The organism is Rahnella sp. CFA14(1/10) (assembly GCF_004195095.1).
GTDB classification, from domain to species: domain Bacteria; phylum Pseudomonadota; class Gammaproteobacteria; order Enterobacterales; family Enterobacteriaceae; genus Rahnella; species Rahnella perminowiae.
Window position 1 is genome coordinate 1 of sequence record NZ_SEWS01000013.1, and the last position, 57,671, is coordinate 57,671.

General features: G+C 52.4%; 48 protein-coding genes, 6 tRNA genes, 1 rRNA gene and 1 other RNA gene (1 of these 56 running past the window's edge). 44 read left to right on the forward strand and 12 right to left on the reverse strand.

The features are described 5' to 3' along the window. Positions 1 to 3 precede the first annotated feature (3 nt). From rrf to yjfF, 7 genes are all read left to right on the forward strand, one after another. Positions 4 to 119 (forward strand): 5S ribosomal RNA (rrf, locus tag EVX52_RS22035). 98 nt (positions 120 to 217) lie between these two features. Continuing rightward, positions 218 to 294, forward strand: a tRNA-Asp gene (locus tag EVX52_RS22040). 53 nt (positions 295 to 347) lie between these two features. After that, positions 348 to 423 (forward strand) — tRNA-Trp (locus EVX52_RS22045). A 401-nt stretch (positions 424 to 824) separates the two neighbouring features. Continuing rightward, complete coding sequence (ytfQ, locus tag EVX52_RS22050) at positions 825 to 1,781, forward strand: galactofuranose ABC transporter, galactofuranose-binding protein YtfQ (protein ID WP_129955236.1); 957 nt, start codon at positions 825 to 827, stop codon at positions 1,779 to 1,781. 110 nt (positions 1,782 to 1,891) lie between these two features. Continuing rightward, positions 1,892 to 3,373: a galactofuranose ABC transporter, ATP-binding protein YtfR gene (gene ytfR / locus EVX52_RS22055; protein WP_205952706.1), complete on the forward strand. Its 1,482-nt coding sequence runs from the start codon at positions 1,892 to 1,894 to the stop codon at positions 3,371 to 3,373. Between the two features lie 10 nt (positions 3,374 to 3,383). Then, a complete protein-coding gene (gene ytfT, locus EVX52_RS22060) occupies positions 3,384 to 4,403 on the forward strand; it encodes a galactofuranose ABC transporter, ATP-binding protein YtfT (protein ID WP_129955234.1) in 1,020 nt (339 codons plus the stop codon). Then, a complete protein-coding gene (gene yjfF / locus EVX52_RS22065; protein WP_129955233.1) occupies positions 4,403 to 5,389 on the forward strand; it encodes a galactofuranose ABC transporter, permease protein YjfF in 987 nt (328 codons plus the stop codon). The genes ytfT and yjfF overlap by 1 nt, the downstream gene beginning before the upstream one ends. Before the next feature lie 12 nt (positions 5,390 to 5,401). Here the strand turns inward: yjfF and hdfR are convergent, their stop codons facing one another. Further along, positions 5,402 to 6,226 carry an HTH-type transcriptional regulator HdfR gene (gene hdfR / locus EVX52_RS22070; RefSeq protein ID WP_129992129.1) on the reverse strand — a complete coding sequence of 275 codons (825 nt, stop codon included), beginning with the start codon at positions 6,224 to 6,226 and terminating at the stop codon, positions 5,402 to 5,404. Positions 6,227 to 6,344: 118 nt separating this feature from the next. Here hdfR and EVX52_RS22075 point away from each other — a divergent pair, with 118 nt between their 5' ends. Continuing rightward, positions 6,345 to 6,683: a DUF413 domain-containing protein gene (locus EVX52_RS22075; protein WP_013577551.1), complete on the forward strand. Its 339-nt coding sequence runs from the start codon at positions 6,345 to 6,347 to the stop codon at positions 6,681 to 6,683. Between the two features lie 24 nt (positions 6,684 to 6,707). Here the strand turns inward: EVX52_RS22075 and EVX52_RS22080 are convergent, their stop codons facing one another. Then, positions 6,708 to 8,243 carry a YifB family Mg chelatase-like AAA ATPase gene (locus tag EVX52_RS22080; protein WP_129992131.1) on the reverse strand — a complete coding sequence of 512 codons (1,536 nt, stop codon included), beginning with the start codon at positions 8,241 to 8,243 and terminating at the stop codon, positions 6,708 to 6,710. 365 nt (positions 8,244 to 8,608) lie between these two features. Between EVX52_RS22080 and EVX52_RS22085 the strand changes: the two genes are divergently transcribed. The 7 genes from EVX52_RS22085 to ilvA all read left to right on the forward strand — a co-directional run bounded on the left by EVX52_RS22085 (position 8,609) and on the right by ilvA (position 16,556). Beyond that, complete coding sequence (locus tag EVX52_RS22085) at positions 8,609 to 9,847, forward strand: MFS transporter (RefSeq protein ID WP_129992133.1); 1,239 nt, start codon at positions 8,609 to 8,611, stop codon at positions 9,845 to 9,847. A 132-nt stretch (positions 9,848 to 9,979) separates the two neighbouring features. Then, complete coding sequence (ilvL, locus tag EVX52_RS22090) at positions 9,980 to 10,081, forward strand: ilv operon leader peptide (protein WP_015699153.1); 102 nt, start codon at positions 9,980 to 9,982, stop codon at positions 10,079 to 10,081. Between the two features lie 147 nt (positions 10,082 to 10,228). Further along, positions 10,229 to 11,875 (forward strand): acetolactate synthase 2 catalytic subunit, encoded by a 1,647-nt coding sequence (ilvG, locus tag EVX52_RS22095; protein ID WP_129992134.1) that lies wholly within the window; start codon positions 10,229 to 10,231, stop codon positions 11,873 to 11,875. Then, positions 11,872 to 12,135, forward strand: a complete 264-nt coding sequence (gene ilvM, locus EVX52_RS22100) for an acetolactate synthase 2 small subunit (protein ID WP_013577547.1) — start codon at positions 11,872 to 11,874, stop codon at positions 12,133 to 12,135. The genes ilvG and ilvM overlap by 4 nt, the downstream gene beginning before the upstream one ends. Before the next feature lie 17 nt (positions 12,136 to 12,152). Beyond that, complete coding sequence (locus EVX52_RS22105) at positions 12,153 to 13,082, forward strand: branched-chain amino acid transaminase (RefSeq protein WP_013577546.1); 930 nt, start codon at positions 12,153 to 12,155, stop codon at positions 13,080 to 13,082. Positions 13,083 to 13,155: 73 nt separating this feature from the next. Beyond that, on the forward strand, positions 13,156 to 15,006 hold the full coding sequence (gene ilvD / locus EVX52_RS22110) for a dihydroxy-acid dehydratase (protein ID WP_129955228.1): 1,851 nt from the start codon (positions 13,156 to 13,158) through the stop codon (positions 15,004 to 15,006). Between the two features lie 5 nt (positions 15,007 to 15,011). Then, complete coding sequence (gene ilvA, locus EVX52_RS22115; RefSeq protein ID WP_129955227.1) at positions 15,012 to 16,556, forward strand: threonine ammonia-lyase, biosynthetic; 1,545 nt, start codon at positions 15,012 to 15,014, stop codon at positions 16,554 to 16,556. A gap of 47 nt (positions 16,557 to 16,603) precedes the next feature. On the opposite strand, the gene ilvY is transcribed toward ilvA, so the two are convergent. Beyond that, the gene (ilvY, locus tag EVX52_RS22120; RefSeq protein ID WP_129955226.1) at positions 16,604 to 17,485 is read right to left on the reverse strand and encodes an HTH-type transcriptional activator IlvY; all 882 of its coding nucleotides are present in this window, start codon (positions 17,483 to 17,485) and stop codon (positions 16,604 to 16,606) included. A gap of 186 nt (positions 17,486 to 17,671) precedes the next feature. Here ilvY and ilvC point away from each other — a divergent pair, with 186 nt between their 5' ends. After that, a complete protein-coding gene (gene ilvC, locus EVX52_RS22125; RefSeq protein ID WP_129992135.1) occupies positions 17,672 to 19,147 on the forward strand; it encodes a ketol-acid reductoisomerase in 1,476 nt (491 codons plus the stop codon). A gap of 268 nt (positions 19,148 to 19,415) precedes the next feature. Here ilvC and ppiC read toward each other — a convergent pair whose 3' ends face one another. Continuing rightward, positions 19,416 to 19,697: a peptidylprolyl isomerase PpiC gene (ppiC, locus tag EVX52_RS22130; RefSeq protein WP_015690589.1), complete on the reverse strand. Its 282-nt coding sequence runs from the start codon at positions 19,695 to 19,697 to the stop codon at positions 19,416 to 19,418. A 175-nt stretch (positions 19,698 to 19,872) separates the two neighbouring features. Between ppiC and rep the strand changes: the two genes are divergently transcribed. Beyond that, positions 19,873 to 21,897 carry a DNA helicase Rep gene (gene rep, locus EVX52_RS22135; RefSeq protein ID WP_129992136.1) on the forward strand — a complete coding sequence of 675 codons (2,025 nt, stop codon included), beginning with the start codon at positions 19,873 to 19,875 and terminating at the stop codon, positions 21,895 to 21,897. A gap of 81 nt (positions 21,898 to 21,978) precedes the next feature. Here rep and gppA read toward each other — a convergent pair whose 3' ends face one another. Together gppA and rhlB are read right to left on the reverse strand one after the other, a co-directional pair. Then, complete coding sequence (gppA, locus tag EVX52_RS22140) at positions 21,979 to 23,469, reverse strand: guanosine-5'-triphosphate,3'-diphosphate diphosphatase (RefSeq protein WP_129955224.1); 1,491 nt, start codon at positions 23,467 to 23,469, stop codon at positions 21,979 to 21,981. Between the two features lie 6 nt (positions 23,470 to 23,475). Beyond that, positions 23,476 to 24,768 (reverse strand): ATP-dependent RNA helicase RhlB, encoded by a 1,293-nt coding sequence (gene rhlB, locus EVX52_RS22145; protein ID WP_129955223.1) that lies wholly within the window; start codon positions 24,766 to 24,768, stop codon positions 23,476 to 23,478. 117 nt (positions 24,769 to 24,885) lie between these two features. Between rhlB and trxA the strand changes: the two genes are divergently transcribed. The 18 genes from trxA (at position 24,886) to EVX52_RS22235 (ending at position 40,421) form a co-directional block, all read left to right on the forward strand. Continuing rightward, positions 24,886 to 25,212 carry a thioredoxin TrxA gene (gene trxA / locus EVX52_RS22150; RefSeq protein WP_013577537.1) on the forward strand — a complete coding sequence of 109 codons (327 nt, stop codon included), beginning with the start codon at positions 24,886 to 24,888 and terminating at the stop codon, positions 25,210 to 25,212. A gap of 415 nt (positions 25,213 to 25,627) precedes the next feature. Beyond that, positions 25,628 to 26,887: a transcription termination factor Rho gene (rho, locus tag EVX52_RS22155; protein ID WP_013577536.1), complete on the forward strand. Its 1,260-nt coding sequence runs from the start codon at positions 25,628 to 25,630 to the stop codon at positions 26,885 to 26,887. Positions 26,888 to 27,172: 285 nt separating this feature from the next. Further along, entirely contained in the window at positions 27,173 to 28,258 is a 1,086-nt protein-coding gene (gene wecA / locus EVX52_RS22160) for a UDP-N-acetylglucosamine--undecaprenyl-phosphate N-acetylglucosaminephosphotransferase (protein WP_129955222.1), read from the forward strand. 43 nt (positions 28,259 to 28,301) lie between these two features. After that, a complete protein-coding gene (gene wzzE / locus EVX52_RS22165) occupies positions 28,302 to 29,354 on the forward strand; it encodes an ECA polysaccharide chain length modulation protein (RefSeq protein WP_129992137.1) in 1,053 nt (350 codons plus the stop codon). Then, entirely contained in the window at positions 29,351 to 30,481 is a 1,131-nt protein-coding gene (gene wecB / locus EVX52_RS22170; RefSeq protein ID WP_129992138.1) for a non-hydrolyzing UDP-N-acetylglucosamine 2-epimerase, read from the forward strand. The genes wzzE and wecB overlap by 4 nt, the downstream gene beginning before the upstream one ends. Then, positions 30,478 to 31,740, forward strand: a complete 1,263-nt coding sequence (gene wecC / locus EVX52_RS22175; RefSeq protein WP_129992140.1) for a UDP-N-acetyl-D-mannosamine dehydrogenase — start codon at positions 30,478 to 30,480, stop codon at positions 31,738 to 31,740. Before wecB ends, wecC begins: the two co-directional genes overlap by 4 nt. Next, on the forward strand, positions 31,731 to 32,441 hold the full coding sequence (rffC, locus tag EVX52_RS22180; protein WP_129992141.1) for a dTDP-4-amino-4,6-dideoxy-D-galactose acyltransferase: 711 nt from the start codon (positions 31,731 to 31,733) through the stop codon (positions 32,439 to 32,441). The genes wecC and rffC overlap by 10 nt, the downstream gene beginning before the upstream one ends. Positions 32,442 to 32,445: 4 nt before the next feature. Beyond that, positions 32,446 to 33,576 carry a dTDP-4-amino-4,6-dideoxygalactose transaminase gene (gene rffA, locus EVX52_RS22185; protein ID WP_129955217.1) on the forward strand — a complete coding sequence of 377 codons (1,131 nt, stop codon included), beginning with the start codon at positions 32,446 to 32,448 and terminating at the stop codon, positions 33,574 to 33,576. 1 nt (position 33,577) lies between these two features. Further along, entirely contained in the window at positions 33,578 to 34,828 is a 1,251-nt protein-coding gene (wzxE, locus tag EVX52_RS22190; RefSeq protein WP_129992142.1) for a lipid III flippase WzxE, read from the forward strand. Beyond that, the gene (locus EVX52_RS22195; RefSeq protein WP_129955215.1) at positions 34,825 to 35,907 is read left to right on the forward strand and encodes a TDP-N-acetylfucosamine:lipid II N-acetylfucosaminyltransferase; all 1,083 of its coding nucleotides are present in this window, start codon (positions 34,825 to 34,827) and stop codon (positions 35,905 to 35,907) included. The genes wzxE and EVX52_RS22195 overlap by 4 nt, the downstream gene beginning before the upstream one ends. After that, on the forward strand, positions 35,904 to 37,283 hold the full coding sequence (gene wzyE / locus EVX52_RS22200) for an ECA oligosaccharide polymerase (protein ID WP_129992144.1): 1,380 nt from the start codon (positions 35,904 to 35,906) through the stop codon (positions 37,281 to 37,283). The genes EVX52_RS22195 and wzyE overlap by 4 nt, the downstream gene beginning before the upstream one ends. Beyond that, the gene (gene wecG, locus EVX52_RS22205) at positions 37,267 to 38,007 is read left to right on the forward strand and encodes a lipopolysaccharide N-acetylmannosaminouronosyltransferase (RefSeq protein ID WP_129992146.1); all 741 of its coding nucleotides are present in this window, start codon (positions 37,267 to 37,269) and stop codon (positions 38,005 to 38,007) included. Before wzyE ends, wecG begins: the two co-directional genes overlap by 17 nt. Before the next feature lie 241 nt (positions 38,008 to 38,248). After that, positions 38,249 to 39,643, forward strand: coding sequence for an amino acid permease (locus EVX52_RS22210; protein WP_129955212.1), 1,395 nt, complete (start codon positions 38,249 to 38,251; stop codon positions 39,641 to 39,643). Positions 39,644 to 39,786: 143 nt separating this feature from the next. Beyond that, positions 39,787 to 39,863 (forward strand) — tRNA-Arg (locus EVX52_RS22215). A gap of 65 nt (positions 39,864 to 39,928) precedes the next feature. Further along, a tRNA-His gene (locus EVX52_RS22220) sits at positions 39,929 to 40,004 on the forward strand. A 29-nt stretch (positions 40,005 to 40,033) separates the two neighbouring features. After that, positions 40,034 to 40,119 (forward strand) — tRNA-Leu (locus EVX52_RS22225). A gap of 59 nt (positions 40,120 to 40,178) precedes the next feature. Next, positions 40,179 to 40,255 (forward strand) — tRNA-Pro (locus EVX52_RS22230). Positions 40,256 to 40,292: 37 nt separating this feature from the next. Beyond that, positions 40,293 to 40,421: non-coding RNA, RtT sRNA (locus EVX52_RS22235), on the forward strand. A 723-nt stretch (positions 40,422 to 41,144) separates the two neighbouring features. Here the strand turns inward: EVX52_RS22235 and hemY are convergent. The 4 genes from hemY to hemC are packed head-to-tail and all read right to left on the reverse strand — an operon-like array spanning position 41,145 to position 45,197. Then, positions 41,145 to 42,341: a protoheme IX biogenesis protein HemY gene (gene hemY, locus EVX52_RS22240; protein WP_129955211.1), complete on the reverse strand. Its 1,197-nt coding sequence runs from the start codon at positions 42,339 to 42,341 to the stop codon at positions 41,145 to 41,147. A gap of 3 nt (positions 42,342 to 42,344) precedes the next feature. Further along, complete coding sequence (gene hemX, locus EVX52_RS22245) at positions 42,345 to 43,496, reverse strand: uroporphyrinogen-III C-methyltransferase (protein ID WP_129992148.1); 1,152 nt, start codon at positions 43,494 to 43,496, stop codon at positions 42,345 to 42,347. 13 nt (positions 43,497 to 43,509) lie between these two features. After that, positions 43,510 to 44,259: a uroporphyrinogen-III synthase gene (hemD, locus tag EVX52_RS22250; protein ID WP_129955209.1), complete on the reverse strand. Its 750-nt coding sequence runs from the start codon at positions 44,257 to 44,259 to the stop codon at positions 43,510 to 43,512. After that, complete coding sequence (hemC, locus tag EVX52_RS22255) at positions 44,256 to 45,197, reverse strand: hydroxymethylbilane synthase (RefSeq protein WP_129955208.1); 942 nt, start codon at positions 45,195 to 45,197, stop codon at positions 44,256 to 44,258. The genes hemD and hemC overlap by 4 nt, the downstream gene beginning before the upstream one ends. Positions 45,198 to 45,527: 330 nt before the next feature. Here hemC and EVX52_RS22260 point away from each other — a divergent pair, with 330 nt between their 5' ends. From EVX52_RS22260 to uvrD, 7 genes are all read left to right on the forward strand, one after another. Beyond that, a complete protein-coding gene (locus tag EVX52_RS22260) occupies positions 45,528 to 48,086 on the forward strand; it encodes a class I adenylate cyclase (RefSeq protein ID WP_129955207.1) in 2,559 nt (852 codons plus the stop codon). Between the two features lie 158 nt (positions 48,087 to 48,244). After that, positions 48,245 to 48,448 carry a lipoprotein gene (locus tag EVX52_RS22265; protein WP_015699129.1) on the forward strand — a complete coding sequence of 68 codons (204 nt, stop codon included), beginning with the start codon at positions 48,245 to 48,247 and terminating at the stop codon, positions 48,446 to 48,448. 94 nt (positions 48,449 to 48,542) lie between these two features. Then, complete coding sequence (gene dapF, locus EVX52_RS22270) at positions 48,543 to 49,367, forward strand: diaminopimelate epimerase (protein WP_129955206.1); 825 nt, start codon at positions 48,543 to 48,545, stop codon at positions 49,365 to 49,367. Beyond that, positions 49,364 to 50,068, forward strand: a complete 705-nt coding sequence (locus EVX52_RS22275; RefSeq protein ID WP_129955205.1) for a DUF484 domain-containing protein — start codon at positions 49,364 to 49,366, stop codon at positions 50,066 to 50,068. The genes dapF and EVX52_RS22275 overlap by 4 nt, the downstream gene beginning before the upstream one ends. Then, on the forward strand, positions 50,065 to 50,976 hold the full coding sequence (gene xerC, locus EVX52_RS22280) for a tyrosine recombinase XerC (RefSeq protein WP_129955204.1): 912 nt from the start codon (positions 50,065 to 50,067) through the stop codon (positions 50,974 to 50,976). The genes EVX52_RS22275 and xerC overlap by 4 nt, the downstream gene beginning before the upstream one ends. Further along, positions 50,976 to 51,692: a 5-amino-6-(5-phospho-D-ribitylamino)uracil phosphatase YigB gene (gene yigB, locus EVX52_RS22285; protein WP_129955203.1), complete on the forward strand. Its 717-nt coding sequence runs from the start codon at positions 50,976 to 50,978 to the stop codon at positions 51,690 to 51,692. Before xerC ends, yigB begins: the two co-directional genes overlap by 1 nt. A gap of 97 nt (positions 51,693 to 51,789) precedes the next feature. Beyond that, a complete protein-coding gene (gene uvrD, locus EVX52_RS22290; protein WP_129992150.1) occupies positions 51,790 to 53,955 on the forward strand; it encodes a DNA helicase II in 2,166 nt (721 codons plus the stop codon). A 122-nt stretch (positions 53,956 to 54,077) separates the two neighbouring features. Here uvrD and EVX52_RS22295 read toward each other — a convergent pair whose 3' ends face one another. Beyond that, positions 54,078 to 54,554, reverse strand: coding sequence for a WbuC family cupin fold metalloprotein (locus EVX52_RS22295; RefSeq protein WP_129955201.1), 477 nt, complete (start codon positions 54,552 to 54,554; stop codon positions 54,078 to 54,080). 429 nt (positions 54,555 to 54,983) lie between these two features. Here EVX52_RS22295 and corA point away from each other — a divergent pair, with 429 nt between their 5' ends. After that, positions 54,984 to 55,934 carry a magnesium/cobalt transporter CorA gene (gene corA / locus EVX52_RS22300; RefSeq protein WP_015699122.1) on the forward strand — a complete coding sequence of 317 codons (951 nt, stop codon included), beginning with the start codon at positions 54,984 to 54,986 and terminating at the stop codon, positions 55,932 to 55,934. Positions 55,935 to 55,940: 6 nt separating this feature from the next. Beyond that, on the forward strand, positions 55,941 to 57,008 hold the full coding sequence (locus EVX52_RS22305) for an AbrB family transcriptional regulator (protein WP_370278363.1): 1,068 nt from the start codon (positions 55,941 to 55,943) through the stop codon (positions 57,006 to 57,008). On the opposite strand, the gene rarD is transcribed toward EVX52_RS22305, so the two are convergent. Further along, positions 56,973 to 57,671, reverse strand: partial view of an EamA family transporter RarD gene (rarD, locus tag EVX52_RS22310; protein ID WP_129955200.1) — the 3' portion only. Its footprint extends 216 nt past the window's final position; 699 of the gene's 915 nt are visible here — the last part of the coding sequence; its start codon lies beyond the right edge, outside the window; the stop codon is at positions 56,973 to 56,975. The genes EVX52_RS22305 and rarD overlap by 36 nt on opposite strands.

Consider the following 57,671-nt stretch of genomic DNA (forward strand, 5'->3'; position numbering starts at 1 on the left):
TTGCCTGGCGGCACTAGCGCGGTGGTCCCACCTGACCCCATGCCGAACTCAGAAGTGAAACGCCGTAGCGCCGATGGTAGTGTGGGGTCTCCCCATGCGAGAGTAGGGAACTGCCAGGCATCAAATTAGTAAAGAACGTGTTCCTTTTCCCCTGACAAGGAAAATAACAGGAACAAACAGGCATCAGCCGGTTGCTGATGTGTGTGAAAGAACCGGTGGAGCGGTAGTTCAGTTGGTTAGAATACCTGCCTGTCACGCAGGGGGTCGCGGGTTCGAGCCCCGTCCGTTCCGCCAATTATTAAAAATTATGCCTGCTAAATTAGCAGGCATAATAGTAAGCACAATTTAGGGGCGTAGCTCAGTTGGTAGAGCACCGGTCTCCAAAACCGGGTGTCGCGAGTTCGAGTCTCTCCGCCCCTGCCATATTTAAACCCTTCGCGAAAGCGAGGGGTTTTTTTTCGTCTTAATTTTCTGAAGCCCTTCTTCCTTGTTTAATCTTTGCTTCTTAATCCCCCTGTTCAGCGTTTTTTGCACCGACAGGGCTCAAAACCTCCATTCTTGCTAGTTGTTTTTTGTCATGTTTTGGCTGAATACATGCACGAATTGATTGTTCTCCCTGTATGTGACTTCGCTCATGCTCCCATTTTCTCTATGTACTAAACCTAATCATCGTCTTATGACGACTATCAGCGCCTGACAGCATTGCTTGTATCCTTTTTCCGACAGAACTGTCGTAGCGGATGAATGCATGCCGGGTAATCGTCCTCGCCGTACCCTACGAGTCATAACAAAAAGTAGCTCAGACTACACATGAGGAAAGTAATATGTATAAACGCTTATTTGTGGCAGCAGCAGTAGCGACAGTCCTTAGTGGCACAGTTCAGGCGGCTCCGCTGGTTGTGGGTTTTTCGCAGATCGGTTCTGAGTCTGGGTGGCGTTCTGCGGAAACAAAAGTCTCTAAATCAGAAGCAGAAAAACGCGGCATAACACTGAAAATCGCTGATGCCCAGCAAAAACAAGAGAACCAAATCAAAGCAATACGCTCATTCATCGCACAAGGTGTTGATGCCATTTTTATCGCTCCCGTTGTGGCTACGGGCTGGGCCCCGGTTTTGACCGAAGCTAAAGAAGCTAAGATCCCTGTATTCCTGTTAGACCGTACGATCGAAGTCAGTGATCCGTCTCTGTACACCGCTGCAGTGGCTTCAGACAGCGTGTATGAGGGTAAAGTTGCGGGTGACTGGCTGGTTAAGGATGCTGCTGGCAAACCATGTAATGTTGTCGAATTGCAGGGAACGGTCGGTGCCAGTGTGGCGTTAAATCGTAAAAAAGGATTTGCAGATGCGTTGAAATCTGCGCCAAACATCAAAATTATCCGTTCGCAGTCCGGAGACTTCACCCGCAGTAAAGGCAAAGAAGTAATGGAAAGCTTCATCAAGGCCGAACAAAACGGTAAGAACATTTGTGCCGTTTACGCTCATAACGACGACATGGCGATCGGTGCTATCCAGGCTATCAAAGAAGCTGGTTTGAAACCGGGTTCACAAATCAAAATCGTATCAATTGATGGTGTACCGGACATCTACAAAGCGATGTTAGCGGGCGAAGCAAACGCATCTGTTGAACTGACACCGAACATGGCTGGCCCGGCATTTGATGCGCTGATCGCAATGAAAAAGGATGGTACCCAGCCTAAGAAATTCATTCAGACTCAGTCCGCGTTGATCCTTCCTGATATGGCTCAGAAAGAATACGACATGAAAAAAGACATGGGTTATTAAGCCGGTTTACCGGTTTGTCTTACTGACAAACCGGTAATAATTATTCCCTTTTCGCTTATCGCGAATGCAGCAGGAGTAGTGACGTGACGGATAATCCAGTTTCAAAAACGCTGCTCGAAGTGCGCGGCTTATCGGTCGAATTTCCCGGTGTAAAAGCGCTGGAAAATGTCGACTTTACCCTCGAAAGCGGTGAGATCGTCGCACTTTTGGGTGAGAACGGTGCTGGCAAATCAACAATGATTAAAGCCCTTACCGGTGTCTATAAACGTTCTGCGGGGCAGGTCTTCCTTAACGGAAAACCGATCGAGCCAATTGATACTGCCGATGCTCAGTCGCTGGGAATTGGTACGGTATATCAGGAAGTCAATCTTCTGCCGAATATCTCTGTCGCTGCCAATCTGTTCATCGGGCGCGAGCCAACCCGTTTCGGGCTGGTCAATCAGCGCAAGATGGAACAACAAGCCGAAGCACTTTTGGAAGGTTATGGCCTGCATCTGGATGTCAGCCAGCCACTTTCAACCTACTCCATCGCGATTCAGCAAATCGTGGCAATCGCCCGCGCTGTTGATCTGTCCGCGCAGGTTTTAATTCTTGATGAACCCACCGCCAGTCTCGATGCCAAAGAAGTCAGTATGCTGCTCGATATTTTGATGCAATTGCGTGATAAAGGGGTGGGAATGATTTTCGTGACCCATTTCCTCGATCAGGTTTACCGCATCAGTGACCGGATCACCGTTTTGCGAAATGGTAAGCACGTCGGGTCTGAACGAACGGTGGATTTACCGCGTATTGATCTCGTGCCGATGATGCTGGGACACAGTTTTGATGAAAACCTGCTCAAACGGACTGAGCATAGAAATGTGACCGGGCAACCGTTAGTCGATTTCAAAGACTATGGTCGTCGCGGGGTGGTCGAAAATTTTGATTTAAAAGTGCGTCGGGGTGAAATCGTCGGGCTGGCGGGTTTACTGGGATCCGGACGGACAGAAACCGCTCAGCTGATTTTCGGCATTAAAGGGCATGACAGTGGCAAGGCGCACGTCAATGGTAAAGAAGAAACCATCAGCACACCCAGAAAGGCGGCGAAACTGGGTTTTGGTTACTGCCCGGAAGATCGCAAAACTGATGGCATTATCGGCGCGGCCACGGTGCGAGAAAATATCATTCTTGCCTTACAGGCTCAGCGTGGCTGGTTGCGTCCTTTGCCCATGAAGGAACAGCATCAGATAGCCGAGAAATTTATCAAATTACTGGGCATTCGTACGCCCGGCACTGAACAGGAAATTCAGTATCTTTCCGGCGGTAATCAGCAAAAAGTGTTGCTGTCCCGCTGGCTTGCGACTCATCCCCGTTTCCTCATTCTTGATGAACCTACCCGCGGCATTGATGTCGGTGCGCATGCAGAAATTATTCGTCTGATTGAAAAACTTTGCGACGAAGGCCTGGCGTTACTGGTTGTTTCATCTGAACTGGAAGAACTGGCGGGCTATGCCGATCGTATTGTCGTCTTACGCGACCGTCGTCATGTTGCCGAAATTGATCAGGCTGATATCTCCGTGCCAGCCATTATGAAAGCCATTGCGGCGCAATGAGGAGACAGTGATGAACAACAGGAGCCTGCCAATGACGGGAAAACCGCGCAAAGTAAGATGGGTATTTCCTAAAGGCGCCACGCAAATCGGCGCTTTCTTCGCAATATTAGTGATCGACAGTCTGGTCGCCCCGGGCTTTTTCTCAATTCATATTCAGGATGGCCGTTTGTTTGGCAGCCTGGTTGATATTTTCAACCGTGGTGCGCCTGTCGCTTTGCTGGCACTCGGAATGACACTGGTTATCGCGACCGGCGGCATCGACCTTTCCGTCGGTGCAGTCATGGCGATTGCCGGCGCGACAGCCGCGACCATGACGGTGCAAGGATATCCGCTAATGATAGTCTTGCTGGCCTCGGTCGGGGTGGGCGCAATATGCGGTTTGTGGAATGGCTTTCTGGTCGCTGTCCTGCAAATTCAGCCGATTGTTGCCACGCTGATGCTGATGGTTGCAGGGCGCGGTATCGCGCAGCTGATTACGCAAGGACAGATCGTCACGTTCGAGCACAATGGCCTGTCGCAGTTCGGCAGCGGGTCTTTATTCTACCTGCCAATGCCGGTGATTATTGCCGTCGTCATGCTGGTTCTGGTCTGGGTGCTGACACGGAAAACGGCACTTGGCCTGTTTATCGAATCCGTGGGTATCAATATCCGTTCTGCTTATAACGCCGGCGTAAATGCTCGTTTAGTGCTGATCTCCACTTACGTTATTTGTGGGATTTGCGCGGCTGTTGCGGGTGTTATCGTCACCGCCGATATTCGCGGTGCAGATGCCAATAATGCCGGATTATGGCTGGAACTTGATGCCATACTTGCCGTCGTCATCGGTGGTGGCTCGTTGCTGGGTGGACGTTTTAACCTGCTTCTTTCAGTTGTCGGTGCACTAATCATTCAGGGAATGAATACCGGCATTTTGCTCTCCGGCTTCAAACCGGAATTCAACCTGGTGCTGAAAGCGCTGGTGGTGCTTGCGGTACTGGTGGTGCAATCGCCCCGCGTTTCGCTCAGTAATCTGTTCCGGAGGAAGGGATAATGCTCAAAAGAAATCTGCCCCTGCTGATTACTATTGCGGTTTTTCTGGCCGGATACGCCTATTGCTTTACGCAATTTCCTGGTTTTGCCTCCACACGGGTGTTTTTTGATTTGCTCACGGATAACGCATTTCTTGGCATCGTGGCCGTGGGGATGACCTTTGTCATCTTGTCAGGTGGTATCGACCTGTCAGTAGGTTCTGTTATCGCTTTCACCGGCGTTTTGCTGGCGAAACTTATCGGCACTTATGGCATCGCACCGGGTTATGCTTTTGTCATCGTCCTGTTGATGGGAGCTATCTTTGGTGCGCTGATGGGTTGGATCATTGATACGCTGAAACTGCCGGCTTTCATCATCACGCTGGCGGGCATGTTTTTTGTGCGCGGTATGAGTTTTATTGTTTCGGAAGAATCGTTGCCGATTAATCATCCGGTTTATGACTTCCTCGCCAATTATGCCTGGAAAATGCCCGGTGGTGGTCGTTTTACCTTGCTGGCTCTGGTCATGCTATTGGTGGTGCTTGGCGGCATTATTCTGGCGCATCGTACGCGATTCGGTAACAACGTCTATGCCGTCGGTGGCAGCAATGTATCGGCTGCGCTGATGGGGGTGCCTGTGCGGCGGACCACGATTTATATCTATATGCTATCCAGCACGCTGGCGGTGTTATCCGGCATTATTTTCTCCCTTTACACTTCTGCGGGCTATGCTCTCGCAGCGAGTGGTGTTGAACTGGATGCTATTGCTTCTGTCGTGATCGGCGGGACATTACTGAGTGGTGGCGTAGGCACTGTTTTAGGCAGCTTGTTTGGTGTGCTCATTCAGGGGCTGATCCAAACCTATATCACCTTCGATGGTACGCTGAGTTCATGGTGGACCAAAATCGTGATGGGCGTTTTATTGTTTGTTTTCATCGGATTGCAAAAAGGGATGGGCAGCTTCTGGACAGCCAGAAGAGCGCGGCATCCGCGGCCAGAACCGTCCTGAAACAGGACGGTGTCAGAAATTAGTGATCAGCGGCGTTTTGAGTAACTGACGGATCAAAACCTGCTGATCGCTGGTTTGCAGCCAGACGGCGTAAAGCGGGCGGATCACCGGCGGAACATCTTCATGTGCGGCCAGTTGTGGATATTCTTTAGCCCAGTGCACAGGCAGAAACGCACAGCCTCCGGTATTTTCCAGCAACTGACGCGTCAGATGCGCAGAGGTTGTGGTCAGTATCGGTTCCTGATCGCTATTTTGTAATTTTTCCTGCTGAGGAAAATCAGCGCCCCATTCCAGCTTCACATAGGGCGACTGTTCGCCTCTGACCGTTTTCTTTGATGAGAAAAGTCGTAACGAGAAATTACCCAGCAACTGACTTGAGAGCTCGTCCATCTTTGGTGGCTCGGTGGTAATCAGCAAATCCAATTGTCTTTCATGCAATTGCTTCACCAGCGACTGACGAAGGGCAATGCGCGCCTCCAGTCTCAGCGTACCCCGCTGAGTGTACAGAGACTGCATCCACGGTGTCAGATAAGCTTCCCAGAGTGACGCCGTGGCACCAATCGACAATTCTGTGTGCTGTAACGAGCGTACAACCTCTTTTTTCGCCATCTGCCAAGTTGACATCAGGTTCTCTGCATAAGGCAGCAGTCGTTCTCCTGCGGGCGTTAAGCGGATGTTATTGCGATGCCGTGTGAATAAATTGGCGCCCAGTTGAGTTTCCAGTTGTCGGATACGAAAGCTGACAGCAGATTGCGTCAGGTAAAGGGATTCCGCCGCCCGACCAAAGTGGCGAGTTCTACTGACCTCCAAAAAGGTTTTCAGTAATTCCGTGTCCAAAACTATCTCCAATATTTTTTGTCGTTAAGATTTAAATGTTTTGTTTTACACAATGTCAAGCCTAACTAATACTCCGCGCCATAACAGCACGACCATGAGAGAATTAGGAGCGTGTCAGATGGCGGAAAGCTTCACCACGACAAGTCGTTTTTTTGATAATAAACATTACCCTCGCGGGTTCTCCCGGCATGGCGATTTCACCATTAAAGAAGCGCAAATGCTAGAACGTTACGGCTTCGCGTTTAACGAGCTGGATCTGGGAAAACGAGAGCCCGTTACCGACGAAGAAAAACTGTTCCTGGAGGTTTGCCGCGGTACACGCGAACCTGTCACGGATGCAGAAAAAGTGTGGAACAAATACATTGTCCGCACGCGTCGTCCGAAGAAATTCCACACGTTGTCTGGCGGTAAACCGCAGGCCGACGCTGTAGAAGACTACACGGAAAGTGATGACTAATGAAACGGGGCGATGCCCCGTTTTTTATGCCAGACTCTTATGCAGGTTTAACAATAGCCTATCCATGCTGCGATAGCTTAACGCCTCCGCAAGATGTCGCCTTTCAATCGATTCTATGCCCCCCAGATCCGCCAGTGTTCTTGCCACTTTCAGAATGCGGTGCCAGGCCCTGACAGACAATCCCAGTTTATGCAGCACCTCTTCCAGAAATTCAGCATCTGCTTTGGTTAACCCGCAGTACGTCTCCACTTCGCTGCTGCTCAGGTGCGCGTTGATTTTTCCTGCGCGTTTTAACTGAATTTCTCTGGCGATCAACACCCGTTCCCGCACGTGCACACTACTTTCCCTGAGCGCGGGCGTCGAGTTCTGCTGGCTCAAAATGCCGGGCGGCAGGAGCGGGACTTCAATCGACAGATCGAATCTGTCGAGAAACGGACCGGAAAGCCGGCTCAGATAGCGTAAAACCTGCTGTGGCGGCGTACGGTTATGAATGCCCTGATAATGTCCTGTCGGGCTGGGATTCATCGCTGCAATCAGCTGTGTCCTTGCCGGATAGCGCACTTTCGCCCTCGCGCGGGAAATAGTGATTTCGCCTGATTCCATGGGTTGGCGCAAAGCATCGAGAACCTGCCGCTGAAACTCAGGCAGTTCGTCGAGAAACAATACGCCGTTATGTGCCAGCGATATTTCTCCTGGTCTGGGTAACGAGCCGCCGCCCACCAGTGCGCTCATTGAAGTGCTGTGATGCGGAGCACGGAAAGGGCGAATACGGGAGAATTCATCGTTTTCTTCCGGGTTATACACCAGGCTGGCAATGGCGGCGGTTTCCAGCTTTTCCTCGTTACTCATGGGCGGCAATAATCCGGGCAACCGGCTGGCCAGCATGGTTTTTCCGGTACCGGGCGGTCCAATCAGTAATAGATTATGCCCTCCCGCTGCCGCTACTTCGAGCGCGCGCTTTGATTGCTCCTGCCCGATAATATCGGCAATATCAGGCTGATGCGCAAGCCGGGTCGGTTGTGCCGGGAATTCAATCGGTGGCAGGCTACTTTCTCCCTGTATAAACGCGCAGACCTGCAATAAATGCCCGGCAACCAGCGCCACACCGGGCTCCAGCAGCGTCATTTCCGTTTGATTACTTTGCGGCAGGATCAACACCCGGCCTTCTTTTTTTGCCTCCAGTGCCGCCGGAATCGCACCATTCACGCTGCGCAACGCACCAGAAAGACCGAGCTCACCCAGAAATTCGTACTCTTCAAGCTTATTGCCCTGAAGTTGCTCTGAGGCCACCAGAATCGCCAGCGCGATGGACAAATCATACCGGCCCCCTTCTTTGGGTAAATCAGCAGGCGCAAGATTGACGGTGATGCGTTTTGCGGGAAAAGTGAACCCGCAGTTGATGATGGCGCTGCGAACCCGATCTCTGGCCTCCTTGACAGTGGTTTCGGGCAAACCTACCAATGTCAGGGCGGGTAATCCATTGCTGATATGAACTTCAACCGAGACACCCGGTGCCTGAACCCCCAGCGATGCGCGGGTATACACCACGGCTAATGACATGCTTTTTCCTTTGCTATGAGATCTCCTGACAGCAGCATGCCTGAGTCAGGAACGCTTTCGGGGAGAGAATTTCTGCAATGCGTAATGTCATGGAAAAATAATCTGCAAGTCAGCAGCTTAACCTGGAGGAATGCGAGCAGTCCCGCAATGACAGTAATACTCCTTAACAGTTTGAGGGCTCTCGAAACAAATTAGCGGCCTAATTAAGTTGCCGATGATACCGGCAGAGGTGTTTAATCTTGCTGTATTTAACAATAAATAAACAAATGCAGACACCAATTAACATCTCTCTGCCTGACCAGGGGTTTTCCGCAATTTCCTGGTGAGTGCACCGCCTACAGTTATTCCGGAATAGGGACTCACCCATGTTTGGTTGGACTTCCCGGCAGCGTAATGTTGCCATCGCCAGCTTTCTGAGCTGGACTCTCGACGCTTTCGATTTCTTTATTTTAGTCTTCCTGCTCAGTGATATTGCTTCGGCCTTTCAGGTGGATATCAAACAGGTGACACTGGCCATTCTGCTGACGTTGGCCGTGCGGCCGATTGGGGCGTTGCTGTTCGGACGAGCAGCGGAAAAGTATGGACGCAAACCGGTGCTGATGGTGAATATCGCACTGTTTTCTTTTTTCGAGCTGTGTACTGCGGCGGCACCTTCACTGATGGTTTTTCTCATCCTTCGCGTAATTTATGGCATTGCGATGGGCGGTGTCTGGGGAGTAGCTTCTTCTCTGGCGATGGAAACCATACCTGACCGTTCCCGTGGTGTGATGTCGGGGATTTTCCAGGCGGGTTATCCGTTTGGTTATCTGCTGGCGGCGGTGGTGTATGGTCTGCTGTCCGAAACCGTCGGCTGGCGCGGGATGTTTGTCATCGGAGCTGTTCCGATTTTTCTTCTGCCATTTATCTGGTTTAAAGTGCAGGAATCACCGGTCTGGATGGCGGCACGGGAGCGTAATGAGAGCACGGCTCTGATGCCGGTGCTGAAGAAAAACTGGAAGCTGTGTGTGTATCTGGTTGTACTGATGGCGGGTTTTAATTTCTTCAGCCACGGTACACAAGATCTCTATCCGACATTCCTCAAAGTTCAGCATGGTTTTGATGCACATACCGTCAGTTTAATCGCCATTAGCTACAATATCGCGTCAATTATCGGTGGGGTATTCTTCGGTTCGCTGTCGGAGAAAATTGGCCGTAAAAAAGCGATTATTATTGCTGCGTTACTTTCATTGCCGGTCATTCCTTTATGGGCTTTCTCCGGCGGTTCATGGATGCTGGGGTTGGGCGCGTTCCTGATGCAGTTTATGGTGCAGGGCGCATGGGGTGTCGTGCCGACTTATCTGACCGAACTGGTGCCAGCCAATACGCGGGCTGTTCTGCCGGGTTTTGTTTACCAACTCGGTAATCTGATCGCTTCAGTCAATGCGACACTTCAGGCCTACATTGCAGAAAGCCACGGGCATAATTACGGACTGGCGATGGCGATGGTGGCCGGCACCGTCGCTATCCTGATTTCTGTTCTGGTAGCATTTGGCCGTGATACGCGCGGAAAAGCGATTGCCGGAACAATAAATAATCAAAGTACTGATCATCGCGCTAAGGTCTGATTTTTCAGACGATTTTTCACGAATTCTGCAACGGGCTGCAAATAATAACGCAAGAAAAGTGTTGTCATTAATCATCTTACTGTGGTAACTCTGTAGGCAATCGTTCGCAATATGAATTTTAGAAAACTAAAAATGAAAGCCCTTCTCCTCGTAGTTAGCCTAGTCGTGATTAGCGTGGTGGTGATTATTATCCCACCGTGCGGGGCTGCACTTGGACGAAGAAAGGCTTATTAAACAAGCCTGAACCTGAAAAGAAACCCCGCACCGAAAGGTCCGGGGTTTTTTTTTGGGTCAGGAATTTCAGAGAACAGAGAGGCGGGGTCGGAAAATGAGCAACAGCATAATATTCTGCACTTGTCGCAAAAAGGCAGGAGAATAAAGATGAACGGAGCACAATGGGTAGTACAAGCGTTGCGTGCGCAGGGTGTAAATACTGTATTTGGTTATCCTGGCGGGGCAATCATGCCGGTATACGATGCATTGTATGACGGCGGCGTAGAACACCTGTTGTGCCGGCATGAGCAGGGTGCCGCAATGGCTGCCATCGGCTATGCCCGTTCTACCGGAAAAGTCGGCGTCTGTATCGCCACTTCCGGTCCTGGCGCGACCAACCTGATCACCGGCCTGGCCGACGCACTTTTAGATTCCGTTCCGCTGGTGGCCATCACCGGACAGGTTGGTTCCGCCTTCATTGGCACCGATGCCTTTCAGGAAATCGATGTGTTAGGTTTGTCCCTGGCCTGTACCAAACACAGCTTTCTGGTTGAATCTCTGGAAGCGCTGCCGGAAATCATGGCTGAAGCCTTTGCCATCGCCAGCTCCGGTCGTCCGGGCCCGGTTCTGATCGACATCCCGAAAGATATCCAGCTGGCCGTCGGTGAATTACCGCCGCATCTGGTCGCCGTTGAAGAAACGTTCCCGCACTCTGCCACTGAATTACAACAAGCCTATGCCATGATCACCACCGCGCAAAAACCGATGGTTTACGTCGGTGGCGGTGTCGGTATCGCACAGGCCGTCCCGGCATTGCGCGAATTCATTTCTGCGACAGGTATTCCTGCGGTAGCAACGTTGAAAGGTCTGGGGGCACCGGATGCCAGCGACCCGTATTATCTGGGTATGCTGGGAATGCACGGTACCAAAGCGGCGAATCTGGCCGTTCAGTCCTGCGATTTGCTGATTGCCGTTGGTGCGCGTTTCGACGACCGTGTGACCGGCAAGCTGAATACCTTTGCGCCAGATGCCGCGGTTATCCACATGGATATCGACCCGGCTGAGCTGAACAAACTGCGTCAGGCGCATGTGGCGCTGCAGGGTGATCTGAACTTGCTGTTACCGGCGCTGCAACAACCTCTGAACATCAACGCATGGCGTGATGAAGTGATGACGCTGAAAGCGCAGGGCGAATGGCGCTATGACCACCCGGGTGAAGCGATTTATGCGCCGTTGTTACTGAAACAAATCTCTGACCGTAAATCAGCCAATACCGTCGTGACCACCGACGTTGGCCAGCATCAGATGTGGACCGCGCAACATATGCAGTTCACCCGTCCGGAAAACTTCATCACCTCCAGTGGTCTGGGCACGATGGGTTTCGGCGTACCTGCCGCAGTCGGTGCACAAGTTGCCCGCCCGGACGATATGGTGATCTGCGTATCTGGCGACGGTTCATTCATGATGAACGTTCAGGAACTGGGCACCATCAAGCGAAAACAGTTGCCCGTTAAAATCCTGTTGCTGGATAACCAGCGGTTAGGGATGGTTCGACAGTGGCAGGAATTGTTCTTCGACGGACGCTTCAGTGAAACCAACCTCTCCGATAACCCCGATTTTGTCACGCTGGCCAGCGCATTCAATATCCCCGGCCAACGTATCCACCGTAAAGATCAAGTCGATGCCGCTCTGGACGCTTTCTTCAACAGTGAAGGTCCGTATTTGCTCCAGGTTTCTATCGATGAAAATGAGAATGTCTGGCCGCTGGTTCCACCGGGCGCAGGCAACGAAACCATGCTGGAGAAAATATCATGATGCAACATAACGTCTCAATTCAGGCCCGTTTCCGTCCCGAAATGTTAGAGCGCGTATTACGCGTGGTCCGTCACCGTGGTTTTCAGGTGTGCGCAATGAACATGACGCCGATGGTCAATGCGGAAAATATAAATATCGAATTGACCGTTGCCAGTCAGCGTCCGGTAGATTTACTGTCTTCACAGTTACGCAAACTTATGGATGTCGCGTGTGTCGAGATCCAGCAACATACATCACAACAAATACGCGCGAATGCGTGAGTAAAGGAACGAGAAGAATGACGAAGAAAGCTGATTACATTTGGTTCAATGGTGAAATGGTGCCGTGGGCTGAAGCTAAAGTCCATGTCATGTCACATGCACTGCATTACGGCACTTCCGTTTTCGAAGGCGTGCGTTGCTACGACTCCCATAAAGGCCCGGTCGTATTCCGTCACCGTGAACACATGCAGCGTCTGCGCGATTCCGCAAAAATTTATCGTATGCCTGTTTCCCAGAGCGTGGATGAGCTGATGGAAGCTTGCCGTGAAACTCTGCGCAAAAACAATCTGGTCAGTGCCTATATCCGTCCGCTGGTGTTTGTTGGCGATGTGGGAATGGGCGTTAACCCGCCGGACGGCTACAAAACTGATGTAATCATCGCAGCCTTCCCGTGGGGCGCGTATCTGGGTGAAGAAGCGCTGGAACAGGGCATCGATGCGATGGTGTCTTCATGGAACCGCGTTGCAGCAAACACCATTCCAACGGCCGCGAAAGCGGGGGGTAACTACCTGTCTTCCCTGCTGGTCGGCAGCGAAGCACGTCGTCACGGTTATCAGGAAGGTATTGCGCTGGACATCCATGGCTATGTATCTGAAGGTGCTGGCGAAAACCTGTTTGAAGTGAAAGAAGGCATTTTATTCACGCCTCCGTTTACCTCTTCCGCGCTGCCGGGTATCACCCGTGACGCTATTATTAAACTGGCGAAAGATCTGGGACTGGAAGTGCGTGAGCAAGTTCTGTCCCGTGAATCGCTGTATCTGGCAGACGAAGTCTTCATGTCCGGCACCGCCGCAGAAATCACGCCGGTGCGCAGTGTTGACGGCATCCAGGTCGGTATCGGCAAACGGGGTCCGGTCACCAAACAAATTCAGGATGCATTCTTCGGCCTGTTCACCGGCAAAACCGAAGACAAATGGGGTTGGCTGGATCCAATTAACCCTCAATAATCAAAAGAATAAGAATTGCGCAGGCGGCGATGGCGCAGCCTGCTAAACAGAAATGATTTGGAGTGAACAGAGCATGCCTAAGTACCGTTCCCACACCACGACTCATGGCCGCAACATGGCTGGTGCCCGCGCTTTATGGCGTGCCACCGGCATGACGGACAACGATTTCGGTAAGCCAATTATCGCCGTCGTTAACTCATTCACCCAGTTTGTACCGGGGCACGTGCACCTGCGCGATCTGGGTAAGCTGGTTGCTGAACAAATCGAAGCGTCCGGCGGCGTGGCGAAAGAATTCAACACGATCGCGGTGGATGACGGGATCGCCATGGGGCATGGTGGCATGCTGTATTCATTGCCTTCACGTGAACTGATTGCTGACTCGGTGGAATACATGGTTAACGCGCACTGCGCCGATGCCATGGTGTGTATTTCCAACTGCGACAAAATCACTCCGGGAATGCTGATGGCGTCACTGCGCCTGAACATTCCGGTGATCTTTGTTTCCGGTGGCCCGATGGAAGCCGGGAAAACCAAACTGTCTGACAAAATCATCAAACTCGACCTGGTCGATGCGATGATTCAAGGCGCAAACCCGAACGTCAGCGATGCCGACAGCGAACAAATCGAACGTTCTGCCTGTCCGACCTGCGGTTCGTGTTCCGGGATGTTCACTGCAAACTCTATGAACTGTCTGACCGAAGCGCTGGGGCTTTCCCAGCCGGGTAACGGTTCATTGCTGGCTACCCATGCTGACCGTAAAGATCTGTTCCTGAATGCCGGTCGTCGCATCGTTGAGCTGACCAAACGTTATTACGAGCAGGACGATGTCAGCGCACTGCCGCGCAGCATTGCCAGCAAAGCGGCTTTCGAAAATGCCATGACGTTGGATATCGCGATGGGCGGCTCGACCAACACTGTACTGCATCTGCTGGCGGCAGCGCAGGAAGGCGAAATTGAATTCGACATGACCGACATTGACCGTCTGTCACGCAAAGTGCCGCATCTGTGTAAGGTCGCGCCAAGCACCCAGAAATATCACATGGAAGATGTGCACCGGGCAGGGGGCGTGCTGGCGATTCTGGGGGAACTGGATCGCGCTAATCTCCTGAACCGCGACGTGAAAAATATCCTGGGCCTGACCCTGAACCAGACGCTGGATCAGTACGACATTATGCTGACCCAAGACGAAGCCGTGAAAAAAATGTTCCGCGCGGGTCCCGCCGGTATCCGCACCACGCAGGCTTTCTCGCAGGACTGCCGCTGGGACACGCTGGATGATGACCGCGCCGACGGTTGTATCCGTTCGTTTGAGCATGCATTCAGTAAAGACGGTGGTCTGGCCGTGCTTTACGGCAACATCGCCGAAGCGGGCAGCATCGTTAAAACCGCAGGCGTGGATGAATCCAACCTGACCTTCCGTGGTCCGGCAAAAGTGTACGAAAGCCAGGATGATGCCGTTTCCGCGATCCTCGGCGGTAAAGTGGTTTCCGGCGACGTTGTGGTTATCCGTTACGAAGGGCCGAAAGGCGGGCCGGGCATGCAGGAAATGCTGTATCCGACCACTTACCTGAAATCCATGGGGCTCGGCAAAGAGTGTGCGCTGATCACCGATGGCCGTTTCTCGGGCGGCACTTCCGGTCTGTCTATCGGTCACGTTTCTCCGGAAGCGGGCAGCGGTGGCCTGATTGCGCTGGTGGAAGATGGCGACATCATCGACATTGATATTCCAAACCGCAAAATGGTGCTGGATGTGCCCGCGGCAGAACTGGCGGCGCGTCACGAAGCTGAACTGGCCCGCGGCGACAAAGCCTGGACGCCGAAAAACCGTGAACGTGTGGTTTCTCTGGCGCTGCGTGCTTACGCATTGCTGGCAACCAGCGCGGACAAAGGCGCAGTACGCGACAAGTCTAAGCTGGGAGGCTGACAGTCATGGCGGTATCACAACCTCTACCCGACCAGCCGTGCGGCGCAGAATATCTGCGTGCCGTACTGCGTGCGCCGGTTTATGAAGTCGCGCAGGTGACGCCTTTGCAGGTCATGGAAAAGATCTCTTCCCGGCTGGGTAACACCATTCTGGTGAAGAGGGAGGATCGCCAGGCCGTTCACAGTTTTAAACTGCGCGGCGCCTATTCGATGATCGCCAGCCTGACGGAAGAACAGGCTGCGCGTGGTGTCATCACCGCATCTGCGGGAAATCACGCGCAGGGTGTTGCGTTATCGGCGACCAAAAAAGGCATCAAATCGCTGATTGTGATGCCGGTTGCCACAGCAGATATCAAAGTGGATGCCGTGCGTAACTTCGGCGGCGAAGTTTTGCTGCATGGCGCCAATTTCGATGAGGCGAAAGCCAAAGCGATCACGCTGTCGCAGGAACAGGGCATGACGTTTGTGCCGCCATTTGACCATCCGGCGGTGATAGCCGGGCAGGGCACGCTGGCAATGGAGTTGCTGCAACAGGATGCGCATCTTGACCGCGTATTCGTCCCGGTCGGCGGTGGTGGTCTGGCCGCCGGCGTCGCTGTGCTGATCAAACAATTGATGCCACAGATTCAGGTCATCGGTGTCGAAGCTGAAGATTCTGCCTGCCTGCGCGCGGCAATGGATGCCGGTGAACCGGTTGATCTGGCGCGTGTGGGTTTGTTTGCGGAAGGCGTGGCAGTGAAACGTATCGGCAACGAAACGTTCCGTTTATGTCGCGAATATCTTGATGACGTCATCACCGTCGACAGTGATTCAATTTGCGCTGCCGTGAAAGATTTGTTCGAAGACGTCCGCGCCATTGCTGAGCCTTCCGGTGCGCTGGCGCTGGCGGGGCTGAAAAAATATGTGCAGCAGCACAATATTCAGGGTGAGCGACTGGCGCATGTGCTTTCCGGCGCGAACGTCAATTTCCACGGTCTGCGTTATGTGTCGGAACGCTGTGAACTGGGTGAGCAACGTGAAGCGCTGCTGGCAGTGACTATTCCTGAGCGTAAAGGCAGTTTCCTGAAGTTTTGTCAGTTGCTGGGTGGCCGTTCGGTAACGGAGTTCAACTACCGTTACGCCGATGCGGATAATGCCTGCATTTTTGTCGGTGTGCGTCTGACACGCGGCCATGCGGAACGTCAGGAAATCATCGCGGAACTCAATCATGACGGCTATCAGGTCGTGGATTTGTCCGATGATGAAATGGCGAAACTGCATGTCCGTTACATGGTGGGCGGCCGTCCGACCAAGCCTCTGCGCGAGCGGCTTTACAGCTTTGAATTCCCTGAATCACCGGGCGCGTTGCTGAAATTCCTGCACACGCTGGGTACGCACTGGAATATATCGTTGTTCCATTACCGTAGCCACGGCACCGATTTTGGCCGTGTGCTGGCGGCCTTTGAGCTGAACGAACAAGAACCGGAATTTGAAAAGAACCTGTCGGCACTGGGTTATGACTGTCATAACGAAAGTGATAATCCGGCGTTCCGCTTCTTCCTGGCGGGCTAAACTCAACGGGGCACCTGAAAAGTGCCCCTTTTTTATGGTGTAAACGTTCAGAGCAACTGCCAGAACGCGTCGATCAGGGGTTCGTTCAGGCGTTTTTTTTGCACGCAGACGCCCAGTTCCAGCGGCGCTCCGAGCGTGACGTTATCCAGAATGGAAATACGGTTGCGCACCGGTTCTGGGCTGTTATCGACCACGACGGACGGAATGAGTGCGATACCGCAACCGAGCGCGACCATCGAGACAATGGCTTCATGGCCGGATACCGTGGCATAAATCAGCGGATTGCTCAGGCGGTTGCGTTTAAACCAGACGTCGATGCGTTTTCGTGCCGGACCATGCTCCGGCAGGATGAACGGAATTTGTGACCAGTCCGGATGCGGTTCGCTGACCTGTGTGCGTACGGCGCAAGGCAGGGAAGGAGAAATCAGAATCATCGGGATTTCGCCGATCTGTGTGAAATCGACGCTGCCCGGCAAACTTTCCGGACGACCGGCGATCCCCAGATCCGCTTCGGTGGACTGAACTTTTTCAACCGCATCGGCGGCATCACCGGTGGTGAGTTTGATTTCTACCAGCGGATGCTGCGCACGGAAACGGTCAAGGATCGGCGGCAGATGACTGTAGGCGGCGGTTACCGAGCAAAAAAGTCGCAATTCGCCGCTCAGTGTCGGGCCATGCTGATCCAGCCCGCTGCGCAGTTGCTGATAATGCAGCAGCGTTTGCTGAGCAAAGTTTTTGAGTTGTTCACCTGCACTGGTCAGTTGCACGGTGCGGTTATCACGCTGAAATAATGGCTGGCCGAGTTCTTCTTCCAGCCGCTGGATCTGGCGTGACAATGTGGACGGGCTGACATGCATCGCCTTTGACGAACGGCCAAAATGGCGGCTTTCCGCCAGATGTAAAAACAGTTTCAGATCACGTAAGTCCATATCGAATACCCGGCTTTTTAGTTTCACAGGAATCAAACGAAGTATATTGCAGAATCTGCAACATCATCTTCGTAATATATCAATTTAAGCAATGTGTCGCATGACATATAGTGAATTCACGGCGTTCACCGGCTCACCGGTGAAACAAAAAATAACAGCACTTACCTCGATAGAACGGAGCAAGACATGGCTAACTATTTCAACACACTGAACCTGCGTCAGCAGCTGGCACAACTGGGCAAATGCCGCTTCATGGGTCGCGATGAATTCGCGGACGAAGCCAGCTACCTCAAAGGTAAAAAAGTGGTGATTGTAGGCTGTGGTGCACAGGGCCTGAACCAGGGGCTGAACATGCGTGATTCCGGTCTGGATGTGTCCTACACCCTGCGTGCAGAAGCCATTGCTGAGAAGCGAGCTTCATGGCGTAAAGCGACCGAAAACGGCTTTAAAGTCGGCACCTACGAAGAACTGATCCCGCAGGCTGATCTGGTGGTTAACCTGACGCCAGACAAACAGCACAGCGCGGTGGTAAAAGCGGTTCAGCCCCTGATGAAGGACGGCGCAACCCTGGGTTATTCCCACGGCTTCAACATCGTTGAAGTGGGCGAGCAAATCCGTAAAGACATCACCGTGGTGATGGTTGCCCCGAAATGTCCGGGTACCGAAGTGCGTGAAGAATACAAACGTGGTTTCGGTGTACCTACACTGATCGCGGTTCACCCGGAAAACGACCCGAAAGGCGAAGGCATGGCGATTGCCAAAGCCTGGGCAGCAGCCACCGGCGGTCACCGTGCGGGCGTTCTGCAGTCTTCCTTCGTGGCTGAAGTAAAATCTGACCTGATGGGCGAGCAGACTATCCTGTGTGGCATGCTGCAGGCGGGTTCTCTGTTGTGCTTCGACAAACTGGTTGCTGACGGTGTTGATGAAGCCTACGCAGAAAAACTGTTGCAGTTCGGCTGGGAAACCATTACCGAAGCGCTGAAACAAGGCGGCATCACGCTGATGATGGACCGACTGTCCAACCCGGCGAAACTGCGTGCTTATGCACTGTCCGAACAACTGAAAGAGATTATGGCCCCCCTGTTCCAGAAACACATGGATGACATTATCTCCGGCGAATTCTCCAGCGGCATGATGGCTGACTGGGCGAACGACGACAAGAAACTGCTAACCTGGCGTGAAGAAACGGGCGCAACCGCGTTCGAAAACGCACCGCAGTTCGAGGGTAAAATCTCCGAGCAGGAATATTTCGATCACGGCGTTGTGATGATTGCGATGGTAAAAGCAGGTGTAGAGCTGGCCTTCGAAACCATGGTGGCTTCAGGCATCATTGAAGAATCTGCTTACTACGAATCACTGCACGAACTGCCGCTGATCGCCAACACCGTTGCGCGTAAGCGTCTGTACGAGATGAATGTGGTTATCTCGGATACGGCTGAATACGGTAACTACCTGTTCGCTAACGCTGCCGTGCCATTGCTGAAAGAGTTCATGACCACGCTGCAGGCAGGCGATCTGGGCAAATCAGTGGCTGAAACGCAGGTTGATAACGCGCAACTGCGCGACGTTAACGAAGCGATCCGCAACCATCCCATTGAGTCAATCGGCCGCACTTTGCGTGGCTATATGACTGATATGAAGCGTATCGCCGTAGCAAGCTGATCCCCTTCATACTTCAAGTTACAGATGTGTTGGCTGCGTTCGGTCACCCGAATCACTTACCTGAGTAAGGTCATCGGGATTAATGAGCCTTGTCCCTGAGGCTCACCCTGCGGGCCAGCGCGAGCGCTGTTCAAATCGGTTCCCGACCGATTTGTCATTCGCTTGCCGCCTTCCTGTAACTCGAATTATTCGGGTCTCTAAGAAATAATAAAAAGGGCACTGCATGAAAATGCGGTGCCCTTTCTTTGGGTGCTGACAAAGACAGAACTTAGTTGCGGTACAAAATCTTAATGATGTGGTAACCGAACTGAGTGTGCAGCGGGCCCTGAGGCTCGATCAGGGGTGCGGAGAAAACCACCTTATCGAAAGCAGGCACCATGGCGCCTTGCTTGAATTCACCTAAATGGCCGCCTTTCTTGCCTGACGGGCAGGTAGAATGCTTCTTAGCCAGTTTTTCAAAATCACCACCATTCTTCAGTTGTTCAAGAAGATCGAGTGCCTGTGCTTCTTCCTTTACCAGGATATGCATTGCTGCGGCAGTTTTTGCCATGATAAGACCTTTTTACGAGAGTGTTTCCAGAGGCGTAATGTAACATCTGAAACCCCGCCGGGGGAATCCGGCCTGCATTCCATACACAACAAATTGCGCCGTAAAGCCTGTCAATCTCAGGCGGTGTTTCTGCTACAATCGCCGTCCTTGTCTATCAGGTGAGCAAAGATACGCCATGCGATTAAACCCCAGTCAACAACATGCCGTGGAATTTGTCACCGGACCCTGCCTGGTTCTGGCGGGTGCCGGTTCCGGCAAAACCAGGGTGATTACCAATAAAATCGCACACCTGATCCGCGAATGTGGCTATCAGGCGCGCCACATCGCAGCGGTGACTTTCACCAATAAGGCCGCACGCGAAATGAAAGAGCGCGTCGCACAAACCCTCGGGCGCAAAGAAGCACGTGGCTTGCTGATTGCGACGTTCCACACGCTCGGGCTGGAAATTATCAAACGCGAATATGCTGCCCTGGGCATGAAGTCTAATTTTTCTTTATTTGATGATCAGGACCAGCTGGCCCTGCTTAAAGAGCTGAGCGAAAAATGGCTGGAGAACGACAAGACATTATTGCAGCAGCTGGTATCGACGATCTCAAACTGGAAAAACGATCTGGTTGATCCTGCCCATGCTGCCGGTCTGGCGCGATCAGAACGCGATCAAATCTTCGCGCACTGCTACGGCCTTTATCATGACCATATGCGTGCCTGTAATATTCTTGATTTCGATGACCTGATCCTGCTGCCAACGCTATTGCTACAAAGCAATGAAGAGGTGCGAGAGCGATGGCAGAGCAAGCTGCGTTATCTGCTGGTCGATGAATATCAGGACACCAACACCAGTCAGTATATGATGGTGAAACTTTTGGTCGGCAACCGCGCACGTTTCACCGTGGTGGGTGATGATGACCAGTCAATTTACTCCTGGCGCGGGGCGCGGCCGCAAAACCTGGTGTTGCTGAAAGAAGATTTTCCGCAGTTACAGGTTATCAAGCTTGAGCAAAATTACCGATCCACGCAGCGTATTTTGAAAGCCGCCAACATTCTGATCGCCAATAACCCGCATGTGTTCGAGAAGCGTTTATTCTCAGAGCTGGCTTATGGCGAATCACTGAAAGTAGTGACGGCAAATAATGAAGATCATGAATCCGAGCGGGTGGTCGGCGAGCTGATTGCCCATCACTTCATCAATAAAACTGCTTATGGTGATTACGCGATTTTGTACCGTGGCAACCATCAGTCGCGTTTGTTCGAAAAAATGCTGATGCAGAACCGTATCCCGTACCGGATTTCTGGCGGCACTTCCTTCTTCTCGCGGCCAGAGATTAAAGACCTGCTGGCTTATCTGCGTGTGCTCACCAATCCGGACGATGACAGTGCATTCCTGCGTATCGTTAACACGCCACGTCGTGAAATCGGGGCCGCCACTTTGCAAAAACTGGGGGAATGGGCCAATCAGCGCAATAAAGGGCTGTTTAAAGCCAGTTTTGATCTGGGGCTGAGTCAGTATCTGACGGGGCGCGGGCTGGAATCCCTGCAACGTTTCACACACTGGATGGGCAATATTTCTGCGCTGGCAGAACGTGAACCGGTTGCGGCGGTGCGGGATTTGATCCACGGTGTTGATTACGAAAGCTGGTTGTTTGAAACTTCTCCGAGCCCGAAAGCCGCTGAAATGCGCATGAAAAACGTCAATCAGCTGTTCAGTTGGATGACGGAAATGCTGGAAGGCACCGATCTGGATGAGCCAATGACGCTCACACAGGTGGTCACCCGCTTTACGCTGCGTGACATGATGGAACGTGGCGAGAACGACGAAGAGCTGGACCAGGTTCAGCTGATGACATTGCATGCCTCTAAAGGGCTGGAGTTCCCTTATGTGTATCTGGTCGGTATGGAAGAAGGTTTGCTGCCGCATCAGAGCAGCATCGACGAAGATAACGTGGACGAAGAACGGCGTCTGGCTTACGTGGGGATTACCCGGGCACAGAAAGAGCTGACGTTTACACTCTGTCGTGAGCGGCGTCAGTACGGCGAGCTGATCCGCCCGGAACCGAGCCGCTTCCTGCTGGAATTACCGCAGGATGACCTGGCCTGGGAAAGCGAACGTAAAGTAGTGAGCGCGCAGGAACGCATGGTGAAAGGGCAAAGCCACCTGGAGAAAATCCGCGAGCAACTGGCGAAAGCAAAAGGCGGCAATTAGCCATTAAATCTTAGCCATTAAAAAAGCAGAGGCTGATGAATCAGCTCTCTGCTTTACGCTATAACTTTTTACAGCTGCCGGTCACTGTTCTTCGACAAACAGTGGCCAGTGGACATAACTTTGCCAGTGGCTTTCCTGCTCTAATTCTTCAGCGCGCAGCGGATGCTGTTCCAGCCAACCCTGTGGCACAATCACACTCAGCTCATCATCATTGGCGCGTAAACGCACTGCAGGCAATGTGTCGTCGCGTCGACGGCTGGCAAATATGATCGCCAGACGCAGAATACGACAAAGACGTTGTGCCTGACGCGGTGGCACGGCGTTTTGTTCATTGAGCAACGGTAAATCAAGCGTGTTGTTTTGGTTTTGCAGTAACGTCGCCAGCAGCTTTTTTTGCGCCGGTGTGAAACCCGGCAGATCCAGATGACGGATCAGATAGGCTGCGTGATGGGGGGCTTTCTTGAAATCCACACTCAGGCCAATTTCGTGGATCAGGCAGGCACTGTTAAGCAGTTCACGGGCACGGGCATCCAGCTTCCATTCCTGAGCTACCTGCAGCGAAAAGTTCTCAGCCAGTTGTGCCACCCGCTCGGCCTGCTCGTTGTCCAGCAGGTAACGGCGTTGCAGATTCCGCAACGTACGCTGGCGGATATCCTGCTCGATCGGCAAATGCAGCATGCCGTAAACCAGGCCCTCACGCAGTGCGCCACCCGCCAGAGTCATCATTTCGATGTTCAGGGTCTTGAAAATGGCTATCAGGATAGACAATCCGCTCGGGAAAACCAGCGCACGTTCAAGGGTCAGACCTTCAATCTCCAGCTCTTCCAGCTTGCCGCACTGAATGGCACGCTGTTTGAGCTGCTGAAGTTTAGGCAGCGTGATGTGTTCATCCATGCCCTGAGCGACCATGATTTCCTGTAAGGCCTGCACGGTACCGGAAGCGCCGACACAGATCTGCCAGCCATTCGCAATCAGCTCGGGAGCAACAGGAAGGATCATGTCTGTTGCCGCCTGTTCAGCCTGATCAAAGTTTTCTTTGGCCAGATTTCGATCCGCAAAATAGCGCTCCAGCCAGGTGACACAGCCCATCGAAAGGCTATAAAGCGTGGTGGCCTGAGCTCCGATGCCGGTCACCAGTTCTGTGCTGCCGCCGCCAATATCGACGACCAGACGTTTATCCGGCCCGCCCGTGGTATGGGCAACGCCGTGATAAATCAGACGGGCTTCTTCTTCACCGGTAATGACCTGAATAGGACAACCGAGAATTAACTGAGCTTTACCCAGGAATTCATCGGCATTACTGGCAAGACGCAGCGTTGCGGTGGCAACGACACGAATTTGGTCGCGCGGGATATCCTGCAATCTTTCAGAAAATAACTTCAGGCATTGCCAGCCACGCTGCATCGCTTCCTGAGAAAGCAGATTTTGTTTATCCAGACCGGCGGCCAGACGCACTTTGCGTTTAATTCTGGCGAGGGTCTGGATACTGCCTGCCACCTCACGAACAACCAGCATGTGAAAGCTGTTAGAACCCAGATCAATCGCTGCATACAGTGAGGTGGAACTTAGCATAGGTTATCAGCCCGGACGTTTACGGTTGCTACGTGGTGCACTGCTGCGACGTGAAGACGAATTACTGTTACGACGCGGGCCGTTACCGGTGCGCGAGCGGGCAAGACGTTTTGCAGGAGGCAAATCAGTTAACAGCGCATCGCTGTTGTATTTACTGACCGGAATGCTGTGGCCGGTATAGGTTTCAATTGCCGGCAGATTCAGGGCATATTCTTCACATGCCAGGCTGATGGAATGACCACTCAGACCTGCACGACCGGTACGGCCAATGCGGTGCACATAGTCTTCACAGTCGTCAGGCAGGTCATAGTTAAAGACGTGCGTTACGGCAGGAATGTGCAAACCACGGGCAGCAACGTCGGTCGCAACCAGAATATCCAGCGTGCCTTTTGTGAAGTCTTCCAGAACACGAAGGCGTTTTTTCTGCGGAACGTCACCGGTCAGCAAACCGACACGGTGTCCGTCGGCCGCCAGATGGCCCCAGACATCTTCACAACGGTGTTTAGTGTTGGCAAAAATAATGCAGCGATCCGGCCATTCTTCTTCAATCAGCGTCTGCAACAGGCGCATTTTTTCTTCGTTTGAAGGATAGAACAGCTCTTCTTTAATACGATGGCCGGTTTTTTGTTCCGGTTCGATTTCAATCGACTCGGCATTATTCATGTTTTCGAACGCCAGTTCTTTCACACGATAGGAAAGCGTTGCTGAGAACAGCATGTTCAGGCGTTGATTAGCAGGAGGCATCCGGCGGAACAACCAGCGGATATCTTTGATGAAGCCCAGATCGAACATGCGGTCTGCTTCATCCAGTACCACCACCTGGATCGCGCCCAGGTCGATGTGGTTCTGTTTAGTGTAATCGATTAAACGGCCGGTGGTTCCGATCAGGATGTCCACGCCGCTTTCCAGCACTTTTAGCTGTTTATCGTACCCGTCGCCGCCATATGCCAGGCCTAATTTCAGCCCGGTAGATTCAGATAATGCTTCGGCGTCGGAGTGGATCTGCACCGCGAGTTCACGCGTAGGTGCCATGATCAAGGCACGCGGCTGGTTAGTCTGACGACCTTCCGCAGCAGGGTGAGAAAGTAGATAATGGAAAGTAGACGCTAAAAAAGCCAGCGTCTTGCCGGTACCGGTTTGCGCCTGACCTGCAACATCACGCCCAGCGAGCGTGATTGGCAATGCCAATGCCTGAATAGGAGTACAGTAATGGAAGCCTTTCTTTTCAAGGGCTTCTACTGCCAGCGGGTGCAGGGCGAAGTCGGAAAACTTCTGTTCGGTCAAGTGTGTTTTGCTCATAGTGTGGTAGAATATCAGCTAACTATTGCTTTACGAAAGCGTATCCGGTGAAATAAAGTCAACCTGATGTTGGTTAATGCTACATCAACAAGGTAAAGATAATCCTTTGGAGTAAACATGAGCGATAAAATTATTCACCTGACCGATGACAGTTTCGACAACGACGTATTGAAAGCCGAAGGGCTGGTGCTGGTCGATTTTTGGGCAGAGTGGTGCGGACCATGTAAGATGATCGCTCCGATTCTGGATGAAATTGCCACTGAGTTCGAAGGCAAGCTGACCATCGCGAAACTGAACATCGATGAAAATCCAGGTACTGCCCCTAAATATGGCATCCGTGGTATTCCTACCCTGCTGTTATTTAAAGGCGGCGAAGTCGCAGCAACTAAAGTTGGCGCACTGTCGAAAGGTCAGTTGAAAGAGTTCTTAACAGCTAATCTGTAATCGGTCGGGATGACCTAAGCCAGGTGTTTAGCGGGTTACCGTGTTTTTCACATTGTCCGCTAGACGCCTGTCAAGAAGCATGCTAAGTTTACGCTTACTGCAAATAGAGCTTACCTGTAGTTTGATTCTTACGTTTTACTCTGTTGTGTCAAAAACATCTGCCTATAAAGTTTCTTTGAATAATAATTAAATTGAACTGGCACTGTACTTGACCATCTAACGGTTTTGACAAAATCGGCTTTAAGACACCTTCAATATCAGCATTACCCCTCAAGAATCGCCCGCGCGCGACTGCCTGCGGCTGGATTACCGGGCTGTTATTTAGGTGTCATACAATAAACAGGCATGGATGACCCTGCCATACCCATTCACGACAGATGTTCGAGACATACCCCGAGTTTAAGAACCCACCATTATGAATCTTACCGAATTAAAGAATACGCCGGTCTCTGACCTCATTGCACTCGGCGAAAATATGGGACTGGAAAACCAGGCCCGCATGCGTAAGCAAGACATTATCTTTTCAATATTGAAGCAGCATGCGAAAAGCGGAGAAGACATCTTCGGTGATGGCGTACTGGAGATATTGCAGGATGGATTTGGTTTCCTCCGCTCCGGAGACAGTTCCTACCTCGCAGGCCCCGACGACATCTACGTATCTCCAAGCCAAATTCGCCGCTTCAACCTTCGTACCGGCGACACCATTTCCGGTAAAATCCGTCCACCAAAAGAAGGTGAACGTTATTTTGCCCTGTTGAAAGTTAACGAAGTTAACTACGACAAACCAGAAAACGCCCGTAGCAAAATCCTGTTTGAAAACTTAACCCCTCTGCATGCTAATTCACGTCTGCGTATGGAACGGGGTAACGGTTCAACAGAAGATTTGACCGCTCGCGTACTGGATTTAGCTTCGCCAATTGGTCGCGGTCAACGTGGTCTGATTGTTGCTCCGCCGAAAGCCGGTAAAACCATGCTGCTGCAAAACATCGCCACCAGCATTGCGTACAACCACCCTGACTGCGTACTGATGGTACTGCTGATTGACGAACGTCCGGAAGAAGTAACCGAGATGCAGCGTCTGGTGAAAGGTGAAGTTATCGCCTCTACCTTTGACGAGCCCGCTTCCCGCCACGTTCAGGTGGCTGAAATGGTCATCGAAAAGGCCAAGCGTCTGGTTGAGCATAAGAAAGACGTAATCATTTTGCTGGACTCCATTACCCGTCTGGCACGTGCTTACAACACCGTGGTGCCTGCTTCAGGCAAGGTGCTGACCGGTGGTGTGGATGCCAATGCCTTGCACCGTCCAAAACGCTTCTTCGGTGCTGCGCGTAACGTGGAAGAGGGTGGTAGCCTGACTATCATCGCTACTGCGCTGGTTGATACCGGCTCTAAAATGGATGAAGTTATCTATGAAGAGTTTAAAGGTACCGGCAACATGGAATTACATCTGGCGCGTAAAATCGCTGAAAAACGTGTCTTCCCTGCGATCGACTACAACCGCTCTGGTACCCGTAAAGAAGAGCTGTTGACCACTTCTGAAGAACTGCAAAAAATGTGGATCCTGCGTAAAATCATTCATCCGATGGGTGAGATCGATGCGATGGAATTCCTCATCAACAAGCTTGCAATGACCAAGACCAATGATGACTTCTTCGACATGATGAAACGTTCTTAATTTGGTGTAAAGTCCGCTCAACGCCACGCACAGTCGTGGCGTTTTTTGTTTTTGGTGGCTACCATAATGCTACTTTGGGAAGATTGTCAGACTATTCGGATAATAGCTGATGGTTTATCACGTGCCCTTTCTTTACTTTGTCGGTTGATTGCCCGAGAAATGGCAGCAGATAAGGTCTTGCCCGAGACAAAACCATAACTGTCACCATAGGATATGATTTAAGGCTGTGAGGTTTATGATGCTGTCAACTCCACACCTTATTTTTGCAGAAGAGACTTCTTAACTGTGAATTTACTCAATATGAGTACTGAGCTAGCGATTGTTTTCGTATTTTCATTCCTCTTTTTATTCGTTGCCCGGAAGGTAGCGAATAAAATCGGACTTGTTGATAAACCGAATTTTCGTAAACGTCACCAGGGACTGATACCACTCGTTGGTGGGATCTCTGTCTATGCGGGTGTTTGTTTTGCCTTTCTGATCACCAATTATACTATTCCACATGGCAACCTTTACATTGCCTGCGCCGGGCTGCTGGTATTAGTGGGTGCACTGGATGACCGTTTCGATATCAGTGTAAAAACACGTGCAATGGTTCAGGCCGTGGTCGCTGTTGCGATGATGAGTTTTGCTAACCTCACGCTTCGCAGCCTCGGACATCTGATTGGTCCCTGGGAAATGGTATTAGGCCCGTTTGGCTATCTTGTCACTTTGTTCGCCGTGTGGGCTGCCATTAACGCCTTCAACATGGTCGATGGTATTGATGGCTTACTGGGCGGCTTGTCTTGTGTCAGCTTTGGCTCACTGGGCCTCATCATGTACGAGAGCGGACACATGGAGTTAGCGTACTGGTGCTTCGCGATGATTGCCGCAATCATCCCGTATATTTTACTCAATTTGGGTGTTTTGGGGCCTCGTTACAAAGTCTTTATGGGCGACGCGGGCAGCACGCTGATAGGGTTTACGGTCATCTGGGTCCTCCTGCAAAGTACGCAAGGCGAATCTCATCCTATGAATCCGGTCACTGCACTTTGGCTTATCGCTATTCCCCTGATGGACATGGTCGCCATCATGTATCGCCGGCTTCGTAAAGGGATGAGCCCGTTCTCAGCAGATCGTCAGCACATTCATCATTTGATCATGCGCGCAGGTTTTACTTCACGTCAGGCTTTCGTCTTAATAACTGTGGCTGCCGCTATTCTGGCGGGCATTGGTGTGGTGGGCGAACATCTGAGTTTTGTTCCCGAATGGATAATGCTGGCTTTATTCTTCGTTGCCTTCCTGTTGTACGGCATCTGCATCAAACACGCCTGGCGTGTGGCGCGGTTTATAAAACGGGTTAAAAGACGTTTGCGCCGTTCTTCTAATCAATAATCACTTTTTAAGCAAGGGCTTACTGGCTGTGGATAAACCAGAAATGATGAGAAACCAGAACGAACACGCCATCGAGAATGAACTTGATATCCGCGGGCTGTGCTGCACTTTATGGAAAGGAAAATTCTGGATTGCAGGTCTGGCAATACTCTTTGCCTTAGTCGCCCTGGGGTCGTCTTACCTCATGAAACAGGAATGGAGTTCGACGGCAATCACGGATCGGCCTACGGTCAACAATCTTTCGTCCTATTTCTCTCAGGCACAGTTTCTGCGTAATTTAGATATGCGTAATGTGCCGCAGTCAGACGCCAACCGCCCACCCATTTCTGATGAAGCCTACAACGAGTTTGTCATGCAACTTGCGGCTTATGACACCCGCCGGGATTTCTGGCTGCATAACCCTTATTACCAACAACGTCAGGAAAATGATGCGCGTGCTGATGCGGTTCTGCTGGATGAAATGATCAATGACATCCAGTTTACTGCCCGTGATGCACCGAAAGTGCCGAACGATATGGTGAAACTCACGGCGGAAAATGCCGCTGATGCGAACAAACTTTTACGTCAGTATGTCGATTTCGCCAGCCAGCGTGCGGCACAACATCTCTATGATGAGCTGGAAGGCGCGTGGGCGGCACGAACGCAGTCAATGAAAGCGCAGGTCAAGCGTCAGGAAGAGGTTGCCCAGACTGTTTTCAAGCGCACCACGCATAATACTGAGCAGGCACTGAAGATTGCTCAGCAGCAAAACATTAATAAAAGTGTGACCGATACGCCCGCAGAAGAATTGCCGGATTCCGATATGTTCCTGCTGGGTGTGCCTATGCTCAAGGCTCGTCTGGAATTACTGCAAGCCTCCGGTCCGGGGTATGATCTGGATTACGATCAGAACCGTGCGATGCTGTCGACGCTGAACGTCGGGCCAACGCTTACGGCAAAATTCCAGACTTATCGCTATCTGAGAACGCCTGAAGAACCTGTAAAACGTGACAGCCCTCGTCGGGCATTATTGATGATTATGTGGGGCATTGTCGGTGGTTTAATCGGGGCTGGCGTTGCCCTGACCCGCCGTAAAAATAAGAGAAACACATTGTGAAAGTGTTGACGATTTTCGGCACGCGTCCGGAGGCCATCAAAATGGCTCCTCTGGTGCTTGCTTTGTCGCAGGATGCGGCCTTTGAATCAAAAGTGTGTGTGACGGCTCAACACCGTGAAATGCTCGATCAGGTATTACGCCTCTTTGACATCATCCCTGATTATGATCTCAACATTATGAAGCCAGGGCAGGGACTGACAGAAATTACCAGTCGGATCCTGACCGGCCTTAAGCCGGTTCTGGATGAGTTCAAGCCTGACATAGTGCTGGTGCACGGTGATACCACCACGACTTTATCCGCCAGCCTTGCCGCGTTTTATCACCAGATCCCCGTCGGGCATGTTGAAGCAGGTCTGCGTACCGGGGATTTATCGTCCCCGTGGCCGGAAGAGGGCAATCGCCTGCTAACAGGTCATCTGGCGAAATGGCACTTTGCACCCACCGAGAATGCCAGTGTCAATTTGCAGCGGGAAAACATCGGCGCAGAGAGCATTTTTGTCACCGGGAATACGGTGATTGATGCCCTGCTCTGGGTACGTGACCGCTTTAACAGCGATGTCTCGCTGGCACAACAGTTGGCGAATAACTACCCGTTTTTGGATGCCAACAAAAAGCTGATTTTAGTGACGGGCCACCGTCGTGAAAGCTTTGGCAAAGGCTTTGAACGGATTTGCTCGGCCCTGGCGGAAATTGCATGCCAGCACCCTGAAGTACAAATTGTGTATCCGGTGCATCTCAATCCGAACGTCAGCGAGCCGGTGAATCGCATTCTGCAAAGCATCGACAATATCGTACTGATCGACCCTCAGGATTACCTGCCATTCGTTTATCTGATGGATAAAGCTTATCTGATCCTGACCGACTCCGGCGGGGTGCAGGAAGAAGCGCCTTCACTGGGCAAGCCTGTGCTGGTGATGCGTGAAACCACAGAACGTCCGGAAGCGGTTGATGCCGGAACAGTCCGGCTGGTGGGCACCGATCCCGCTAAAATAGTCGAGGAAGTGAACCGTCTGCTAAACGATGAAAACGAATACAACAGCATGAGCCGGGCACACAATCCTTACGGCGACGGGCATGCCTGCCGCCATATTCTTGACGCATTGAAAAATCATTGGGTACCACAATGAGTTTTAACATTATCTCTGTCATCGGACTCGGTTACATCGGTCTGCCAACCGCTGCCGCTTTCGCCTCACGCCAAAAAAAAGTGGTGGGCGTCGATATTAATCAGCATGCCGTGGATACGATTAACCGTGGTGCGATCCATATTGTTGAACCCGATCTTGATCTTCTGGTCAGGCAGGCCGTTGATGCGGGATTGTTGCGGGCAGTGACCAAACCGGAACCTGCAGATGCTTTCCTGATTGCAGTTCCGACGCCGTTTAAGGGCGATCATTTACCGGATATGAAATTCGTTGAATCTGCCGCACGTTCTCTGGCGCCGGTTCTGAAAAAAGGCGATCTGATCATTCTGGAATCTACGTCACCGGTGGGGGCGACAGAGCAAATGGCCGTCTGGCTGGCGGAAGCCCGTCCTGATCTGAGCTTTCCTCAGCAAGCCGGTGAGCAATCCGATATCAACATTGCTTACTGCCCGGAACGCGTGCTGCCAGGACAGGTGATGGTTGAGCTGATCAAAAATGACCGTGTCATTGGCGGCATGACGTCAGTTTGTTCACAGCGTGCCAGCGATTTATATAACATTTTCCTTGAAGGCGAATGTGTTACCACCCATTCCCGTACCGCCGAAATGTGCAAGTTGACGGAAAACAGTTTCCGCGACGTAAATATTGCCTTTGCCAACGAGCTGTCGCTGATTTGCGATGCTCAGGGCATTAACGTCTGGGAGCTGATCAGTCTGGCGAACCGTCATCCACGGGTGAATATCCTGCAGCCGGGTCCGGGCGTAGGCGGACATTGTATTGCAGTCGACCCGTGGTTCATTGTTGCGCAAAACCCGGCGCTGGCCAGAATCATCCGCACAGCGCGCGAAGTGAATGACAGCAAACCGCACTGGGTCGTGGATCGTGTAAAAGCGGCACTGGCAGATTGCCTGACTACCACGGGCAAACGTGCAGCCGACGTCAAGATTGCCTGCTTTGGCCTGGCGTTTAAACCCAATATTGATGATCTACGCGAAAGCCCGGCAGTGGAAGTGACACACCTGATTGCCGACTGGCACGCCGGAAAAACGTGGGCGGTCGAGCCTAATGTGCATCAGCTACCGGCTTCTCTCGCGGATAAAGTGACGTTAGAAAGCCTGGATCGCGCACTGGCTGAAGCCGATCTGTTGGTGATGTTAGTCGATCACCAACTGTTCAAAGCGATCCCTGGCAGTCAGATCCGGCAGTCATGGATTGTGGATACTAAAGGCGTATGGCGATAAATAATCCTTTGCACGGCAATATCGAACCGCTCGGATGGGAGAGTCATTTCTTCCAGCTTAACAGTGCGCGTCTGACACCGGATGCCTCTGCGGGTGAAATCACGCCGCAGAAGCTTGAACAATATGCACTGGTGCAGGCCAAAGTAGAGGCAGATCAAACGCACACGCTGGACGCCCTGTCTGCGTTGGGTTTCCGACTGGCAGAAGGTGAAACGGACTTTTGCGTGACGGTCACGCCGCAGGATATGGCGTTGCCAGCAGGGCGTCTGGCTTTGCCGCAAGATATCGCTGATGTGGCGATTATTGCCAGCCAGACGTTTCGTTTCAGCCGTTTTCGCGCACCCTGGTATCAGCCTGATGACAGCGCCCGTTTCTACGCAATGTGGGCAGAAAAGGCGGTACTGGGCACGTTTGATCACCTTTGCCTGTGGGCAGACGATGCACAGGGTAACAGGCTGGGTTTTGTCACGTTGCGACGTCTTTCAGAAGATGAAGTTAGAATTGGCCTGCTGGCTGTCAGACCTGAATTCCAGGGGCAGGGAGCAGGTAAAAAGTTAATGGCGGCTGCGAAAAATTGGTGTGCCGGACAGGGTGTATCGCGACTGTATGTCGCCACGCAAACCGGTAATATCGCGGCCTTAAATCTTTATCTCGCCAGCGGTGGCAAAGTCATGCGCTCGGCGTACTGGTTGTACAGGTGAAACGATGATCCCTTTTAATGCGCCACCGATTGTGGGTACTGAAATTGATTACATGCGCGAGGCCATGGACAGCGGCAAACTGTGCGGTGACGGCGGGTTTACCCTGCGCTGCCAGAAATGGTTTGAACAGCGTTTTAACTGTCCGAAGGTTTTGCTGACGCCGTCCTGTACGGCATCGCTGGAAATGGCCGCGTTGCTGCTGGATATTCAGCCCGGTGACGAAGTGATTATGCCAAGCTTTACGTTTGTTTCGACCGCCAATGCATTCGTTTTACGCGGCGCGAAAATCGTGTTTGTGGATATCCGCCCGGATACCATGAATATTGATGAAACCCTGATTGAAGCTGCGATCACTGAAAAAACCAAAGTGATTGTCCCGGTGCATTACGCGGGTGTGGCCTGTGAAATGGATACCATCATGGCGATCGCCGAAAAACATCATCTGTTTGTGGTGGAAGATGCCGCACAGGGCGTGATGTCAGCTTACAAAGGCAAAGCACTGGGCACCCTTGGTCATATCGGATGTTTCAGTTTCCACGAAACCAAGAATTACACGGCGGGCGGTGAAGGTGGTGCGACGCTGATTAACGATCCGGCCCTGATTGATCGTGCCGAGATTATCCGTGAAAAAGGCACTAACCGCAGCCAGTTCTTCCGCGGTCAGGTGGATAAATATACCTGGCGGGACATTGGTTCCAGCTATCTGATGTCCGATTTGCAGGCCGCGTATCTGTGGGGGAATCTGGATTCAGCTGAAAAGATCAACCAGCGCCGTCTGGCAATCTGGAATCAGTATTACGAAGCATTGCAGGATCTGGCCGACGCAGGCCGCGTTCAGTTGCCTTCAGTTCCACAAGACTGTGTGCAAAATGCTCATATGTTCTATGTGCGTCTGAGTGATATCGACGACCGTGATGCCTTTATTCGTCACATGAAAGCGGCAGATATTCTCACCGTATTCCATTATATCCCGCTGCATGCCTGTCCGGCGGGCGAAGATTTTGGTCGTTTCGCTGGCGTCGATCGTTTCACGACAAAAGAGAGTGAGCGTCTGGTGCGCCTGCCCCTGTTCTACAACATGACCGATGATACGCAGCGTGCGGTGATTACGGCCATGCTGCAATATTTCGCCTGATATGTCGCTGGCAAAAGCATCAGTCTGGACCGCAGGTTCTACGCTGATTAAAATTGGTGCCGGGTTGCTGGTGGTGAAATTGCTGGCCGTGACGTTCGGCCCTGACGGCGTAGGGCAGGCAGGGAATTTCCGCCAGCTCGTGACCGTACTTGGTGTGCTGTCCGGTGCCGGTATTTTCAATGGTATTACTAAATACGTTGCCGAACATCATCAGGATCTTGAGCGGCTTAAAGCTGTACTCGGTACGTCCTCTTCGCTGATTTTGGGTTTCTCGACGCTGCTGGCCGCCATCTTTTTGCTGGCTGCCGGCCCTGTCAGTGTCGGGTTGTTCGGACACGACCGCTATCAGGCCGTTGTGCGGGCCGTGGCATTTATCCAGATGGGCATTGCTTATGCCAACTATTTTCAGGCCATCCTGAAAGGTTATCGTGATGCGACGGGTAACGCGCTGGCTGTAATGGGTGGCAGTCTGATTGGCTTGCTGGCCTATCTCTTGTGTTTCAAACTGGGCGGTTATGAAGGCGCGCTGGCCGGGCTGGCACTGGTGCCAGCGCTGGTCGTTGTGCCTGCGGGCGGCATGTTGTGGCGGCGAAAATCCTTTCCGCTGGCCTACTTAAAGCCGGGCTGGGACCGCTTTATCGCCAGCCATTTGGGAAAGTTTACCCTGATGGCACTGATCACATCTGTCACGTTGCCGGTGGCGTATGTGATGATGCGAAACCTGCTGGCGGAGCATTACAGCTGGAAAGATGTGGGGATCTGGCAGGGCGTCAGCAGTATTTCTGATGCCTATTTGCAGTTTATCACCGCCTCTTTCAGCGTTTATTTATTGCCGACGCTATCGCGCATGACGGATAAACGCGATATTACGCGTGAAATCGTTAAGTCATTAAAATTTGTTCTGCCCGCCGTAGCGGCCGTCAGTTTTACTGTCTGGCTGTTGCGTGACTTTGCTATCTGGTTACTGTTTTCAAAACAATTTATCGCGATGCGCGATTTGTTCGCCTGGCAGTTAGTGGGTGACGTACTGAAAGTCGGCTCTTATGTTTTTGGCTATCTGGTGATTGCGAGAGCCTCTCTGCGTTTTTACGTGCTGACTGAAATCAGCCAGTTTGCGTTACTGACGGGCTTTTCACATTGGTTGATCCCGATACGGGGTTCTCTTGGCGCCGCGCAAGCGTATATGGCGACGTATGTCGTCTATTTCGCCCTGTGCTGTACCGTATTTGTTATTTATCGTAGACGAGCATGACAACGCTGATTCACGTTTTGGGATCTGACATTCCCCACCATAATGTCACCGTGCTGCGCTTTTTTAATGATGTTCTGGCCGAATGCGCGCCTGAAAAGCTGATTTATCATTTTATGGTGGCGGCAGCAGATGCATCAGCATTTGCTGAATTCGCACGTCTGGATATTCGGGTTTATCCGGACAAAAAATCGCTGGCCGACGCGGTGATTTCCCGGGCACAGGATCGTACACATCACTTTTTCTTCCATGGTCAGTTCAACCCGACGCTTTGGCTGGCGCTGCTGACCGGCAAAATTAAATCTCAGCAGGCCAGCTGGCACATCTGGGGCGCAGATCTTTATGAATCGACAGGTGGCCTGAAATTCCGCCTGTTTTATTTTTTAAGGCGTCTGGCTCAGGGACGTATCGGCCATGTTTTCGCTACCCGCGGCGATCTGATTCATTTCCATCAGAGACATCCGCGCGTGCCGTCCTCATTATTGTATTTCCCGACGCGTATGGATCCGGCGCTGACGCTTTCAGCCGGGCAGCCTGAACCTGCAGAGCCGATGACCGTGCTGGTCGGCAATTCCGGCGATCGCAGTAACCGACATACTGAAGCGCTGCGTTCGTTGCATCAACAGTTTGGTGCCGGTATCCGGGTGATTATTCCTATGGGCTATCCGGCCAACAATGACGCCTATATCGAGCAGGTTCGCCGCGAGGCGCTCAAACTTTTTGCGCCCGGGAATGTTGAGCTGATGACCGGTTCGATGCCTTTTGCACAATATCTCGACGTGCTGCGTGGTTGCTCGCTGGGGTATTTTATTTTTGACCGCCAGCAGGGTATCGGGACGCAATGTTTGCTGATTCAGTTCGGCGTGCCGTTTGTGGTCAGCCGTCAGAATCCGTTCTGGCAGGATCTGGCAGAACAAAATCTGCCGGTATTGTTTTACGGTGACGCACTTGATACCCGAACTGTGGCCGAAGCGCGGCGCCAGTTGCTGACTACGGACCGGAAGAATATCGCATTCTTCAGCCCGAATTACATCGCCGGCTGGCAACAGGCGTTACTGCTGGCGGCAGGAGAAACATCATGACAATGGCACAGCTTGGCGGCCTGTCTGTCGTTTATGCGTTCTCGCTGTTGTTCATTTTGACGCTGACCTACAAAGAATTTCGCCGTGTGCGTTTTAACTTCAACGTTCTGTTTTCGCTGTTGTATCTGCTGACGTTCTATTTCGGTTTTCCGCTGACCTGTCTGCTGGTTTTCCAGTTTGATGTCAACGTCGTACCGGTTGAAAACCTGTTACAGGCGATGCTGGCCGCAACCTGTTTTTACGGTATTTATTATGTCAGTTATAAAACGCGGTTGAGGGCAAAACGTGATGGCCCGTCCCGTACACTGTTTACGATGAACCGTGTCGAAACCCATCTGACATGGTTTTTACTGGCACTTATCGCCGTGGTAACCGTGTCCATCTTCTTTACGCATAACGGATTTTTGCTGTTTAAGCTCAAATCGTACAGCCAGATTTTTTCCAGTGATGTGTCCGGGGTTGCGCTTAAACGCTTCTTTTACTTCTTCCTGCCAGCGATGCTGGTAGTGTTCTTCCTCAAACCCAATCTGCAGCGCTGGCTGTTTTTCCTGGTCAGTACCGTCGCATTTGGTTTACTCACGTATATTATTGTTGGCGGGACACGCGCGAATATCATTATCGCGTTCGCACTGTTTTTGTTTATCGGCATCGTACGCGGCTGGATTAGTTTGTGGATGCTGGCGGTGGCGGGCGTACTGGGCATTGTCGGTATGTTCTGGCTGGCGCTGAAACGTTACGGGCTGAATGTCAGCGGCCCTGAGGCGTTTTATACCTTCCTGTACCTGACGCGTGATACGTTCTCGCCATGGGAAAATCTGGGACTGTTGCTGCAAAATTACGACAAAATTAGTTTTCAGGGACTGGCACCGATTATTCGTGATTTCTACGTCTTTATCCCCAGCTGGCTATGGCATGACCGTCCGGGTGTGGTGCTCAACACCGCCAACTATTTCACCTGGGATGTGCTCGGTAACCATTCCGGTCTGGCCATTTCGCCGACGCTGATTGGCTCGCTGGTTGTGATGGGCGGCGTGTGGTTTATCCCGCTGGGTGCGGTGGCGGTTGGGATGATCATTAAATGGTTCGACTGGCTTTATGAAAAAGGCAAAGCGGAGACCAACATTTATAAAGCGGCCATTCTGCAAAGTTTTTGCTTTGGTGCCGTGTTCAATATGATCGTACTTGCCCGCGAAGGCGTGGATTCCTTTTTCTCACGGGTGGTGTTTTTCTGTGTCGTATTCGCAACTTGTCTGGTTGTCGCAAAATTATTGTACTGGATGTTTGACGCCGCCGGGCTGATACGAGCCAGGATGCCGGTCAGAAAAAACCTCATGGAGCCTTTGGTAGTAAGGAAGATGGATGAATTTGGAGAATAACGTCCCGCAATATGATATTCGCGGGATCCGCCTTTGGGGCTTTCGCAATATGGCGCATTTTCTTGATTATCTTTTTGCCGGTCATCAGGTGAAAAAAGGTTCGCTGGTGGCGATAAATGCAGAGAAAGTGCTGACGGTCGAAAGCAACCCTGAAATGCGTACGCTGATCGACCATGCGGAGTTTAAATACCCCGACGGGATCAGCATTGTGCGCGCTATACGGCGTAAATATCCGCAGTCACGCGTCTCGCGTATTGCAGGGGCTGACCTCTGGGAAGGATTGATGGAGCGCGCAGGGCGTGAAGGAACACCGGTCTTTCTGATCGGCGGTAAACCGGAAGTCCTGATGCAGACGGAAGAAAAATTGCGATTGCTGTGGAACGTCAATATTGTTGGCAGCCAGAATGGGTATTTTGTGCCTGAACAGCGCGAAGCATTGTTTGAAAAGGTAAAAAGCAGCGGAGCATCTATCGTGACCGTGGCGATGGGGTCACCAAAGCAGGAAATCCTGATGCGTGACTGCCGTCGTGTGCATCCAGATGCGCTTTACATGGGCATCGGTGGGACCTATGACGTCTTTACCGGGCATGTTAAACGTGCCCCTAAAATCTGGCAAAATCTGGGGCTGGAATGGCTCTACCGGCTGATTTTACAGCCCAGCCGTTTGCGTCGTCAGCTCAAACTGCTCAAATTTATCCGTTACTACTATACCGGTCGTCTGTAATATTTGCGCCGTGGCTGATCTTCAGCGCGGCGTTTTACCTCTCATTTCACTCTACCCTTTACTGTCGTTTGCACCCTGACATGTCTACCTGTGCGGATCTTTCTCAATTGTGGTTTGCAACTCATCCTGAAATGCGGAACCATAACGCCGTTTTTCCGCCCTGTACGGGCATCATCACCCATAAAAATAACATTCCGGTCATTCCGGAAGGCAAACACAATTACAGAGAAACTGAGGAATTATGGCGAATCAAGAAGAAAAGGGTGGGCTACACCGGGGGCTTGAAGCGAGGCACATAGAGCTGATAGCGCTGGGCGGCACTATCGGCGTAGGATTATTTATGGGCGCAGCCAGTACCCTGAAATGGGCCGGGCCTTCAGTGTTGCTGGCCTATATTCTGGCGGGCGTGTTCGTCTTCTTTATCATGCGCTCAATGGGTGAAATGCTGCATCTGGAGCCCGTTGCCGGTTCGTTCGCCGTCTATGCCCATAAATATCTTGGACCATACTATGGCTACCTGACCGCCTGGAGTTACTGGTTTATGTGGATAGCGGTGGGGATTTCTGAAATCACCGCGATTGGTGTATACGCCCAATACTGGTTCCCGGATTTACCACAGTGGATCCCCGCGCTGATCGCGGTGGCGATTGTGGCCTCTGCTAACCTTGCTGCGGTGAAACTGTATGGTGAAATGGAGTTCTGGTTTGCGCTGATCAAAATTACCACCATCATTGTGATGATCGTGGTCGGGCTGGCGGTGATTTTCTTCGGATTCGGCAATCATGGCGAAGCTATCGGTTTTGGCAACCTGACGGCACACGGCGGCTTCTTTGCGGGTGGCTGGAAAGGTTTCCTGTTTGCGCTGTGTATTGTTGTGGCGTCCTATCAGGGCGTGGAACTGGTGGGTATTACTGCCGGTGAAGCGAAGAATCCGCAGGTTACGCTTAAACGTGCCATCAATAACATTTTGTGGCGTATCCTGATTTTCTACGTCGGCGCAATTTTCGTCATCATCACCATTTTCCCGTGGAACGAAATGGGCACCCACGGCAGCCCGTTCGTTCTGACATTTGCGAAGATTGGTATTGCTTCGGCTGCAGGCATTATTAACTTTGTCGTGCTGACGGCAGCATTGTCAGGCTGTAACAGCGGTATGTACAGTTGCGGACGTATGCTTTATGCGCTGTCTGAGAATCGCCAGTTGCCTGCGTTTCTGAGCAATGTCTCGAAAAGTGGTGTGCCGGTTTACGGTATTGCGATCACTATTTTGTGTCTGCTGGTCGGTTCGTGCCTGAACTACATCATTCCGAATCCTGAGAAAGTATTCGTGTATGTCTACAGTGCCAGCGTACTGCCGGGTATGGTGCCATGGTTTGTGGTATTGATCAGCCAGTTACGTTTCCGTGACGCGCACAAAGAGAAACTGAAAAACCATCCGTTTAAGTCGGTTCTCTTCCCTTATACCAACTACCTGACGCTGATATTCCTGGCATGTGTGCTGGTCGGTATGGCAATTAACCCGGATACGCGGGTTTCTTTACTGGTAGGGGGTATTTTTATTGCGGCAGTCTCGCTGATATACTTCGGCCTCGGCATGCATAAGCGTGCCGCGCTGACGGCAGAAAAAGTAAAATAACGTCGTAAGTCACGGGTGGGGAAGGCAAGATGCTTACTTTTACTGCGTATTGGATAAAGCGTAATCAAACGCAATATTTCTGATAAAAAGCACTAGACAGCCAGGCGTTAAAACCGTAGTATCCCCACCCGCAACGGCGCTAAGCGCCCGTAGCTCAGCTGGATAGAGCGCTGCCCTCCGGAGGCAGAGGTCTCAGGTTCGAATCCTGTCGGGCGCACCATTTAGTATGCGCTAGAGTTGCGGTGGAATGTTGAAGTCAGGCAGTTCACGTTAGTTAGAGATATGGTGGCTATAGCTCAGTTGGTAGAGCCCTGGATTGTGATTCCAGTTGTCGTGGGTTCGAGTCCCATTAGCCACCCCACTCTAAAAATGGTTTTGTGATTGTGACATGCGATGGTGGCGGAATTGGTAGACGCGCTAGCTTCAGGTGTTAGTGTCCTTCGGATGTGAGGGTTCGAGTCCCTCCCTTCGCACCACACACAAAATACATTTAAATGATGCAGTTAGCATCAGAAAGTAGTAAGATGCACGACATCGGCGAGTAGCGCAGCTTGGTAGCGCAACTGGTTTGGGACCAGTGGGTCGGAGGTTCGAATCCTCTCTCGCCGACCATATTTGAAGAACCTGCTTTTTTTAAAGCAGGTTTTTTTTCGTCCGGAGTTTATGAGGATGAGAACCTCCGAAGGAGGTTTGAGCCGAGCGAAGCGAGACCACGTTGCTTTAGCAACGGCCCGCAGGGCAAGCATCGCAGATGCGCGTAATCCTCTCTCGCCGACCCTATTTGAAGAACCTGCTTTTTTAAAGCAGGTTTTTTTTCGTCCGTATAAAACCTTTTCCCCTCTCACTGCCTGTGTTGTTTATCCGCGACATACCCGCTTTCTTTTGTCTCAGACGGGAGACATTTATCTCCTTGAAAATAATGGATTAACTTCTCAGCCTGCACAGTTGTCGTTTGCAGGCGACGGTTCACCGGCAAAGGGGGAAAGGAAACGTGGCAGTTAAAAATTATTGTTCACACGCCGTAAAATAAATGTTTTTAAAATCAAATAGATAAAATTTTTTTAATCAGGTATTGCCATGCTGGCACGCGTCCTGCAATATTCCCGCCGTAGATGCTCATTCCACCCATTATGTTTGCTCCGGCTTCATAAACCTGGGAATGATGCAGAGCCAATTTACAGTGCCTATTGTCATCCTGACCGATAACGCGCAAGCGCTATCATCCAGAAGGCAAAACGTTGAGTGAGGCACTACATCTGTTGTCCTGGACCTGATTGTTTTTATACACCTGCATAAACGGCAGGTGTTTTTTTTTGCCCATACCCGTCATCCTTTGAGCTGCAGATACGCTGGTCGCTCTTCGTCACCCGTATCACTGACTTATGTCAGCTCATCGGTATCCCTGCGTTTGCCGCCTTTCTGCAACTCAAATCATTTAGGGTATAAGGATTGATGACATAAAAAAGGCTCCCGAAGGAGCCTTTTTTATTCTGAGAACCCGTTACGGTTGTTGTGAATTATTCAGCGTCAGCATCAATCCTTCACGACGCATCTCAGCGGCTTCTGCCGGTTTATGCAGCTTATCCAGCGCATCAGCCAGCCACGCATAATCATACGCGTCAGGGCGTTGTTTCAGTGCCTCACGGAAGGCCTCACTCGCCTGCTGCCATTCGCCATGCTTCATCAGCAACTGACCGAGCGTGCTGCTCAGTAGCGGTGTGGTGCCGTTTTGCTTAATGAGCTGACGCAGGGTTTTTTCGAGTTGCTCAGGATTACCCGAACGCAGCTTCGGCATCAGCGCGACCAGCCGGTCGTCATACTGGCGTTTCAGCCCGTCGAGGATCACTTCCTGCGCCAGATCCTGATCATTGCATTCAATCAGATGCGTCGCCATCGCGACCTGTAAGGCCACTTCATGACGGGTTTTACGGCTCTGATCTTTCCACCAGCGCTTCAGGCCTTCGCTGCCTTCTTCAGCCATCAGCTGATTCATCATGCCGACATAAGCCTGCTCCTGAAGCATACGGATTTCATCGTCAGTATGAATATCGGCTTTCGCCATCGACGGTAAAATCTCCAGCAGAGAACCATAAGCGCCAGTCAGAAGATAAGCCTGCTCTGCCAGGCGTAACACTTCCGGATGGCGTGGCGACTGGCCCAGCAAACGGTCAACGCCGTGGCGTGCTGCGTGAACTTCGCCTCTGGCCAGCTGGATACGTACGCGGGTGATATCGACCGGCATCTGGTCGGTATCGGCGATTTCCGCTGCACGCTCCAGATATTGATTGGTGCGGATATCGTCGCCGCGCTGTTGCGCCGCTTCCGCCGCCAGTAAATAGTTCACTACCGGTTGTTCGGCGTGATCGGCATGACGGGCCAGCAATTTCTCCATCTGACGGTGATCGCCTTCCGCCAGTTTGAGCATCGCTGCCTGAGTTTGCTTGCGCGCTTTAGAGCTTTTGCGCCCGGCAAACCAGCCGCGGGTACGCGCACCGGTACGCAGAACGCGGCGCAGGATCCATTCAATCAGGAACAGCACCAGAATCAGTACGATCAGCATGATGACCAAACCGGTGACGCTGGTTTCGATGTTGTAATTGTCGGTCTGGATCAGGACATAACCCTGATGGCCGGCCAGGATCGGGCCGACGATAATCCCGGCAAACACAATCAGGAATAACACGAAAACTCGTAACATGTGTTATTCCCCCTGTGTGGCGGCGGCGGGCTGCTGAAGCAGGTTACGCACGCGGGTCTGCATCAGTTTTTCCAGCATCGGCTGGCTTTTCAGCTCATCCGGCACGTCCATCGAAACAGATTGCTGGCTGAGATTGTCCAGTTCTTCCAGGAACGCTTTGGTCGAAGGATCTGAAGTATCGAAGTAAGCGCGAACCCAGGTCGAGACGCTTTCCAGTGACTGTTTGTACACTTCGTCCTGATGGCGCGGCACGGCCTGCGCGGCAATCAGCAGACGCGAGCGGATGTTTTCGCGCAAATACACGTCCTGATTCGGTGCCAGAAGCGGTTCAGCACTGCTATCACGGCGGCGAATCGTGATGAAGTCATCCATAAAGTTGTGCCAGCTTTTGGTCAGATTCTGACGCCATTCGGTCAGTGAGCCGGACAAACTGGAACTGTCGTTGTCCATCGGAGAGTCGTCAGTATCATTGTCCGCCAGACGCAGGTTATCTACCTGATTCGACAGCTGATTCAGTTTGAGAATGATGCCATCAAAATCGACCTGTGCAACGGCAGAAAGGCTACCCACGTCTTCATTCAGCGCGCGGCGTACCTCAATCAGGCTTGGATCGTTCATGTCCGCCAGGCTGGCATCGGCGCTTTTCAGCAGTGCGGCGGCGGTGGTGACATCCTGATCACTCCACAATTTGCGCCCAGCGAGTTTCACCAGATAATCGGCCTGCGCCAGTAACCAGGTCTTAGCATCGCTGCCGGAAATGCTGGCAACCTTATCTTGTAATTCATTCAACTGGCGACCAAATGAAGCCTGCTGGCGGTCGGCCTCTTGCCGGGTCTTTTGCTGCTGAGCGAGCAGATCAGCAATTTGCTGTTTGTCCTGCTGCTGGGTTTTTTGCAGCGCATCGAGTTGTTCAGAAAGCGCTTCGTCTGAGGCGGCCTGCGCCAGTGATTGCTGGTGGCCGTGATAATAGAGACCGGCACCCAGTACTATAACCAGTACAATGGCGATAGCGCCCAGTACCGGCGCTGTACGTTGCTTTTTGCGCAACGTTTTCAATTCCTGTTCCCGGTCGGAAGCGTCTGGCTGGGGGCTCTCAACCGCTGGGGAGATAACAACATTCTCATCCGGCGCGGAAGGATTTTTTTGTTCCGTCATTTTGGCACATCCCTTAGTCAGGTAGTTGTAATGCGCGGATCAGCGCATCATTGTCTGCATTTCCGGCAACCCGAATTGCGCTCCAGCCAAGCTGGCGTGCGAGGGCTGCCAAACGCTCACTGACCACCACCAGATTACAGTGCAGTAACCATGAATGTCGGTAGTAATCAGGAACTAATTGGTAAAGCTGTTGCAGCATTTCTCCGCTGGTCACAACCAGCGTATCAATTCCGGCACGTTGCCAGAGCGCGCTCTGTTCACTGCCATCGTAGAAAACCGGGCTGCGCTGATAACATTCGCAGTAAGTCACATGGACACCGCGTTCAGTCAGCGTTTCAGCTAACAATTCCCGTCCGCCATTACCGCGCAGTATCAGTGCTTTTTTACCTTGTATGCGTTGCAATGCCGGAAGATTCAATAACATCTCGCTGGTTTCGCCATCCTGAGGATAGAGAACCGGCAGGCTGCTGACCCGATGGAAAATCAGGCCCGTAGTACGGCCAATAGCAAAATAATTCACGGTGTCCGGCCAGTTCGTGGCGGACTGACGCAAGATACGGTCAGCGTAACTGACGGCATGTTGCGAGAGCACAAACACCAGATCTTGCTGATTTAATGAGGATAGCAGGTTCGGGAGCGATGCGAGCTGGTTCCCCGGTGCAAAATCAATTAGCGGGGAATGGAAGGCAACCCGTCCCATTGCGCGCAGCCGGCTGACCAGTGCTTCTCCTGCCGGAGAGGGGCGGGTGACCAGAATGGTCATTTAGGCGCGTTCCCCTGATACACCTCATGCAGAATTTCGCGCGCGCCGTTGGCGAGCAATTCTTCTGCCAGGTCGATACCCATGCTGTGTGCTTGAGCGGCCGGACCGCGACGTTCGCCGCACACCATCTGGCTGCCGTCCGGTGCGCCGACCAAAGCACGAAGCCAGAGCTCGTCACCTTTCAGCTCGGCATAGCTGCCGATGGGAACCTGACATCCGCCTTCAAGACGCATATTCATTGCCCGTTCAGCCTGTACACGTACTGTCGTTTCGTGGTGCGCCAGGGGGGCCAGCAAGTCGCGGGTGGTTTGATCGTCAAGGCGGCATTCAATGCCGACGGCACCTTGTCCTACGGCGGGCAGGCATTCTTCCGGTGTCAGTGCGTAAGTGATGCGGTTTTCCAGACCCAGGCGTTTCAGGCCCGCGACAGCCAGAATAATGGCATCATATTCACCGTTATCGAGTTTGGATAAGCGGGTGCCTACATTGCCGCGCAGATCACGGATCACCAGATCCGGACGTTTCTGACGCAGCTGGCACTGACGCCGCAGGCTTGATGTGCCGACGATACTGCCTTGCGGTAAATCGGTCAGACTGGCGTAGTGATTAGAGACGAAAGCATCGCGCGGATCTTCGCGTTCACAAATAGTGACCAGTCCCAGGCCCTCGGGGAATTCTACCGGGACGTCTTTCATGGAATGCACGGCGATATCCGCACGGCCATCAAGCATCGCCAGTTCAAGTTCTTTGACGAACAAACCTTTGCCGCCGACCTTAGCCAGCGGGGTATCTAAAATGATATCGCCCTTGGTCACCATGGGAACCAGTTCCACCTGCAAACCGGGGTGACAGGCCATCAGCTGGCTTTGAACATATTGTGCCTGCCACAAAGCCAGCGGGCTCTGACGGGTGGCAATTCGAATGATTTTGTCTAACATGTTTGTTACCGTTTAACTGTCTCTGTGACCATCCTACCACTGACAATAGAAAGCTGTCAGCGTAAGAAGCCATTCGTAAAAGAAGGTTAACGGACGTTGAAGAGATTTGTTCCGTTTCGGAACAGGCGATAAAATACAGAGAAGCGGAAGCGTAATTGTGGTGCGTTACTTTCTTTACGGTCAAACAGCAAGGTGTTAAATTGATCACGTTTCCAGCAATTATTCGTCAACTATTTGCACGGCTGCGATCGGGCAAAGTATAAGCATCACGATAAATGACGGATTTGGAACGGGGTTCTTTCCAGACACTGTATAATCAGGCGAAACGTCTTGTACCTCTACATCGAGACATTGAAGCAAAGACTGGATGCGATCAATCAGTTACGGGTGGATCGCGCACTGGCAGCCATGGGTCCTGCGTTTCAACAGGTCTATCAGCTGCTTCCTGTCTTTCTACATCAACATCATCCTCTGATGCCAGGATACCTTGAAGGTAAGGTTCCGCATGGTATCTGTATTTTCACGCCTGATGAATCCCAACAAACCTACCTGACTGACCTTGAAGATAAATGGGGCAGCGCGTTTGAACCTCTGGTGAAAGGTGAATTGCCAATCACGGGTGTGTACTCCATGGGCAGTACTTCTTCCATCGGTCAGAGCCAAAGTTCTGATCTCGATATCTGGGTCTGCCATCAGTCATGGCTCGATAATGAAGAGCGCAACCGCCTACAGCAAAAATGCAGCCTGTTAGAAAAATGGGCCGCCTCGCTGGGTGTGGAAGTCAGCTTTTTCCTGATCGACGAAAACCGCTTCCGCCATAATGAAAGCGGCAGCCTGGGGGGTGAGGACTGCGGTTCAACACAGCACATCTTATTGCTCGACGAATTCTACCGTACCGCCGTCCGTCTGGCCGGTAAGCGTATTCTGTGGAATATGGTGCCGGGCGAAGAAGAAGCGCATTACGACGAATACGTGCTTTCGCTTTATGCACAGGGCGTACTGACGCCAAACGAATGGCTCGATCTCGGTGGCCTCAGTACGCTGTCGGCAGAAGAGTATTTCGGCGCGAGCCTTTGGCAATTGTATAAAAGTATCGATTCTCCTTATAAAGCGGTACTCAAAACGTTGCTGCTGGAAACCTATTCCTGGGAATACCCTAAAACGCAGCTCCTGGCGATGGATATTAAACAACGCCTGCATCAGGGCGAGATCGTCTGCTTCGGGCTTGATTCCTATTGTATGATGCTCGACCGCGTGACCCGTTATCTCACCCAGATTGAAGATTTCACCCGCCTTGATTTAGTCCGCCGTTGTTTCTATTTAAAAGTCTGTGAAAAACTCTCCCGTGCGCGGGCGTCGGTAGGCTGGCGTCGTGAAATACTCAGCCAGCTGGTAACGGAATGGGGATGGGATGAAGAACGTCTGGCCATTCTGGATAACCGGGCGAACTGGAAAATCGAGCGCGTGCGCGAAGCGCATAACGAACTGCTTGATGCCATGATGCAAAGCTATCGCAACCTGATCCGCTTTGCCCGTCGCAACAATTTAAGCGTCAGTGCCAGCCCGCAGGATATCGGCGTGCTGACCCGTAAATTGTACGCCGCATTTGAAGCGCTGCCGGGTAAAGTCACGCTGGTGAATCCGCAAATTTCGCCTGACTTGTCAGAAGGTGATTTAACCTTTATTCATGTGCCGATTGGCCGTGCGAACCGCACCGGCTGGTATCTGTATAATCAGTCACCGTCGATGGAATCTATTGTCAGCCATCAGCCGCTCGAATATAACCGCTATCTGAATAAACTGGTGGCGTGGGCCTATTTCAATGGTCTGCTGACCTCCACCACGCGCCTGCACATTAAAAGTGGCAGCTTGTGTGATATCGCTAAACTGCGCGAACTGGTGGCGGATGTTTCACACAGCTTCCCGTTGCGTCTGGCGGCACCGACGCCTAAAGCGTTGTACAGTCCGTGCGAAATTCGCCACTTAGCGATTATCGTGAATCTGGAACACGATCCGACTGCAGCGTTTCGCAATCAGGTGGTGCATTTTGATTTCCGTAAACTGGATGTCTTCAGTTTCGGGCAGAATCAGCAATGTATGGTTGGCAGTATTGACCTGCTTTATCGCAACTCATGGAATGAAGTGCGTACGCTGCATTTCAGCGGGGAACAGGCGGTTCTGGAAGCGCTGAAAACGATTCTGGGCAAAATGCATCAGGATGCCGCACCGCCGGAATCGGTGGAGGTGTTCTGTTACAGCCAGCATTTACGCGGTCTTATCCGTACGCGGATTCAGCAACTGGTATCGGAATGCATTGAGCTTCGCCTGTCGAGCAAACGACTTGAACCCGGGCGTTTCAAAGCCGTGCGTGTTGCCGGGCAAACCTGGGGATTGTTCTTTGAACGCCTCAGCGTTTCAGTGCAAAAGCTGGAGAATGCGATTGAATTCTATGGCGCGATTTCCAATAACAAACTGCACGGTTTGTCGGTGAAATTGCAGACCGATCAGGCGCATCTGCCGGCAGTGATTGACGGCTATGCCAGTGAAGGGATTATTCAGTTCTTCTTTGAAGACAGTTCGGACGACATCGGCTTTAATATCTATATTCTTGATGAATCCAACCGTGTTGAAGTTTATCACCATTGCGAAGGCAGCAAAGAGGATCTGGTGCGCGATGTCAGCCGGTTCTACTCGTCTTCCCATGACCGGTTTACCTACGGCTCAAGCTTTATTAACTTCAACCTGCCGCAGTTTTATCAGATTGTGTCACTTGATAATCGGATCCAGGTGATCCCTTTTCGCAGCAACGCCCTCTCTGCCGCCTGCGCCACTTTGCCTGAAACCGACGCAGAACCTTCGCGTCTGAAGCAGCAATTTCAGTTGCATTAGAAAAGGTGTCCGTATCACGGACATGTGGCAGATTATCCGGCTGTACTTCGCTTTAAACCCTGAAAATGTGCCCGGGGGTTTTGTCGATTCCTGTTGCTTTTCATGATCCACCTGCGATTATAGAGAGCTTGGTCGCATGAATTACGGGCATTCATAAAATGAAAAACGCTTTACGCTGGTCTCTGGCCGCGACAATTCTCTTTTCTCTCTCCGGTTGCGGACTTAAAGGGCCGTTGTATTTCCCACCACCGGAAAAATCAGCCACGCAAAAAACCAGCAATGTTCCGGGCACGGCGAACGATGGTTCATCGCAGGAAAAAGGGGTATCACCCGAAAACCTCACGACGAATTCCAGAGATTAACCGGCAGATTGTCGGGGTTTCGCGCAATACTGCCGGAACCTCTCCTTAACGGATCATCGCGACTGGATTTGACCAGCGGTAAACGGAGTCAGTTATGCAGTTCTCCAAAATGCACGGCCTGGGTAACGACTTTATGGTCGTTGATGCCGTCACTCAAAATGTCTATTTTTCTCCTGAGTTGATCCGTCGTTTGTCAGACCGCCACCGTGGCGTAGGTTTTGACCAGTTACTGGTGGTGGAACCTCCTTACGATCCCGAATTAGATTTCCATTACCGCATCTTTAACGCAGATGGCAGCGAAGTCGCGCAGTGTGGCAATGGTGCGCGCTGTTTTGCCCGCTTTGTGCGCATCAAAGGTCTGACAAACAAACGCGATATCCGCGTCAGTACGCAGACCGGCCGTATGGTACTGACCGTCACGGAAGATGAAGAAGTGCAGGTCAACATGGGCGAGCCGGTTTTCGAGCCGCAGCAGGTCCCATTCCGTGCAGCGAAAGCGGAAAAAACCTATATTCTGCGTGCAGAAGAGCGCACAGTATTTTGCGGCGTGGTGTCGATGGGAAACCCGCACTGCGTGTTACAGGTTGATGACGTGCTGACAGCTGAAGTCGAGGTTCTCGGACCGATGCTGGAAAGCCATGAGCGTTTCCCCGAGCGCGTAAATGTCGGTTTCATGCAGATCCTCAGTCCGGAAAGCGTAAAATTGCGCGTGTACGAGCGGGGAGCCGGTGAAACACAGGCGTGCGGAAGCGGTGCCTGTGCCGCTGTGGCGGTTGGTATTCAGCAAGGTTTACTCGCAGAAGAAGTTCAGGTGGAACTGCCGGGAGGCAGCCTCGATATTCGCTGGAAAGGGCCGGGTCACCCGTTATATATGACCGGACCCGCCACTCATGTTTACGACGGATTTATTCATCTATGAACAATCTTGATGACCAGATTGAACCGGTGATAGCGCTCGACGACGACAGCGTGATGCAATATCTGCTGCAAAACCCGGATTTCTTTATTCGTAATGCGCGCAGCGTCGAGCAGATGCATGTACCGCATCCGGTGAAAGGCAGTATTTCGCTGGTTGAATGGCAACTCGGGCGTCAGCGTCATCAGATTGCGCAGCTTGAAGAAGAAATTACGTTGCTGATGGAACAGGCTTCGGTCAATGAATCATTGTTCGGGAGGATGATCGAACTCCAGGCCACGCTGGCGGCGGCCAGCAGTCTGCAGGATATGCTTAACCGTCTGCAGCGTTGGGCGCGCAGTCTGGGACTGGCAGGTGCCAATGTACGCTTGTTCAGCGAAGGCTGGCGCATCGGCGCGCCGTCTGATTTCACCCATCTTGCGGTAAGCCGCAGCGCGTTTGAATCCATGCGCATTCAGCGTCTGGGTGAAGCCCCGCATTATCTCGGCAGCCTGAACGGCCCGGAACTGTTGCTGTTATTGCCGCAGGCGAAAGCCGTGGGTTCTGTCGCGCTCTCGCTGATGGGTGAGCAGGGGGAACTGGGCGTGCTGATTTTCAGCAGTCGTGATCCTCAGCATTATCAGCCCGGCATGGGCACGGTCTTACTTGATCAGCTGGCTAAAATGTTACCTGGCCTGCTGGAACGCTGGATAGAACGGGTATGAATCACACCGAATCGCCTCTTTATCCTGCGGTCGAGGCGTTTCTGCGTTACCTGCACGTTGAACGTCAACTCAGCCCGCTTACGACCACCAATTACAGCCGCCAGTTAGAAGCTCTGATCGCCCTCTCCGGCGAGACAGGTATTTCTCACTGGCAGCAACTCGATGCGCCGAAAGTGCGGTTGTTACTGGCGCGCAGTAAACGTGCCGGTTTAGGGCCGTCCAGTCTGGCACTGCGTATGTCTTCGCTGCGCAGCTTTCTTGACTGGCTGGTGCGTCAGGGCGTATTAAGCGCCAATCCTGCCAAAGGCATTTCCACGCCGCGTTCTCCCAAGCATCTGCCCAAAAATCTTGATGTCGATGAAGTGAATAAATTGCTGGAAATCGATCTCAATGATCCGCTTTCTGTGCGTGACCGCGCGATGCTCGAAGTGATGTATGGTGGCGGGCTGCGTCTTTCGGAACTGGTGGGCATCGATTGCAAGCATATCGATATGGCCTCCGGTGAAGTGCGGGTGTTGGGTAAAGGGAGCAAAGAGCGCAAAGTGCCGATCGGGCGGACTGCCGTCACCTGGCTTGAACACTGGTTGAAACGCCGCGCAGAATTTAATCCGCAGGATGATGCGATGTTTTTATCGAGCAAAGGCTGCCGTATTTCTGCGCGTAATGTTCAGAAGCGTTTTGCCGAATGGGGCGTTAAACAGGGTGTTAACAGCCATATTCATCCGCATAAACTGCGTCACTCGTTTGCCACGCATGTGCTGGAATCCAGCGGCGATTTACGCGCGGTACAGGAACTGTTGGGGCACGCGAATCTGTCTACCACCCAAATCTATACCCACCTCGACTTTCAACATCTGGCGACGGTTTACGACGCCGCGCATCCCCGGGCAAAACGAGGAAAATCCTGATGAAGTTTTATCGTCCGCTGAAACGCATTGAAGCGATCACCTTCGATTTAGATGACACGCTGTATGATAATTACGACGTTATCCGCCGCACTGATGCCGAAACACTGAAATTCATGCAGGGTTACCACCCGGCACTGGCCGATATAGCACCGGATGCTGTCCGTCTGATGCGCGCAGAGTTACTGGCGCAGGACGCAGAAATTTATCATGATGTCACCGAATGGCGTCGTCAGGCTGTATTACTGGCGATGACCCGTGCAGGTCTGAGTCACAGTGAAGCTGAACAGGGCACCAAAGCCACCATGGAAACGTTCGCGAAGTGGCGCAGCCGGATTTATGTTCCGCAGGAAAACCACGATGCACTGGCGGCGCTGGCTGAACGCTGGCCGCTGGTGGCTATCACCAACGGCAACGCTGACCCGACGGCATTTGGTTTGTCACAATATTTCCAGTTTACGCTGCGGGCGGGTGATCATGGCCGCGCAAAACCGTACGCCGACATGTATAAAAAAACGTCGATGAAGCTGGATATTCCGCTGGAAAACATCCTTCACGTCGGCGATGATCTGACGACAGACGTCGCAGGGTCGGTGCGTTGCGGTATGCAATCATGCTGGATTAATTTGCGCGAAGGCGACCTGATGCACATTAAAGATGCCCGTCTGTTACCGCATATTGAGATTTCGCAGTTGGCATCGCTGACAGCATTGCTATAATCCCTCCTTAAATTACTCTGTATAAATTCACAGTAGAAATGCATTCGCAGCGATAATATTCGTGTGAGTGCTTTTCTCATCCTGACAAACGGTGCCTATGGACGTTTCTGACCTGCTCGACAGCCTGAATGAAAAACAACGTGAAGCCGTGGCCGCGCCGCGCTGCAATCTGTTGGTACTGGCCGGGGCAGGCAGTGGCAAAACCCGCGTGCTGGTGCACCGCATTGCATGGTTGCTGGCGGTAGAAAAGTGCTCACCGTATTCTATTATGGCGGTCACTTTCACCAACAAAGCGGCGGCAGAAATGCGCCACCGTATCGACCAGCTGATTGGCACCAGTCAGGGGGGCATGTGGATCGGTACCTTCCATGGTCTTGCACACCGTTTACTGCGTGCACACCATTTGGATGCCAACCTGCCGCAGGATTTCCAGATCCTCGACAGTGACGACCAGATACGTCTGATCAAGCGCCTGATCAAAGCGCTGAACATCGACGAGAAACAATGGCCGCCGCGTCAGGCGATGTGGTACATCAACGGCAAAAAAGACGAAGGTCTGCGTCCGCAGCATGTCGAAACTTACAACAACCCGGTTGAAGCGACCTGGCTGCGTATTTATCAGGCCTATCAGGAAGCCTGTGACCGTGCCGGGTTGGTCGATTTCGCCGAGCTGTTGCTGCGCGCCCACGAGCTCTGGCTGAACAAGCCGCATATCCTGCAGCATTACCGCGAACGTTTTACCAACCTGATGGTGGACGAATTTCAGGACACCAACAGCATTCAGTACGCCTGGATCCTCCTGCTGGCCGGCGATAACAATAATGTGATGATCGTGGGTGATGATGATCAGTCGATCTACGGCTGGCGTGGTGCGCAGGTTGAAAACATCCAGCGTTTCCTGAAAGATTTCCCGAATGCGCAAACCATCCGTCTGGAACAGAACTATCGTTCGAGCAGTACCATTCTTAAAGCCGCCAACTCGCTGATTGAAAACAATAATGGTCGTATGGGGAAAAACCTGTGGACTGAAGACGGCGAAGGCGAACCGATTTCGCTGTATTGCGCATTCAACGAACTGGATGAAGCGCGCTTTGTGGTTAACCGCATCAAAACCTGGCAGGACAACGGCGGTGCACTGAAAGATTGCGCCATTCTTTATCGCAGTAATGCCCAGTCACGTGTACTCGAAGAAGCGTTATTGCAAATGGCGATGCCTTACCGCATCTACGGCGGCCAGCGGTTCTTTGACCGTCAGGAAATCAAAGATGCGCTGGCGTATCTGCGCCTGATGTCGAACCGTAATGACGATGCCGCTTTTGAACGCGTGGTGAATACGCCAACGCGCGGCATCGGCGACCGTACGCTGGATGTGGTGCGCCAGACGGCGCGTGATCGTCAGTTGACTATGTGGCAGGCCACACGTGCGCTGTTGCAGGAAAAAGTGCTGGCAGGCCGTGCGGCGTCTTCACTGCAACGCTTTACTGAGCTGGTTGACGCTCTGGCACATGAAACGTCAGATATGCCGCTGCATGTGCAGACTGACCGGGTGATCAAAGATTCCGGCCTGTTCATCATGTATGAGCAGGAAAAAGGCGAGAAAGGTCAGGCGCGCATCGAAAACTTAGAGGAACTGGTGACAGCGACGCGCCAGTTCAGCTATCAGGATGAAGATGAAGATCTGATGCCGTTGCAGGCGTTTCTGTCCCATGCAGCCCTCGAAGCGGGTGAAGGGCAGGCGGACGCCAATCAGGACGCCACGCAGCTGATGACGCTGCACTCGGCGAAAGGACTGGAGTTCCCGCAGGTGTTTATCGTCGGGATGGAAGAAGGCATGTTCCCGAGCCAGATGTCGCTGGAAGAAGGCGGGCGTCTGGAAGAAGAACGCCGTCTGGCCTACGTCGGCGTCACCCGCGCCATGCAAAAACTGACCCTGACCTACGCGGAAACCCGCCGTTTATACGGTAAGGAAGTGTCTCACCGTCCGTCACGTTTTGTCGGCGAATTGCCGGAAGACTGTGTCGAAGAAGTCAGGATGCGCGCCAACGTATCACGCCCGATGAGCAACCGCAGCGTCGGCACGCCTACCAGCGTCAGCGATACCGGCTTTAAACTCGGCCAGCGCGTGATGCACCCTAAATTCGGCGAAGGTACCATCGTCAATATGGAAGGCAGTGGCGAACACAGTCGGTTACAAGTGGCGTTTCCGGGCGAAGGGATTAAGTGGCTGGTCGCCGCCTACGCCCGCCTCGAAGCCGCAAGCTAGCTTACTTGCGATCTTGAGTCCGGGCAGTGCTCGACATCCTCATGGACTACGTGTCCATTCCGGTGTCTCCGCGCTGGCCGGACTCAACCTCGCTGCGCCGCTGACGCTTGCCCGACAGAGTATCAGAGGCTAAAAGTTTCACCCACTTCGGCTTTCGCATACCATTCCAGCGTTTCTTTTACGCCTTCGTCGCCCTCCGGCGGGGTGCCCGGAAGATAATCCTGTTCCTGTACCGGCTGATACGCGCCGTGTTTCACTTCAAAAATCACGCCACCTTCGTCGAGGGATAGCACGCTGTGCCAGGTATTGGCCGGGATTTCCAGCAGAAGGGTTTCGGCACCGAGCCACAGGCGGTCAGTGACTTTGCCGCTGTTATCGTAAATCAGTACCAGAAAGCGGCCACGCAGCGCCGTCAGCATTTCCCAGGTGTGCGGATGGCGGTGAATGCGCACATAAGTACCGGGCTCCATCGCGATGGCCAGACGCTGCACGTCATCTTCAGGCGCAGGATGAATATTCAGATTCTGACGCTGACGCGGCGAGCGGGTGGCTTTGGTGATCAGATCACACAGCGTGTCCTGGTTTATTTGTTTAATCATTTCAGTCTCTGCCTGAGAAGCTAGGGAAACGGGGAAATCCGGTGCCTGAGTGTAGCAAAAAAAACCGCCGGCATAAGTCAGCAAAGGTTATCCACACCGCCTGAAATTTATGCATAAATGTTGCCAGAATAGATTTGTTCGCGGTTGACAGTCTTTTTACTCCCGGCGTAACATGCGCGCACTATTATCAATGAGGAACTTCGCCTTGGACACACCCAGTAGATACTGGCTCAATAACCTGTTTGTCAGGTACCACTTCTAAGGCCCTCCTCTTTGCTGATGGCCTTAGTGGTTGTCAGCGACCCCCGTTCTGTCGCTGTGAGTCAGATCTGAATTTGGTCTGAATTACGCCGGTGACACTTTTCATCCCGTGATTTTCTGTGCTTCAACGCGTTGTCCACTTTCTGTCATTTTTGGGAGAACGGGCACATGCTGAGTGCTTTTAAATTAGAAAACAGCCGCTTATCCCGTTTAGAGCTGGACGAGTCAGACGATCTCAAAACCTCATTGTGGGTGGATTTGGTCGAACCCGATGATCTGGAACGTGAGCGCGTTCAAAGTGAATTAGGACAAAGCCTGGCGACGCGTCCTGAACTGGACGACATCGAAGCTTCTGCACGTTTCTTTGAAGACGAAGACGGCCTGCACATTCACTCCTTCTTTTATTATGAAGATGCCGAAGATCATGCCGGTAACAGTACCGTCGCATTTACTGTGCGCGAAGGGCGTCTGTATACCCTGCGTGAACGCGAATTACCGGCATTTCGTCTCTACCGTATGCGTGCCCGCAATCAGACGCTGGTTGATGGTAACGCCTATGAACTGTTGCTGGATTTGTTCGAAACTAAAATCGAACAGCTGGCAGATGAAATCGAAAATATCTACAGCGATCTGGAAAAACTCAGCCGTGTGATCATGGAAGGGCATCAGGGCGATGAATATGACGCTGCGCTTTCCACACTGGCCGAGCTGGAAGATATCGGCTGGAAAGTGCGTTTGTGTCTGATGGATACTCAGCGCGCGCTGAATTTTCTGGTACGTAAAGCCCGCTTACCGGCAGGGCAACTGGAGCAGGCGCGTGAAGTGTTACGCGATATCGAATCCCTGCTGCCACACAACGAGTCCCTGTTCCAGAAGGTGAACTTCCTGATGCAGGCGGCGATGGGCTTTATCAACATCGAACAGAACCGTATCATCAAGATCTTCTCGGTGGTTTCAGTGGTCTTCCTGCCGCCAACGCTGGTGGCTTCAAGTTACGGGATGAACTTCGAATTCATGCCGGAACTGAAATGGTCATTCGGTTATCCGGGGGCGATTGCGCTGATGATCCTCGCCGGACTGGCGCCTTATCTGTATTTCAAACGTAAAAACTGGTTGTAACCGACCATGTTGATGGAAAGGGTGGCTCCGGCGGGCCAGTGGGTCATCCTCGTGGCTTCCTCGCTGATGCTGGGCATTATTTTTCAAACCTTCCACGTTCCTGCCGCCCTCCTGCTCGGGCCGATGATTGTCGGCGTCGTCATGGGGCTGACGGGGGCCAGCGTGCGTATTCATCCGCTGTTTTTCAAAATATCGCAGGGCGTTTTGGGCTGCATGATTGCGCAAAGCCTGTCGCCTTCGATTCTGCCACCGTTACTCAACGACTGGCCGCTGGTGCTGATGGTACTGGTGGCCACGTTGCTCGCCAGCGGTCTTTCGGGCTGGCTGTTGGTGCGTTTTAGTCAGTTGCCTGGCCCGACCGGCGCTTGGGGCTCATCACCTGGCGGCGCCAGTGCCATGGTCGCCATGGCCGGTGATTTCGGTGCAGATGTGCGTCTGGTCGCGTTCATGCAATATCTGCGCGTGCTGTTTGTCGCCACCGCCGCCGCATTTGTTGCCCGCATGGCAATGGGCGACAGTGCATCGCTGGCGGCGGCGGTAGTCTGGTTTCCGCCGCTGACCTGGCGTTTCTTTGTGACAGTATTTCTGGCACTGGCCGGTGTCTGGCTGGGACCACGGTTGCGTATTCCTTCCGGTGCCCTGTTACTTCCGGCCATTGCCGGCGCGGTTTTGCATTCCACCGGAACCGTCTCGTTAGAAGTGCCTGAATGGTTGCTGGCGATGGCTTATACGCTGATTGGCTGGAGTGTCGGGCTGCGGTTCACGCGACCTATTTTCAAACTGGCACTGCGTACTCTGCCGCAAATGATTGCCTCGGTTATCGGCCTGATGCTGATTTGCGGCGGCATGGCATGGGCGCTGACCAAACTGCTGGGGGTGGATATGCTGACGGCCTACCTGGCGACCAGCCCGGGCGGGCTGGACACGGTGGCGATTATTGCGGCAGGCAGCCATGCAGATTTAGGGTTTGTGATGGCAATGCAGACATTGCGTCTGATCACCATTCTGATAACCGGTCCCGCGATGGCGCGCTTTATCTCACGCAGCGCGGTGTCCGCTTCTTCCTCGTCGTAAACGGCCCTGCGTATAGAGCGCGTCGCTGATAAAGCACAGCAGGCCTGCCCAGATAAAGCCGAAGGTGATAAGTTGCGAAGTGTTGACGGTTTCACCGTAAAACACCACGGCCAGCAGGAACATCAGCGTGGGCCCGAGATACTGGAAAAACCCCAGCGTAGACAGTTTCAGACGGGCCGCCGCGGCGGTAAAGAACAGCAACGGAATGGTGGTAATAATCCCGGCCGCCATCAGCAGCAGATCCAGAGACCACGGATTCGCCGCCAGATTGCTGGTCGGGCTGTGGGCGATAAAGAACAGATAAATCCCGGCCACCGGCAGCAGCCAGAGAGTTTCAATCAGCATCCCGGTTTGTGAATCCACGCCGATTTTTTTACGCAGCAGGCCGTAGAACGCGAACGTCAGGGACAGCCCGATTGCGATGACCGGCACGGAGCCAAATATCCACACCTGGACCATCACCCCGGCAAATGCCAGCGCCACGGCAAACCATTGCAAATTCCGGAATCTTTCGCGCAAAAACAGCATGCCGAGCACCACATTCACCAGCGGATTGATAAAGTAGCCAAGGCTCGCTTCCAGAATGTGATTATGATTAATCGCCCAGATGAAAATCAGCCAGTTCCCACCGACAAGCAGGGCAGTGATCAGTAACATACCGAC

Excerpts from the sequence above, each read along its gene's own strand:
- ytfQ (WP_129955236.1), top strand. The coding sequence starts at position 825 with ATGTATAAACGCTTATTTGTGGCAGCAGCAGTAGCGACAGTCCTTAGT.
- ytfT (WP_129955234.1), top strand. The coding sequence starts at position 3,384 with ATGAACAACAGGAGCCTGCCAATGACGGGAAAACCGCGCAAAGTAAGA.
- yjfF (WP_129955233.1), top strand. The coding sequence starts at position 4,403 with ATGCTCAAAAGAAATCTGCCCCTGCTGATTACTATTGCGGTTTTTCTG.
- EVX52_RS22075 (WP_013577551.1), top strand. The coding sequence starts at position 6,345 with ATGGCGGAAAGCTTCACCACGACAAGTCGTTTTTTTGATAATAAACAT.
- EVX52_RS22080 (WP_129992131.1), bottom strand. The coding sequence starts at position 8,243 with ATGTCATTAGCCGTGGTGTATACCCGCGCATCGCTGGGGGTTCAGGCA.
- EVX52_RS22085 (WP_129992133.1), top strand. The coding sequence starts at position 8,609 with ATGTTTGGTTGGACTTCCCGGCAGCGTAATGTTGCCATCGCCAGCTTT.
- ilvL (WP_015699153.1), top strand. The coding sequence starts at position 9,980 with ATGAAAGCCCTTCTCCTCGTAGTTAGCCTAGTCGTGATTAGCGTGGTG.
- ilvG (WP_129992134.1), top strand. The coding sequence starts at position 10,229 with ATGAACGGAGCACAATGGGTAGTACAAGCGTTGCGTGCGCAGGGTGTA.
- ilvM (WP_013577547.1), top strand. The coding sequence starts at position 11,872 with ATGATGCAACATAACGTCTCAATTCAGGCCCGTTTCCGTCCCGAAATG.
- EVX52_RS22105 (WP_013577546.1), top strand. The coding sequence starts at position 12,153 with ATGACGAAGAAAGCTGATTACATTTGGTTCAATGGTGAAATGGTGCCG.
- ilvD (WP_129955228.1), top strand. The coding sequence starts at position 13,156 with ATGCCTAAGTACCGTTCCCACACCACGACTCATGGCCGCAACATGGCT.
- ilvA (WP_129955227.1), top strand. The coding sequence starts at position 15,012 with ATGGCGGTATCACAACCTCTACCCGACCAGCCGTGCGGCGCAGAATAT.
- ilvY (WP_129955226.1), bottom strand. The coding sequence starts at position 17,485 with ATGGACTTACGTGATCTGAAACTGTTTTTACATCTGGCGGAAAGCCGC.
- ilvC (WP_129992135.1), top strand. The coding sequence starts at position 17,672 with ATGGCTAACTATTTCAACACACTGAACCTGCGTCAGCAGCTGGCACAA.
- ppiC (WP_015690589.1), bottom strand. The coding sequence starts at position 19,697 with ATGGCAAAAACTGCCGCAGCAATGCATATCCTGGTAAAGGAAGAAGCA.
- rep (WP_129992136.1), top strand. The coding sequence starts at position 19,873 with ATGCGATTAAACCCCAGTCAACAACATGCCGTGGAATTTGTCACCGGA.
- gppA (WP_129955224.1), bottom strand. The coding sequence starts at position 23,469 with ATGCTAAGTTCCACCTCACTGTATGCAGCGATTGATCTGGGTTCTAAC.
- rhlB (WP_129955223.1), bottom strand. The coding sequence starts at position 24,768 with ATGAGCAAAACACACTTGACCGAACAGAAGTTTTCCGACTTCGCCCTG.
- trxA (WP_013577537.1), top strand. The coding sequence starts at position 24,886 with ATGAGCGATAAAATTATTCACCTGACCGATGACAGTTTCGACAACGAC.
- rho (WP_013577536.1), top strand. The coding sequence starts at position 25,628 with ATGAATCTTACCGAATTAAAGAATACGCCGGTCTCTGACCTCATTGCA.
- wzzE (WP_129992137.1), top strand. The coding sequence starts at position 28,302 with ATGATGAGAAACCAGAACGAACACGCCATCGAGAATGAACTTGATATC.
- wecC (WP_129992140.1), top strand. The coding sequence starts at position 30,478 with ATGAGTTTTAACATTATCTCTGTCATCGGACTCGGTTACATCGGTCTG.
- rffC (WP_129992141.1), top strand. The coding sequence starts at position 31,731 with ATGGCGATAAATAATCCTTTGCACGGCAATATCGAACCGCTCGGATGG.
- rffA (WP_129955217.1), top strand. The coding sequence starts at position 32,446 with ATGATCCCTTTTAATGCGCCACCGATTGTGGGTACTGAAATTGATTAC.
- wzxE (WP_129992142.1), top strand. The coding sequence starts at position 33,578 with ATGTCGCTGGCAAAAGCATCAGTCTGGACCGCAGGTTCTACGCTGATT.
- EVX52_RS22195 (WP_129955215.1), top strand. The coding sequence starts at position 34,825 with ATGACAACGCTGATTCACGTTTTGGGATCTGACATTCCCCACCATAAT.
- wzyE (WP_129992144.1), top strand. The coding sequence starts at position 35,904 with ATGACAATGGCACAGCTTGGCGGCCTGTCTGTCGTTTATGCGTTCTCG.
- wecG (WP_129992146.1), top strand. The coding sequence starts at position 37,267 with ATGAATTTGGAGAATAACGTCCCGCAATATGATATTCGCGGGATCCGC.
- EVX52_RS22210 (WP_129955212.1), top strand. The coding sequence starts at position 38,249 with ATGGCGAATCAAGAAGAAAAGGGTGGGCTACACCGGGGGCTTGAAGCG.
- hemY (WP_129955211.1), bottom strand. The coding sequence starts at position 42,341 with ATGTTACGAGTTTTCGTGTTATTCCTGATTGTGTTTGCCGGGATTATC.
- hemX (WP_129992148.1), bottom strand. The coding sequence starts at position 43,496 with ATGACGGAACAAAAAAATCCTTCCGCGCCGGATGAGAATGTTGTTATC.
- hemD (WP_129955209.1), bottom strand. The coding sequence starts at position 44,259 with ATGACCATTCTGGTCACCCGCCCCTCTCCGGCAGGAGAAGCACTGGTC.
- hemC (WP_129955208.1), bottom strand. The coding sequence starts at position 45,197 with ATGTTAGACAAAATCATTCGAATTGCCACCCGTCAGAGCCCGCTGGCT.
- EVX52_RS22265 (WP_015699129.1), top strand. The coding sequence starts at position 48,245 with ATGAAAAACGCTTTACGCTGGTCTCTGGCCGCGACAATTCTCTTTTCT.
- dapF (WP_129955206.1), top strand. The coding sequence starts at position 48,543 with ATGCAGTTCTCCAAAATGCACGGCCTGGGTAACGACTTTATGGTCGTT.
- EVX52_RS22275 (WP_129955205.1), top strand. The coding sequence starts at position 49,364 with ATGAACAATCTTGATGACCAGATTGAACCGGTGATAGCGCTCGACGAC.
- xerC (WP_129955204.1), top strand. The coding sequence starts at position 50,065 with ATGAATCACACCGAATCGCCTCTTTATCCTGCGGTCGAGGCGTTTCTG.
- yigB (WP_129955203.1), top strand. The coding sequence starts at position 50,976 with ATGAAGTTTTATCGTCCGCTGAAACGCATTGAAGCGATCACCTTCGAT.
- uvrD (WP_129992150.1), top strand. The coding sequence starts at position 51,790 with ATGGACGTTTCTGACCTGCTCGACAGCCTGAATGAAAAACAACGTGAA.
- EVX52_RS22295 (WP_129955201.1), bottom strand. The coding sequence starts at position 54,554 with ATGATTAAACAAATAAACCAGGACACGCTGTGTGATCTGATCACCAAA.
- corA (WP_015699122.1), top strand. The coding sequence starts at position 54,984 with ATGCTGAGTGCTTTTAAATTAGAAAACAGCCGCTTATCCCGTTTAGAG.
- EVX52_RS22305 (WP_370278363.1), top strand. The coding sequence starts at position 55,941 with ATGTTGATGGAAAGGGTGGCTCCGGCGGGCCAGTGGGTCATCCTCGTG.